Source organism: Sinomicrobium soli (assembly GCF_003285545.1).
In the GTDB taxonomy this organism is placed as follows: domain Bacteria; phylum Bacteroidota; class Bacteroidia; order Flavobacteriales; family Flavobacteriaceae; genus Sinomicrobium.
The window spans coordinates 57,672-115,342 of the sequence record NZ_QLNV01000009.1; the positions used below are offsets into that span (position 1 = coordinate 57,672).

Consider the following 57,671-nt stretch of genomic DNA (forward strand, 5'->3'; position numbering starts at 1 on the left):
GGAACCCTGGAATTACGGTGAGGAAGCACAACGTATTTTTAAACAATACGACGATCTTCGTTATAGCTTGATCCCGTATATCTACAGTACGGCTTACCAGAACCATAAAACGGGAATGCCGTTAATGCGTGCACTGGTACTGGAATATAAAGATGATCCTAATGTGTATACCATCACCGACCAGTATTTGTTCGGCGAAAGTATGCTTATCTGCCCGGTTACTACCAAAGGAGCAAAAACCAGGATCGTTTACCTTCCCGAAGGAAAATGGACGAATTACTGGACCGGGGAGCAGTTTGACGGCAAACAATATTTGAATGTTCTATGCCCCTTGGATCAAATGCCGGTTTTTATAAAAGGAGGAGCCATTATTCCAGGTCAGGAAGTGGTGCAATACGTTGGAGAGAAGGATGTGGACACCATTACACTGGATATTTACCCGGACGGAAACTCTTCTTTCACACTGTATGATGACGACGGAAAAAGCCTGGATTACCAGGAAGGGCAATATGCCCTGACCAGGGTTGAAGTCACTTCGGGAGAAGATCAGGCACAAGTGACCATTCATCCTTCCGAAGGAAAATATAAGCTGGGGAACAGGACGTATAATCTTCGTCTGCACGGAAGATATTCGACAGCGGAAGCTGATGGAAAACCACTTCGGCTTCAACAGGAAAAAGACGGGGTTTCCGTTTTCAGCATTCCGGGAAATAACAGGAAGAAAACGACGATCAATCTGAAATAAACTACAAGACGAACATGAACGAGGATGGAAGTCGGGCTCCCGAAGTGAAAAATTGATCCCGGGACTTCCGTTTTCGGGCTTCAGACAAAAGCAGGCTAAAATCAATTTAAACAAGATTCACATATAAAGAAACGTATGTAAATGGCATACTGTAAATTTATTCTCATGAACCTTCAGCTTTCATTTTTTAAAACAGGTATCTGTTGTCTGGCTTTATGTATTGCTTTTTCCTGTAAAAATAAAAAATTCACTTCCGGAGAAACAGAGACCGATCCGCAGAAAACCATATCAGGAAAACCGGACTTCCTGGTAATCATTGCAGACGATGCCGGGTGGAATGACATGAGTTTCCACGGTTCGGAAATTAAAACGCCTCACCTGGATCAGCTTGCCGGAAAAGGGATTCAGCTGGAAAGGTTTTATGTAAACCCCACCTGTTCACCTTCCCGGGCAAGTTTGCTCACGGGAATGCCGGCCAGCAGGATCGGCATCGTTGCTCCGATCAGCGGACGCAGTGAAAAGACGTTGCCCGACAGTATTGTAACCCTTCCGCAGGCATTAAAAAAAGCAGATTACCAGACCGCTTTAATCGGTAAATGGCATTTGGGACTGAAACCGGAGAACGGGCCGGAAGCCTATGGGTTTGATTATTCTTACGGATTTTTGCACGGGCAGATAGACCAGTATTCCCACCGGTACAAAAACGGGGACCGCAGCTGGCACCGGCAGGGAGAATTCATTGAAGAAGAGGGGCACGCCACCGATCTAATTACCCGGGAGGCACTGCAATGGCTCGATCAAAGAGATAAAGGCCGGCCTTTCTTTTTACAACTGGCCTACAGTGCTCCGCATATTCCGTTGCAGGAACCCGGGCAGTGGAAAGCGCCATACGATTTTATTGAAAACAGATCGAGACGTGATTACGCCGCAGCGATGTCACATCTCGACAATGCCATAGGGAAAGTGTTGGAGCACCTGGATCACCTGGGCCGGAGAGAAAATACCGTCGTATTGTTTATAAGCGACAACGGGGCCCAGGAAAAATGGAATCCTGTCACACAATATGACGGCAGGTATGGCCCGAACGACCAGTTGGGAAGCAACCACCCGTTGCGGGACTATAAAACCAGTAATTACGAAGGTGCAATCCGCGTGCCGGCCATTATTGCCTGGAACGGCTATGCCGAAACCGGGAAACTTCAGCACTATATGAGTGTGACCGATGTGATGCCTACTTTTTTAGAACTGGCAGAAGTACCGGTACCGGAACAGGTAGAAGGGAAATCTGTTCATTCCATACTGCAAAAACCTTCGGATCAGAAGAATCACGAGATCTATGTTCGTGGTCATTTGCAGGAAAGCCTGATTCAAAAACCCTGGAAACTGCTGAGGGCACGGCATGTAAATGCCCCCGCAGTATTTGAATTATATGATATTGAGGCAGATCCTTCAGAAAGAGAAAACCTGATCCGGAAATATCCCGAAGTTGCGGAAAAGATGAAACGGGCTATGGAACAGCAGTTCAGAAAGGATGCAAAAGCAGTAAATGTGGCTTTGCCTGGGGGGTGAGGTATTGTGTTTGATTCTATTCCGCCATGATAAATTTTTGGTTTGGTATATTTCTTAGAAAAGTATTCGGTCGAGTATTCGGTGCGTAATTTATTTAAAATAGAAACCATAAAAAAATGCGCCTTAAGAGCGCATTTTTATTGATTTCAAGAGCTTTTTGTACCTCGGGTGGGAATACCGTAAAACTTTTCTGTTTTCAAACTCTCATAACTTTCTGTAAATCATTATATTTGAGATAGGTGAAATTTACTTGAATCTACTTTTTTTAAGTTTTTTTCAAATTTTGCCACCTTTTTTGCCACCTCTTTTGGGCAATTAAATCAATAGGAATTATTATGCAAGTTTCATTTCATATCGTTAAGAACAAGATAGATAAAAGGGGATTTGTTCCCGTTTATTACACCATAACCTTGAATGGACAAAGGATAAGAAAGCAGATTAAAGGGGTAAAATGTCTTCCTTCTCACTGGAAAGATAAAGAGGAAAAGATCAAAGCGCCTTATAAATCTGAGGCGTATAATTTTCATTTGGAATACAACAAGAAAATAGAAGAGATCAAAACGAAATTTGCTGCCTTATACCGATATATTCATTTGAATGGTTTAAGCCCTTCCAAAGAATTTATCATAGAAAAGATTGAAAGTGATGGATGGGCCAACGTAAATTTTTCTCATGATTTTTTTACTTCTTTTCAGGAGTTCATTGACATTAATAAGACTACAAAATCCGAAAGAACCATAAAAGGCTATGTGACAAATAAGAACTTTTTAACCGCTTTTGAAGCGTTTACAGGTGATAAGCTGCATTTTGAAAGTATCAACAGGGAGTTTTATGAGAAGCTAAGGGATTATGCCTTTGAAGAAAGAGAAGCGAGGAATAACTATTTTTTCAAGATCATATCGGTGCTCAAAACCTTTATGAATTGGGCCTATGAAAGGGGCTATCACGAGAACCTGGCTTATCAGAGATTTAAACGGCAGGAAGATGAAACGGAAGTCATTTATTTAACTATGGATGAATTAATGACATTGTATAACCATGACTTTGAATCCAAACGTTTGGAGCATGTAAGGGATGTGTACTGCTTTGGTTGTTTTACCGGATTGCGGTACAGTGATATAAAACAATTAAGGACTTCAAATATATTCGACAATCACCTCCGTATTAATGTACAAAAAACGAGGACCATAGATCATAAAATACCGTTAAATATGTACTCTAAAACGATATTAGATAAATACAGGGACACCGTTTATGAACCTCTTCCGGTAATTTCAGGACAAAAGTTTAATAAGTATATAAAGGAATGCTGTGAAGAAGTAGAAATAAATACTCCAACAACCATTACCCGGTATATCGGCCAAAAACGTATTGATAAAACCTTTCCGAAACACGAGCTGATTACAAGCCATACAGCACGGAAGACTTTTGTAACCAACAGCCTTATTTTGGGAATGAAGGAAATGATTGTCCGGGATATAACAGGGCATAAAAAGGAAAGTTCTTTTAAGCGCTATGTAAAAATAGCAGAAGATTTTAAGCAGAAGGAAATGGACAGTACCTGGAACAAATTATGAAACAGATTCTTATATTTGAAGAAAGGTAATTGTATAACTATAGCCTTTAAAATCAGTTTAAAGATGCGGAAAAGAGTAAGATAGTTAACTCATTTCTGAAATGTCAATAACCATCACACACTTGGTGTTGGGATATAACAGAAAAGACTAATAGAAAGGATGACCATGATAATTTGGCCTTCTCAACGTGTTAAAATAATATGAATTGGATTTTTGGTATAGTAATAGTGGTGGCCATTTTATTGATCTTCAAAAGATGTATTGAGCACCAAAAGAGACGTAAACTCAGATTATTTATTCAGGATAATTGGGGACTCCCCAAGGAAGATGAGTATTATAATTTTGATACAATTGGTTTGTACTTCAGGAATAATAATGACCTGAAGAATGCTTATCAGATCATTTCGGACAGTACTTGGGATGATTTGGATATGGATGAAGTATTTCGGTATATTGATCGTACCTGTTCGAAGATAGGGCAACAATACCTTTACAGACAGCTAAGAACCGTCACATCTATCTCTTCTTTGAAAAGATTTGGGAATTTTTCCCGTATGTTCGGCTCAGATGAAGCCCTAAGAGTGGATAGCCAACAGGAGTTATGTCAACTATCCTCCTATAAGTCTTACTATCTTGAAGAGTTGTTCCGCCCGGAACCTACTGAAAAGTCAGGGAAAATATGGATAGTTTATTTATTGTCCACCCTGGCCATCCTATCAGTGATTTTAAGCTTTTACTATCCGATAGTAAGCTTGACCTTGATACCTGTATTTGTTTGTAATATGGTTTTTCATTACAGGAACAAGAATGTGATTCAGTACTATTTAAACGGTGTCGGGCAACTGTCTGTTAGTTATAGGGTTGCTAATAAATTAATAACTTTTTCAAAGATTCGGTCTTATCATAAGGATTTCGGTTTTATGAGTAATATAAAACCTGTCTTGTCTAAGGCCAGGTTTATTGAATGGGAAAAAAAATTAGACAACGAATATGCCGCCCTGTTTTGGCTTATGACGGAATTACTGAAAATCACGTTCAATATAGAGTTTATTCTATTCTATCATTTCCAGGCTTCCCTGGAAAAGGAAAAGGCAAATATCAGAAAGTTGTTTTCGTTTATTGGAGAAGTAGATTCGGCCATTTCATGTGCTTCTTTGTATCACGGGCATCACAAAATTTGTGAACCGGTATTTAGTGGTGACAAAAGTATTGTGGTAGAAGGCCTATACCATCCCCTGATTGAAAATTGTATTACCAATGATTTGGCTTTAAAAAACAGAAGCCTTTTACTTACAGGGTCTAATATGTCGGGAAAAACCACATTTATACGATCTTTCAGTATCAACGCTATATTATCTCAAACAATAAATGTATGTTTCGCTGACCGCTATATTGCTCCGTTTCTTAAGATATACTCATCCATAAGGATTTCGGATAATCTTATGAAAAATACCAGTTATTACCTTCAGGAGGTTTTAACCATCAAAAATCTTATAGAGACCTCTGAGGATGAAACCCCGTGTTTATTTGTATTGGATGAACTTTTCAAAGGAACAAACACCGTAGAAAGAATTGCTGCGGGAAAAGCTATATTGTCCTATCTGAATAAGGCTAACCACATAGTCATGGTATCAACTCATGATTTGGAACTGACTGAATTGTTGGAGAACGAGAATTTCGAATTATATCATTTTGCGGAAAGTATTGAGAACAATAGCTTGATTTTCGATCATAAACTGAGACCCGGCAGGCTTAGGACGAGAAACGCCATCAAGATTCTTGAATTATATGATTATCCTATAGAAATTATTAAGGAATCGGAGGTTTGTGCCAAAAATTGGGGGTATCTGCATAATGTCGATAAACCTTCACTTTAGTAAATGATACTTTTTTAAATGGGAGGGAATGAGTGGAATAAAAGTTTATTTATTTCGTAAATGAAATAAATGAATAGTACCTGGAACAAAGTATGAACCGGATTTTTAAAAATATAGGGGTATTGATGATAAAGGCGGACAATGCCTTTAATGGTTTGGTCCGGACAATACGCCATTTTTTCAGAACTAATCTATTTGCCATATTTTTTATCGCTTTATTCTGTGCATTTACTTTTGTAGAAGTAACTTACCTGTTGGATGATGCGTACGATACCACAGACCGGATTATTGCAACTGTTTTGTATTTTATTTTTTTAGTGGTGGCTACTACGGCATTATACTTTTTCTTCAAACGAAAACGGATAAAAAATGTTAATGGTAATTGGGAGGTGATAAATTTTGAGGAAATAACTGATAAAGAAATGACCCCGGAAACCAAAAACACACCGGAACCTTCTATTTTTATCACAGCTCCACCGCACACTTCCATAAAATTAAAACTAAGGCCACAGGGGCACCACGGAAAGGAAGGAGTAGGGCAGAAAGACATGGTCAACTACTTAAACGACTATTATAATCATCAATACGAGAACGAAATCCGGTATTTCGTTTACATGCACTTTGAAACCGAAAAAAAGCATCAACGCCTTCGGAAAATAAAAGGCCCTTTTGAAGCTCCTCCCATAGATGATAAAACAAACTTTATTGAATTGTTTTGGGTTTTGTGTAAAGAGGAAATTATCACCAATTCATTTTCGGATGTTTCCACCTTTCTCAATACCATTTATCCCTGGTTGGGAAATTCCATAGAAAAAATTCCCAGTGAGAATAAATTTTCAGAGCATTATAGAAACACTCCTAATATTCGGGCTTTTCTTGATCGGATTAAAAGAAAATGATAAAGATAAGAACGCTTTATTGTTGCATACACTTGACTTATTTTCAATCCCTTGTATTTCCAATTAGGCGAATATTTAACGAGCCTTCTCCTTTTTAAGCCAACTTTGAACTGTTGAAACGGAAGTTTAACCTTAAAACAGTTTGATGATGAGCAATGTATTGTTTTATACCCACAACAAGGAAGATTTAAAAAGGGTAGTGCGGATGGTTGTGGAAGAAATCCGAAAAACAGAAATTATTTCCAATACTGCTATGAACTCCGAAGAGGACCGATTATCCCAAAAGGAAGCCGCCAAGTTTTTGGGTATTTCGGTAACGAGTTTAATTAGTTGGAAGAAAAAGGGATTAGTACCCTATTACCAAATCGGTCGATCTATTTTCTTTTCTAAAGCTGAACTTCTGGAACTGGCCCGGAAGAATCCGGGTTTAATTAAACCGAGTAGGAAATAGCGCCAAAGAAAGGCCCGTCATATTATTCTATTCTTTCAGCATCGACCCAATATTAGGGATGCCAACCAATAGAGGATGCCTAAAAGAAACTATCCATCTGAGTAAGAATTTCGAGATGTGTTTTTGTTGCCACAAAAACAATCTCGCTTTTGCTCCCGGAGGTCGCAAAAGAAAAATTTTAGATAGTACAAGAAGACAAGCTGAATCTATTTATTTCACATTCCGGTGGTACGAAAAAACAAACATAACAAGAGCGCCTATATCAAATTTCGCTGTACACAGTACGAAAAGAAGCTGCTGTATGTCAAAGCCAAAAGAACCGGTTTGAGTATGAGCGCTTATTGCCGGAGGGCCGTTATGGAAGACCGGATTGTAGAGCGGTTAACCGAAGAACAACTGGACGCTTATAAAATGTTGGTACAGTACCACAACAACTTTCAACGTATCAGGAATATGTTCCGCAAACGAAACCCAAAACTCGCCAATGAAGTAGCCCGGTTAGTCCAGGAAATAAAAACACACCTCTATAATTTTAAAAAATGATCGGCAAGGGCAAATCCATAGCACATACCCGGGCTTCCATGCAATACGGATGGAACCAGGAAAAGAATGCTGAAATCGTCTATACCCAAAACCTTTGCGGGGAGAACCCGAAAGAAGTGACCAAAGAGTTTAAAATGATACAGGACATGAATGCCCGCTGTGAAAAGAATACGCTGAGTTTTGTACTTAGTCCTACTATTGAAGATGGCCAAACCCTTAGCAGGGAAGACCTGGAAGAACTTACCGACACTTTTATGAAAGAAATGGAATTGGGAGAACGGCAGGCCATCGCTTTTGTACATCGAGATAAAGCACATACGCATATTCATTTATATGTTAACCGGATTGATTTTCAGGGTAAGGCGTATAAAGACAACTATATTGGCAAACGCAGCCAGAAGTCTGCCGAAAGGACCGCACAGCAATTGCAGCTTACCACGGTCAGAGAAGTACAGCAAAACAAAGATCAATCCCTGAAACAAGTTCGGAATGAGATCAAACAGGTACACGACCGGATCATACAGCAACACAGACCGAAAAGTTTTGATGAGTATATTTCCCTGATGAAACGGCAACAGGTCTCGGTAATCCCCACTATAAACAAACAGAACCAGTTGCAAGGTTTTCGGTTTCAATACAAGAATCATAACCTGAAAGGCAGCGAAGTCCACCGGGAGATGTCCGGGGCGAAATTGGGGGTAGCTTTATCCCGTAATCAACAGTTTGGCCAAAAGCTGATACAAAACAACCAGGTTAACCTAATGGGTAAAGCTGTGGAGCTAAGCAGTAATATTACCGTCAAAATAGCTAAGGAGTTGGCAAAACAAGTTGCTAAAAAGGCTATCGATACAAGTTTCGGAATAGGCTATTAAAAATACGAATGTCATGGCAAAAATAGAGGAAATCGCAGAATTGCTTACCGAAGAAATACACGGGTTTAATCAATCTATAAATAGGTTAGAAGAATTAACGAAATGTCTGGGGGATATTAAGGTCAAAGCAGATGCTACTAATATAGAACAACTATTACGAACCGGTCTTCGCTCTCAGGGGAAAAACCTGTCAGAGCAGGGTAGCAAGCTGGATAAAGTTTTTGAACTCGTAGAAGGTACCTATCTTTTTCCGAGATGGCTGGTCATTATATTTTTTGTCTGTATCGGGACCACCCTCCTTTGTTTAGGCATCTCTTTTTTCTATTATCAGAAAAATGAAAATACAGAAGTAACCATGAACCGCTATGTCCGGCACTATAACAGCTTTTTTAGGGATGCTCCAGAAGCTGAAAAGCTGTACCAAGATTGGGCAGACAAGGAAAAAAACCGCGCAAAATAGTATTAGTTCGGTAAGGATTTGGGGCTTTTTGGGCATGGCCTCCCCTATGGCCTGGGCAAAAAAGCGGTCTACGGGACATTCCCTTTGTTTTATCTGGAAATTTAGGTCTATAAAATAAGAGAGCCCACGCGTTGTATATGCTGTTCGTATTTAGTGAGTGTCATTGACCTCACCTTACGGGTGTACAAGCACCCTCGATAGACCTCTTAATCTGTGATGAATTCAATACCTGCCTTCTCGGCTTTGTACTTTATTTTTGTCATTAATTCATAATAACTCCAGTTCCGCAATACAAATTCTTCCTCCTTAGCGATCTCGATCTTGTCCTCCTGATTTAATAAAATGAGCGTTCCCGCCTGATGTTTAATGCAAAAATCGATCAATCTCCTGCTGTATACGTGTATACAATGGTGCACATAATTACTTTCCGCATTGCGGAGTTTGTTCACAGCTTTCAGTTTTCTTTTGGCCCCTTTGCTCGATCTGCAATGGGTCGCCCCGATCTGCGCCCTTCTAAGGGCTGCCTGTATGGCCAATCTTCTGTACAGGAACTCTTCCCTGGTGCCAATGGTGAGCCTGGCGTTAACAGTCTTCACTACAATGGGATATTCAAGTGACAAAGAAGCCTCCGCTATCACTTCGGGTCTTAGGCCATGTTTTTCTTTTTCGATTTCAAAAACAGGCAGCCAGAAGATTTTGCCATCCTTTAATTTGATATGGGAAGTACAAAGTTTGGTCTCCCCTTTTATCACCTGCTCCAATAGTCTTCGTTTGTCGGTGTGATCTTTTCCCAAGTAAGTACGAAAGGGGATTTGGAACAAACGAAAGCAAAAGACCTGTTTCTCAGTATTAAAGGATAATCCGCTAAGACACTCGGGGCCAAAGGGAAAAGCCATGTCCCTCCTGAAGTTCTTCAGCGAGCGTTCGCCTTTCCAGTATTCGGGCTTATTTTTGTTAAAGGAGGCGATCAGGGTCCTGTTCAGGTTGGACAATATGTTTGTAGGGATGTCCCCTTTAAAGCGATCTGATACCACGCGATAGGTCGTATTGATACGGGAGCGTTGTAAGATTCCTTGTTTGTCTTTTTTTTCATCGGCCAGTTTATACTTTATTCCCTCTGATAGATAGAAAAATTCCTTGATCATTTCCTGTATGTACAAATGGGAAACAATAAGGTTAGCGGCTCTAAAACACCGATTCTGCCACTGGTAGAGTTTATCCAGTTTTTCCTTCCGTTCTTCTTTAGTAGGTAAATCAACCAGTAACTGGATCTTTCGGGTCAGTTTCAGAGTAGACTTTCCCATATCAGGCTGATTGTGGTTGCTGTTGGTGTTTGTCCTGCAATAGCTTGTACGCGGACATAAACTGGCTGTGCACTTCCTTCTCGGATAAATTTAGCTTAGTGGCAATGGAGGCAAACGAATACTTCTTTTCATATCGTAGGTTCAATATCCTTGCCTGTTCCTCGGTCATACTTCTTTGGACTTTCGTTGAAGAGGAAGACTTTTTTTGGGGTTGCAAGAACTGTCCTTGGTCAATGATGGTCTTGATATTCCTAATAGCCATCTTTACCCCATGACAGGTTTCGTTTATACTTGTTCCCATAACATCGGAAATGGCTTTATACCGAAAGCCGTATTTTAAACAGAGTTCAATTAAATGCCTTCTTTCTGCATTGAGCAAGGGTAATACGCTTTTGATCCGGTCGAAGGCCTTTTGTTCTAACTCCTGGTCTTCCAGGTTTTCAGACACACTTGCCGGATCGTATCCTGCCATATAGTCCTGGTAATTGTCGTAGTCCTCTAAGGAATTGACTTTTCTGAAAAACTTATTCCTGGGTTTAGTGTAGTATGAAATACATTCCCTTTTCATTACAAACTTTAAGAAATAGAGAATATGCTCAGGTCTTTCTATCCTGTCCCTATGAACCCATAGCTTTAAAAAAGTATCTTGAACTAAGGATTCTACGACAAAATGATCATTTAGCATTCGTTTACCAACCCAAAAGATGATGCCACGATATTGAGCATGAATTAGTTCTAAAGCAGAAGGGTCACCATTTTTTAATAGTTCAAAATATTTTGGTAGGGGACCGTGTATGCTTTTCATAAGTATAAAGTTTTGCAAATAGGTTTTGTTTGGAGTACTTAGGGTAGAAGACCTCCCTTGCAAGACTTCATAGTGATCCTATGCAGAAACCTTTGCTTTAGAAAAGAAGAGTTATTGAGAAAGCCCATGATAGAAAATGGATGGGCGTGGAACTCTACTTATCGAACAGGGGTACTGGCATACCTTACAGCGATAAAAGAGCCCACGCCCGGGTCGTGAGCAATCTTACTTATCCTCTCGCTGTAAATGAAAAGTGCCAGTTTTCTGTTCGAGATTCAAAGCAATTGCTTCCAATATTTTCTATTTGAAGAATTGCAAATTTATATTAATCCATACAAATATAGTAAAAAATCATAAACGGTAAGATATATCATACCATTATTTTTTGAGATAAGTTAGAAATTTAATGATTCCAAATAAAAGAAGAGTGACTGAAAAGGAAAAACTTGGGAAGTATTTATTAGAACTTAGGGAAAGAATACATAGTAAAGAGTATGATAAAGAACATATTTCTCAACAAGAACTCGCTGACAGTAATACTGGCTTAACCAAATTCTTCATAGGGACTGTTGAAAGAGGAGAAGCTAACCCTACCTTAGATAAATTGATCCTTTTGGCCAAGGCATTGGATTTAAAGACAATAACTCTACTTGAGTTAGAAATTAATGTAGATAAGTACATTAAAGAATTAAAGACGAAATAAGCTTTGCTCGTTTAGGTAAAGCGAGACAAGTATCTTCCATAAAACGCGTTTTTACCCCCCCCCAAAAACTATGATCCATAACATTGCCGTGATGATAGTCCTAATTATCATCTTTCTTTGTTGATCTTCTCTTTTTAGGTTTTCTGCGGACCGTTTTCCTGCTTCTGTTTTTGTATGGAAGGCGGGTTTTTTGGTATTACGGAAAGTCGTAAATCTATTTTGCGAATGAATTTATCTTGGTATGATAAAATCCAACACATAAAATAATGAACTGTTACAAGGAATGATGAACATATAAAACGATCATAAACCTCTATAATACTGGAATGTTTCGGGAATTATGTTTGTTATGGATTAAAGTGATGAATTGCGTATATTTGGATATTGTGCCTCATTGTGGAAAGCCAGCCGCACAAAATGGTACATTTAGGGTTCCCCAACACTGAAAAAACCAAAAATCCATTTCTTACAAACGCACCGAACCTTTAAAAGAAATTGATATTTTTGTTAAATGAGCAAAACCCTAACCTATCTAACTGACATATCCTCAAAAGCCAAGGGATACCTTAACAAAGAGTATCACTTGGACAAATTCAATTTCTCTGAATTTGAACTGATAAACTTTTTCCTGTTAGATACGGCTATTGGAAAAGAAAAAAGCTTACTTCTTAAGACCACGGACAAAAGCCTAAAACACGAAATCTACTTACCAACATTTATTTCAATTGCCATTTCTTTGTTTTTCAAAAATTATTGCGATGATATTACGGCCTATAAGAATGGTGACATCTTGCAAAAAAACAGAAAGAGATACGAATATGTGAGAAAAAACCCAGACGGCACCCATTATCTAAAAAACTCAGAAGGGCATTACCCAAGTGTAAGTACTAAAAGTTTAAAAAAGTACACAAAAACGAATGCTCATCTTTCTAACCGAATTGTAAGGACAAACTTAAACCACTACAAGAACTTCTTCAACCAAGTCTTTCCCAATATCGGTCATCAATTACCTTCGGAATTCAAATACAAGGCAGTTATAATTCTCGACAAAAAGCAATTTTTGAACGAACTTAAAAACCATACAATCGAGGACATCAATTTGCTAAAAGCAATTCCGTTTCAATGGGTAAATAAAAACGGACGGTTTGAAACCTCTCAAATTCCTGTTGACCCTATGATTTACCTTGCCCCGGACTATGAAACGGCCAAGGATTACATCATCGATGATAAAACCGATGTTGAAATTGAAACGGTGGTTTTGATGGGCAAAAACAAATATCAGGAAGAAGCATTAATAAAACTAAAAAGAGATTTAAGGAACGAAAAAGTGCCATTTTCTATCCTTGTTGGAACGGAAGATATTGAAGACGAAAATAATCATTTCCTTAAATGGAAATGGACTACCACAGAAATTGCATCTTTAAAAGAAACCGAAGAAGCTGAAATTTCAACGATTGAAGTCATCAATGATGACTTCATCAATGAGATTGCCAGTTTCAAGAACTTTCTAAAAGAAATAGAGAATGACAAAAGTGTAGGACTTCCAAGTTTTACAGGAATAAAGAAATTGCTTTATTCATTAGTGCTTCCTGATACGAATGGAAGACAAAACAATCAAATTGAGTATATAAAGTACATCTTAGACAAAAAGTATATCGAGATAATCAAACAAGAATTTTTTAACCAAAACCTCGACCCTACCGAAACTTTACAGACATTTTCTCATAGAAAAGAGGAACTTTTTAATTCATTCGAAAACAGAAAACTCGAATCCCTACATAATGCTTTGTTTGACTATATTATAGTCCCTGACCGGTTCGAAGATGTTTGGAAAGACGAAACCAACTTTAAGGTCATTGGTTTCAAGAATTTCAAAAAAGGGATTGTCAAACCTAAGTTGAAAAAGAATTTTTTATTGCTTAGCCCTTTTGTTTATGGGCTTCCTCCTGATGAATTATTATCCATTTTGAGAAATACGTTTCACAAGTTTACCATTTTGGCTTATCCTGAAGAAATTGAAGCTATTGAAACACTAAATCAAAGATTTGAACAGGAAGTAGCCTCAGAACTTGGAACCAGAGTCAGGGAACACTTGTGCGGAATAAAATACCCTATAGAAGAACCAAAAGCAGAACCGGAAAACATTGCCGAACTTATTGGCAGGATAAGCGAAAAAGATCGTTCCCAAGTCAGCAACTACACATACGAAGCTGCTGAATCCGTCAATTACAAGATTGAGTATTATGACGGAGAGTCTGTGGTTTTTGAGGGAACGAAAACGGTTTTGACAGAAAATAATGGCCATAAAAAAAGAATACGGATTTGTAATCTTGTGGTCGGGGACGATATAAGGGTTTATGCTAACCCTTCCAAAGAAATCCTGTTTGATACCGCAAGCCAACAGGATGAAAATGGCAGACTGACTGAAATTGACAAGCACGTGAAGCTTTGGAAGCAATGTTTGTCAGACCACTTTAAAAACAAGGGGTTCAGCTATACCGAAGAAAGGCTTTTAAATGACTTAAAAAAAGAGGGGTTGTCCATTAACAGTACTGCGACATTGAAAAATTGGCTCAACCTGGAAAGCCCAGTTAAATTTCCTCAGAGAAAAGAGGATTTATTAGCCATTGGCAGATGTGTTAAAAATCCGGTTTTAAACCAGCATATAGGCTCAGTTATCAGAAGTAAAGAAACATATAATGGTTTGATGATAGCTTTGGGAAGAGATTTAAGCGATGAGGTGATGGACTTTATTCTTGAAGGGAATAAAGGGCAAATTTTATCCACCTTTTCAGATGAAGAAATAGAATCTATATCAGACAGATCTGCACCATTAAAAACAATTAAAAGCATTCAAATAACCGAAGAAGATGAATCAGAATAATGCAGACTTTTTGGCACGTGAAAAATTCCAAAATAGGATAGAAAAAGGAATGATTGGCCCCGGGTCTGACACTTGGGGATTGCCTGATGGCGAAGAAATTATTTCCAACGATACTCCCCTACAACGCTACTTTTCGGGAATACTTTTCCCGAATAAAGATACCGTAGCTACACAAGCTGAATTAGACGCAGCAGAATTGCAAAGTGAAACGGAAATAGATGACTATGAGGATGAACAAAAAACAGAGGATGAAGATAATGGAGACAAGCCCCAATCGAGCAATGAAAACGAATCGGACAAAATAAGCAAGACTAATTTCTTTCCAACTAATATCGGGCTTTCTGTTTGCGTACCTAAAGACACCAATTCACTTGAAGTAACTTTTTCTTTTGGGCTATACTACCAGCCAAAAAACAAGGACATAAAGATTAAGATTTCGGAACAGGGATACCGTTCTTTTTTTGATGAAAACATCCCATATCAACTTCCCTTTAAAGACATTCTGAAATACAAAGATGGCTTTATGTTTTTAGAAAGAGAACTTGGTGGATTTGCCGGAGGAAAAGGAAAGTCCAGAAGCGGGGAATATTTGGCCTTTGACGAGTATAAAAAGACTACCAATTTAAGAGATTCGTCCGCTGAGTATTTTGTAGATTTACTCGAAAGAATCATAAACCAAGGGCGGATATGGAAAAGAATCAACTACAGTACTACTCTCGAAGTTCCCGTTCAATCTACTAAGGAACCTATTCCATTAGTATTAGAATATGACACCCACAAAAACACAAAAGTTGGCTATAATTTACGTGTCATAAATCAAGAGGGTAGGCGGTTTGTGAAAATCCAATTGGTCAATCTATCCGAAAAACACCCGGCAAATAGGTTTTCAAATAAAAATGAAACACTCAACGTAAAGAGCCTTTTCCAAGCTCAGATAACAGTTAACTCTACCGATTTTCTTCCCTTTGAAAACAAAAATGCTAAGGCAAAATATTTTGAGGATGATGAAGCCAAAGAATTGGATTTTATTTACCGTTCAGTAAAAAATTACGCGATCGGGCATAATTGTTCTACAACTTGGGATGGCGTTCAAAGCGTAATAAAAACCACATTCCTTCCCATTCAAGATATAAAAGATGTTACCAATACTTTCGGAAAAGGAGACAAAAAACTAAATGATACCCTGAACATTCACAATCTCTCGGTTTGGGGGTTTGACCAAAAGACAACTATTGAGCATCTCAATTACTTTGTGAATCAATACAGTGATTGGATTGACCAACAAAAGGTGTTGAACAAAAAAGAATCACAAGAAAACCAAGCAATTGGCGGCGGAATCATTAAGAGGCAAATAGAAAACCTTAACCGATTAAAATCTAACATCCAATTGTTGACAGATGATGATGCTTTCAGAGCATTCCAACTTGCCAATACAGCAATGTTTATCCAGTTAATCACGTCTAATGATACGGATTACGGTAAAACCGAAAAAGAATTGTCAGAAGCACCAACCCAAAACCTCAATGATTTATTCTTTTTCCAAAATTATGATGCCGAACAAAGAATTTCCGAAGGGAAAATAAAATTTATCCCCGCATACAGACCTTTCCAACTTGCCTTTTTATTATTAAGTATTGATGGCGTTGTGAACCCTGAAGGCAAGTCGAGAAAAGAAATTGTTGATTTGATTTGGTTTCCTACCGGTGGTGGAAAGACAGAAGCATATTTAGCGGTTACGGCCCTAACAATTGCCTTTCGGCGACTGAAAAATGAAGAAGGCTATGGAGGAACTTCTGTTATAATGCGATATACATTGAGGTTATTGACCGCCCAACAATTTGAAAGGGCGTCCCGGTTAATTTCTGCCTTGGAGTTTTTGCGAAAACAGTTTGAGTTTTCAAATGACTTAAAAGACGAACCAATTACTATCGGGTTGTGGGTTGGAATGGGATCAACCCCAAATAAAGTTGAAGAGGCAAAAAAACAAATCAATGCCATTGAATCAGAGTGTGAGAAGAAAAACGGAAATCCGCAAGGGAAAAATACCTTTCAGATAAATAGTTGTCCTTGGTGCGGAACCAAATTAATCACAAAAAAACCTGCAAAAAGAAGTGGCGAACTCAAATGGGCACACGGTTTTTCACATAGTAAGAAGAATGGATTTACAATTTCATGTGTAAATGATTCTTGTGCTTTTTCAGACAAAATCCCCGTACAAGTTGTTGATGAAGAATTGTATGAAAATCCCCCAACGCTTTTATTTGGGACGGTCGACAAATTTGCAATGCTTGCTTGGCAGGAAAAAGCCCATAATTTTTTCAATTCTTTGGTTAATGACAAGTTACCCCCTGACTTAATCATACAAGATGAATTACACTTATTGAATGGCCCCCTTGGCTCAATTACCGGCATTTTTGAAAGCGTTATTGAATCCTTGGCAACAAAGAATGGGATAGCACCAAAAATAATTGCTTCGACTGCAACCACGCGAAATACGCAACACCAAGTAGAAAAATTGTATGGTAACAGAAGTGTGAATGTATTTCCACCTTCGGGAATCCATTATAGTGATAGTTTCTTTGCCAGAGAAAGTAACACGAGTAAACGAAGGTACATCGGGTTTCTGCCAACTGGAAAGACTTCAACCGACACTCAATTACAGTTGCTTGCGCATCTGCTTGTAGCAAGGTTGGAAGTTTATGCGGGTAGGGAAACCAAAGACACTATCAACAATTATTGGACAATTGTATCTTACTACAACAGCTTAAAGGATGTCGGGAAGATTTTCAATAAAGTCGGAGACGAAGTTTCCACCTTTACTTCTACGCTTCAACACCGGTTATCCAACCTATTTCAAGGTGATTTTCGGGATTATACTTTCAATTATTTTGGGATTCCTAACCGAACTCAAGAACTTACGAGTAGGGTTGAAAGCACCAAAATTAAGTCCGTTCTAAGCGAAATTGAAAAGCCGTTTAAAACAGAAAAGATAGACCGAAGTCAAATTGGTAATACGTACATAAATGATGTTGTCGATTTTGTTTTGGCTACCAATATGATTTCCGTAGGGATTGACATCAGCAAACTCAATGTGATGCTTTTAAATGGAATGCCGAAAAACATAGCGGAATATATTCAGGCTTCGAGTAGGGTTGGTAGAAGTACGCAAGGCTTGGCCATTTCATTATTAAACCCAAACAGGGCAAGGGAAAAATCATATTTTGAGCATTTCAATAATTTCCACCAGGCGTTTTACAAAAGTGTCGAGCCATTGAGCATTACACCTTTCACGGAAAATACTATCGAAAAGATGATTACAAGCCTTATGGTGGCTTATGTTAGGAACAAACTACCGGGTAGGACAGGAGGCAAAGATGTTGTCCACTTTCAGAAAGAAGACATTAATGGTTTAAAATTATTGGTTAAGGAGCGGTTCGGCAACCATTCCACCGAAAGCAATTGGTTTGAAAAAAGACTCGATGAACTTGCGTATGATTGGATAGACAGGGTACGGAAATCTGGAGTGAAGGAATATAAACAGTTACTAAAAAAACCTTCTGAAAAAGACGAAAATCAAGATTGGGTGGTGATGCAATCTATGAGAGAAATAGACAGCAACACTTTTATCAATATCAAAGCAAATTTTGGAAATGGGAAAATTTAAATACACCGAAACTCAAACTCGGAAAATCATAAGCTCTTATGGTGGTGTTGAATCTATCATTGAAACACCTAAAGGCGCTTTGAAAATTGAACTCTTTGAAAAATGGCCATTCTTTAGAGCAATAAAGGAGGGAAAGATTGAGCCTTTGGAATTTAAAGTGAACGATAACCGGCTTCTGAAAAGGTTGCAAACACAAAAGGGCTTTCCAAAACTCGAAGAATTTCTTAGGGTCCCACCAAATCAGGCACATCCACATAACAAGTCCATTCCGGCTGATTTTGATACAGTTGTCAGTTCAGAGTATTTTCCCAAATGGTTTTATTGCAACAATTGCGAAAGATTCAACCATTTAAATAAGTGGTGGGTTGAATGGAAAAGAATTATCCAAAAACACGGTGGCAAAGCAGAGATGAGCGATTTTATTCCACCGAGATGCCCCTACTGCTACGACAAAGCAAAGAACACTAACAAAGAAACCGGGACTCGACAAAGGTTTTTTTATGACTTAGAGCAAGTCAGGTTCATTATGACTGCACCCACCGGAGAGGCACGAGATATCCCGTGGGAACATTGGAACAAGGTGGTTAAGAAAACTAAAGAACAAAAAGATGAAGGACAAAACGAAGACAATCTTGTATTTGATTGGGATAACCTATGTTGTGACACCCCGGATTTCAGGTATTACAAATCCAAAAAATTTTCGGACTTAGCAGGGATTCGCATAGAATGCAGGTCTTGTGGTTCAAGAAAAACCCTTTCCGGTTTGTTTGGCCTGAGAATTAAAGTTCCGAATAAAGTGGGAATATATTTTAAACCTGTTCTTAGGACAAGTAACAGTTGCTACTACCCGATTTTGGTAAGCAGTATTTATCTTCCTACCAAAAGGGATATTGATATTGAGGACCAAAAGGCCATAATTGAATGGAAAGAAGAGGGAGAAGATTTAGATTTTATATACAAGGCCCTTCGCAAGAAGTACGAGAAGGGAAAAATAGAAAAATTCATACAAGGAGAAATAGACGGAAAATTTGAACCAGAAACCGAGTATCGATTAAAAGAGTACAATTTTATAACCGAACCTAACCGATTAAATTATCCGGGCAAAAACTCTGAGGATAACAATTTAGTTTTTGACAGAATAGCCCTTGAAAACCTAAATAGTTATGGTTTAGTTAATTTAACAGCGATTAAAAGGTTAAAAATAGCAACAGTTCAAACCGCTTATACCAGACAAGAGCCTATAGATAGCGACCAATTTTTGAGCGGTGAAACTCTTGAAGCTAACATACAACCTAAATACACCTCTGAGGACGGAAACCAAACAAAATACTTGCCGGCTATTGAAAGTTTTGGTGAGGGAATTTTTGTTGCTTTTGATGATAGAAGAATTAATGAATGGTTGGTAAAATCGTTCAAGAACAAATCTTTTTCAAATAGGGTCAAAACATTATTTGACAACTCAAAAATCAATGAGATGTTGAGTGTTCAAAAGAAATTCCAAAGTGAAAGACACTTAGCCCGGTTCGTTTTAGTCCATACATTTTCTCACCTACTAATCAAAGAATTGGAATTTCTGTGCGGATATCCTGCTACGTCACTGAACGAGCGACTTTTTGTAGATGAACACAATATGCTTGGTGTTTTGATATATACGGTTGCAGGAACAGAAGGAAGTTATGGTGGTTTGGTATCGCAATCAACTGAACAGAATTTTACCCGATTATTAAATTCAGCCTTATATCGAGCAACTGATTGTGCATCCGATCCTATCTGTTATAATACGGAAGATGGACAGGGCGTAGGTGGTTTAAATATGGCGGCTTGTTATTCCTGTACATTGGTACCGGAAAATGCTTGTGAGGAGTTTAATAGCTTTTTAGATAGGTCTTTACTTATTGATAGTGAGTATGGGTTCTTCAAAAGCAATATAAATACGTAATGTAATTTTGTTTAAATAAATACGAATGTCCGAATCCCAAAACATAGAATACAAAAGTACTTGGCACGATGATTATTTAAAATGGGTGTGCGGTTTTGCCAATGCCCAGGGTGGTGTGATTTTTATAGGAAAGGACGATAATGGAAATGTATCAGGCATTGACGATCACAAAAGGTTAATGGACGATATCCCCAACAAAATCCGAAATGCAATGGGCATTACCGTTGAGGTAAACCTGCATGAAGAATCGGGGAAACACTTTATCGAAATCATTACGCTTCCCTATTCCGTGCCTATTTCCCTGCGGGGTCGATACTATTACCGTAGCGGAAGTACCAAACAGGAATTAACGGGGGCCTCGCTCAATGAGTTTTTGTTGAAAAAATCAGGAAAAACATGGGATGACGTAATTGAACCAAGAGCCACGTTTGACGACATTGACGAAAAGGCAGTTGCTACATTTGTCCAGGAAGCGGAATTTTCAGGGCGTTTGCCCGAAAGTAAAGGCTTAACTGTTCCGCAGTTATTTGACAAATTAAGGCTTACCGAAAACGGACAGTTGAAACGGGCCGCAATCGTTTTGTTTGCCAAAGACCCTGCAAAATTTTATCCGAATACATTTGTAAAGATTGGTCGTTTCGGGAAAGATGATGCAGATCTTATATTCCAGGAAAATGAAGAAGGGAATCTAATTATGATACTTCAAACCATTCTGGAACAGTTACATCACAAATTTCTTATAAGGAAAGTCTCATTTGAAGGAATGAAAAGAATCGAAACCAGCGAGTATCCTGTTCCTGCATTGCGTGAAGTTATACTGAATGCTTTGGTACACCGTAATTATATGGGAGCACCTACCCAAATCAGAGTTTATGATGATAAAATTGTTTTTTGGAATGAGGGAACTTTACCACAAGGTTTAAGTATAGAAGCGTTAAAAGGTTTTCATGCTTCACAACCAAGAAATATACTCATTGCAGATGTTTGTTTCAAAGGAGGCTACATTGATTCTTGGGGTCGTGGAATGTTGAAAATATATAATGCCTGTAAAGAAGCAGGATTACCTGAGCCTGAAATAAAAGAGTTTCAGAATGGTTTACTGGTAACACTTTTCAAAAACAACCTGACAGAAGAACAATTAAACAAACTCGGGCTAAATGAAAGACAGTTTAAAGCCGTTGAGTTTGTAAAAGAAAATGGGCAGATTACAAATAAAGAATATCAATCTATAAACTCAATAAGTGAGCGGACTGCATCAAGAGAATTATCTCAATTGGTTGAAAAGAAAGTTTTAAAAAGTTCTGAAACAAAGGGGGCAGGCTCATATTTTTACTTGCCATAAGAAGAATAACGCCAAAATACCGCCAATACCGCCACAATGAAGCCAAAATACCGCCAAATGCCAATGCTATGTTATATACCCTCCAGAGTTTATAGGATGTTATGGTAAGAAACATTTTTACTGTACACAAAAAAATCTGCCACCAATTTTGCCACCCAAAAAAACCAAAAACCCCGTAAAACAAGCGTTTCACAGGGTTTTTACGTACCTCGGGTGGGAATCGAACCCACACTCCCGAAAGAACCGGATTTTGAATCCGGCGCGTCTACCAATTCCGCCACCGAGGCCTGAAATCGGGATGCAAATCTAATGATTTTTTAAGAAGTTTATGATAATTATTTATTTTTTTGTCTGGCCAGTTCGTTGCGTTCTATGGTATGCCCCGGCCTGGTCCATCGCGGGCGTTCGTCGAGGGAGGTAAATACGGTGTTTTCCGCTTCTACCGTTTGTGGCTGTACTTTTTTGGTAAAGGGTTTCTGGGGGTTGAGCCCGAGCATTTTGAACATCTGCATGTCTTCATTGACATCCGGGTTGGGGGTGGTGAGCAGTTTGTCTCCCGCGAAGATGGAGTTCGCCCCGGCAAAGAAGCACATGGCCTGCCCTTCGCGGCTCATACTGGTACGCCCTGCAGAGAGGCGGACCTGGGTTTCGGGCATCACGATACGGGTGGTGGCTACCATACGGATCATTTCCCATATTTCTACCGGCTCCTGGTCTTCCATCGGAGTACCGTCTACCGCTACCAGGGCATTGATGGGTACGGATTCCGGTTGCGGATTCAGTGTGGAGAGAGCCACCAGCATTCCGGCCCGGTCTTCCAGTTTTTCTCCCATACCTATAATCCCCCCGCTACATACGGTGACATTGGTCTTACGTACGTTTTCTATGGTTTGCAGGCGGTCTTCATACCCTCTTGTAGAGATGACTTCCTTATAATATTCTTCCGAGGTGTCCAGGTTGTGGTTATAGGCATAAAGACCGGCTTCTGCCAGGCGCCTGGCCTGATTTTCGGTAATCATGCCGAGGGTACAGCACACTTCCATGTCCAGTTTGTTGATGGTACGCACCATTTCGAGTACCTCGTCAAATTCCGGTCCGTCCTTTACATTGCGCCATGCGGCGCCCATACATACCCTGGAACTTCCGGCCGATCTGGCACGAAGTGCCTGCGCTTTTACCTGCTGCACACTCATCAGGTCGTTGCCTTCTACATTGGTATGATAGCGCGCGGCCTGCGGGCAGTACCCGCAATCTTCCGGGCATCCTCCGGTCTTTATGGAGAGCAGGGTGGAGACCTGTACCGTATTCGGATCGTGGTGCTTACGGTGTACCGTGGCAGCTTCGTAAAGCAGCTCCATCAGTGGCTTGTTATAAATGTCCAGTATCTCTTCTTTGGTCCAGTTATGTCTTATTTCACTCATAGGTTCAGTTTTGAAGTTGCGAATGCCATCCGCACCATATCCAGGTCAAAAGTACTAAAAAAGGATGTGTTCTTGGCCAGGTACCGGGCTAAAATGGAATGCCGGTGCCCATAAAATGCCTTCCTGTCAGGGAGCCGGGTCGGGAAACTCCTGGTATATGGCATCGATCTCCTGCATGATCTCCTTGTTGAGATTGATGTCAATACTGCCGATATTTTCCCTGAGCTGTTCCACGGTAGTGGCCCCGATGATGGTGCTTGTCACAAAAGGACGGCTGTTGACGAATGCGAGCGCCATTTGTGCCGGCGAAAGCCGGTGTGCCGCAGCCAGGGCACAATATTTCCGGATAGCTGTGGTGGCCTGTTTACTGCTGTACCGGCTCATTCCGGGAAAAAGGGTGATCCTCGAGTTTTCCGGGCGGGCATCCAGGTACTTGCCGCTCAGGGTGCCGAAGGCCAGGGGAGAATAGGGGATCAACCCGATGTTTTCCCTCATGGAGATCTCTGCCAGCCCTGTTTCATACTGCCTGTTGACCAGCGAATACGGATTTTGTACGGTGACCATTTTGGGGAGTCCGTGTTTCCGGCTTTCTTCGAGAAAGCGCATAACCCCGTACGGCGTTTCATTAGACACTCCGATATGGCGGATTTTTCCTTCCCTGATAAAATGGTCCAGGGTTTCCAGGATTCCGGCAAAATTATCCTTCCACTGCTCGTTTTCCCGGTGCTCGTAACCACGTTTTCCGAAAAAGTTGGCATTCCGTTCCGGCCAGTGCAACTGGTAGAGGTCGATATAATCGGTCTGCAGCCTTTTAAGGCTGGCGTTCAGGGCTTCGGTAATGGCTTCCCTGCAGAAACCGTTCTGGCGGATATGCTTGTTTGAATATCCCGGGCCTGCCACTTTGGAGGCGAGTATTACCTTGTCCCGGTTCCCGGTTTTCCGGAACCATGAACCGATGATGCGCTCTGTAGCTCCCTGGGTTTCTTTTCGTGCCGGTACGGCGTATAGCTCGGCCGTATCAAAAAAATTGACACCCTGTTCCAGGGCGTAATCCATCTGCTGATGTCCGTCGGCCTCGGTATTTTGCTCTCCCCAGGTCATGGTGCCCAGGCATATTTTGCTTACGGTGAGGCCGGTATCGGGTAACAGGGTATATTTCATAAAGGGGGTCTCAGTGTTATAGTTCGTTCAGCAATCGCGATATTTCGTCCAGTTTCGGGGTGAGGATCACTTCGATCCTCCTGTTTTTGGCTTTTCCTTCGGGACTGGTATTCGGTGCTACCGGGGCGTATTCGCTTCTTCCGGCAGCAGTGAGGTTCTGCGCATCTATCCCCGGGTTTTCCCGCAATATCCTGACAATGGCAGTAGCCCTCTTGGTAGAGAGGTCCCAGTTATTTTCAATATGGCCGTTGCCGCGGTAGGGAACATTGTCGGTATGTCCTTCTATGAGTACGGAAATATCGGGGTTCTGGGCCAGTACTTTTCCCAGTTCCGCAACTGCCCGCCGTCCTTCCTGTCCTACAGCCCAGCTCCCGCTGCCGAAGAGCAGCTTGTTTTCCATCGATACATAGACTTTTCCGTCGCGTTGTTCTACAGTGAGGCCGTTGCCTTCAAAATCGAGCAGGGCTTTTGAAACGGCATCCTTCAGTTGCTGCATGGCCGCATCTTTGGAAGCGATCAGGCTTTCCAGTTCATCGACCCTCCCTGAACGCTGGTGAAGTTCCCTTTTGAGCATTTCAAGGCGTGCACTCTCTTCGGCAAGCGCATTTTCCTTGGCTTCCAGTTCGGCGAGCAATTCCCTGTTTCTCCTGGAATTTTCGGCGATAGAGGCACTGCTGTTCTTTTCCAGGGCTTCATACGACTGCTGCAGGTTTTCCAGGTTGTTCCTGGCGGCGGCGTATTCCCGTTCCAGCCTGTCGCGTTCTGCAGTGGCTTCTTCATGTGCCTTCCGGAGCGAAGAGAGTTCGTTTTCCAGCTGCCGGTTTGCTGTTTCCTGTTCCTCCACCCTGTGTTGGAGGGTGTCCTTTTGCTGTTGGAGCGATTGGTAACGGGCTTCGAGATCCTTGTACACTCCTGCAGAGACACAGGAAGAGAGAAAGACCAGCATGCCGATCCCGTAAAATGCTTTTTTCCACATGGTACTATTGTTTAAACATTGAGTTCCACCATAATCGGGCAATGGTCGCTGTGCCTGGCTTCGGGGAGTATGACCGCTCTCGACAGCTTGTCCCTGAGCGGCTGGCTTACCATATTGTAATCGATACGCCAGCCCTTGTTGTTGTTCCTGGCATTGGCCCGGTAACTCCACCACGAATACTGGTGCGGCTCCTGGTTGAAGTGCCGGAAACTATCTACGAAGCCGTTATTGATAAAATCGTCTATCCAGGCCCTTTCCACCGGGAGGAACCCGGAAACCCTGGCGTTGCGTACCGGGTCGTGGATGTCAATGGCACGGTGACAGATATTGTAATCTCCCGAAATAACGAGCTGGGGCCTTTCCTGTTTCAGGCGGTCGATGTATTCCTGGAAATCGGCCATGTACTGCAGTTTGTGTTCCAGCCGGTTGATGTTGGTTCCAGAGGGCAGGTAGAGGCTCATTACGGAAATACCGTTAAAATCGGCCCGGATGTTACGTCCTTCCATATCCATATAATCTATCCCCGTCCCGAATTCCACATGATCGGGTTGCATCCTGGAGAGTATGGCCACCCCGCTGTAACCTTTCTTTTCGGCACTGAACCAGTAATGATACGGATATCCGGCCTTTTCAAACAGGGAGAGGTCAACCTGCTCCTTCATGGCCTTGGTTTCCTGGAGGCAGATGACATCCGGGGCGGCAATTTGCAGCCAGTTGAGAAATCCCTTGTTTATCGCGGCCCTGATACCGTTGACATTATAGGAGATGATCTTCATTTTTTGTGTTTTGTGCTAAATTAAGGAATAGGTTTTTCCCGGAATTATAAAATATAGCTAAAATTTAAGGCTGCCCCGTACCGATGGGGGCAGCCTTTTTATGTTACAAGTTACAGGTTGCAGGTTTGGGCATGCCTCAAAACCGGCATATTAATGTCCTGTATCTTCAATCTTGTCTTGAAGTCCTGCGTCTGCCGGGATGGGAGGTCCCGGTCATTAATACCGGTAATAATCCGGTTTGAACGGGCCTTCTACCGTAACGCCTATATATTTTGCCTGGTCTTCGCTGAGAGTTTCCAGCTCCACACCGATCTTTTCAAGATGAAGCCTTGCCACTTTCTCATCCAGGTGTTTGGGCAGCATATATACCTTGTTTTCGTATTTGTCGCCGCGGTTCCACAATTCTATCTGTGCCAGGGTCTGGTTGGTAAAGGAGTTGCTCATCACAAAGCTGGGATGGCCGGTGGCACAGCCCAGGTTTACCAGCCTGCCTTCGGCCAGCAGGATGATGTCGTTGCGGTTTACAGTATATTTGTCTACCTGGGGTTTGATATTCACTTTGGAAGCCCCGTGATTTTTGTTCAGCCAGGCCACATCGATCTCGTTGTCAAAATGCCCGATATTACACACGATGGTCTTGTCTTTCATGGCCTCGAAATGACGTCCTGTTACGATATCCTTGTTTCCCGTGGTGGTAATCACGATATCTGCCTTGCCCACTACATTTTCCAGTTTTTTAACCTCATAGCCTTCCATGGCCGCCTGCAGGGCGCAGATAGGATCTATTTCGGTTACGGTAACTATGGCCCCGGCACCCCTGAAAGAAGCCGCGGTACCCTTGCCTACATCACCGTACCCGCATACGACCACGCGTTTTCCGGCAAGCATGACATCGGTAGCCCTTCTTATGGCGTCCACGGCGCTCTCCCGGCATCCGTACTTGTTGTCAAATTTCGATTTGGTCACGGAGTCATTGACGTTTATGGCAGGCATGGGGAGCGTTCCGTTTTTCATACGTTCATACAGGCGGTGTACCCCTGTAGTGGTTTCTTCCGAAAGGCCCCTGACGCCCGGTACCAGGCCGGGGTACTGATCGAGCACCATATTGGTGAGATCGCCTCCGTCGTCCAGGATCATATTAAGCGGTTTCCGCTCTTCCCCGAAGAAAAGGGTCTGTTCGATACACCAGTTGAACTCTTCCTCGTTCATGCCTTTCCACGCATAGACCGGAATACCGGCAGCAGCAATGGCGGCGGCGGCATGGTCCTGCGTAGAGAAAATATTACAGGAACTCCAGGTAACCTCGGCCCCGAGGGCTACGAGGGTTTCTATGAGTACGGCGGTCTGTATCGTCATGTGCAGGCATCCTGCTATACGTGCTCCCTTCAGGGGTTGTTCTTCCGCATATTCCTCGCGAAGCGACATCAGGCCGGGCATTTCGGCTTCTGCCAGCTCTATTTCCTTTCTTCCCCATTCGGCCAGTGAAATATCCTTCACTTTATATGCAGTGTAGGGAGCTGTTTTTGTATTCATAATCGTATATTTGTTTTTTAAGCGATTTGTGGTCCCCTTTCCGAAAAGGGAAAAGGAGGGTGCAAAGTTAAGGAATAACTTTATCTAAGTAAAATATAGAAGCCGTATAGTTCGTTTTACGGACTTGCGGTTTGTAATGCCGAAGGCCCCGGGGCTTTCAGAACGGAACTTTTTATGCCGCTGTATAAAACCATATCGGTAAACGAAAATACCACCATACGGATCTGGAAAATTGAAGAGAGCTACGAGGAATTACTGCAAAACATACATCCCACCCCGAGATGCCTGCACCGGGTGAATTCGATGAAATCCGATATTCACCGCAGGGGGTTCCTGAGTGTACGGCAGCTGCTCAGGGAGGCAGGCTATGAAGCGGAAGCATTGTACTACGACGCTAACGGGAAGCCCCACCTGAAAGACGGCAAATGTATCTCAATAACCCATTCTTTCGGATTTTCTGCGGTGATTATCAGTGATGCCCCGGTGGGGATAGATATCGAAAAACAACGGGAAAAAATAAGGCTGATCGCAGACAAGTTCGTAGATTACGAGTTCAGTTACCTGACGGATGAAGACCTGGTGAGGAAGCTTACGGTGATATGGTGTGCCAAGGAAAGCCTTTATAAGGTTTTTGCCGTAAAAGGGATGAGTTTTAAGGAGCATACCAGGGTCATTCCGTTTCTTCCCGGAGAAAACCATACCACGTCGTGGATACATTACGAAGGGCAGGTCCGGAAATACCGGGTGCCTTTCCTCGAGTTTGAAGGGTTTACCTGTGCCTATGCCCTCAGGGAGCCTTTGGGAACCTGAATAGATCATTATAATCCGTTTTATCCGTTTTTACACCCGGGAAAGACCATTAACCATTAATAATTTGCTATGAAAATTTCGGTAGAACTCACTTTAACTCCGCTACAGGACCAATATGAAGATGCCATTATTCACTTTATTAAAAAACTCCGTGCTTCCGGACTTACGGTACTGGAAAACCCGTTGAGCACACAGGTATACGGAGACTATGACAAGGTCATGGCATTGTTGACTACAGAGATCAAAGAAGCTTTTGAACTGGTGGAACGGGGACTGTTGTATATGAAGATCGTAAAATCGGATCGCAGCGATTATGAACCACATTTTTGATTGGATCTTTGCCCAGTATGACGATGTGCCCCTGCATCTCACCGTACTGGAAATAATAGCCGTGATATTCGGTTTTTTAAGTGTACTGTATTCGAAGCGGGAGAATATCCTGGTATATCCTACCGGTATTGTGAGTACGGCCATTTTTGTATATATACTCTGGATATACGGCCTGCTGGGCGATATGCTTATCAATGCGTATTATTTTTCCATGAGTATCTACGGATGGTATTTCTGGACCCGCAAGGTCGATGCTACGCATTTTATCCCGGTAACACGTACTACCCGTAACGAAAAGATATGGTCTGCGGTATTGTTTGTGCTTACCATAGCTTTTGTGTTTGGTGTATACTGGTTTTTTGAGCGCCTGGACAGCTGGACCTCCTATGCCGATACGGTGACTACCGCCATTTTCTTTGTAGGTATGTGGCTTATGGCCCGGAAGAAACTCGAAAACTGGACCTACTGGATTATAGGCGACCTTGTTTCGGTGCCCCTCTATATGTATAAGGGGCTGGTATTTACATCGCTGCAGTACGCTCTTTTTACCGTCATTGCCATATACGGATATTTAGCATGGAAGAAAAACTTGAACAAAAGTCCGGCGACCTTGTTAAGGTAGTACTTATCGGTCCCGAATCTACCGGGAAGACCACCCTGGCAAGGCAACTGGCCTCCTTTTACCACACGGAATGGGTGCCCGAATACATGCGCGAATATCTCCAGGACAAATGGGACCGCGGGCAGGGTACCTGTGCACCCGAAGATATGCTGCCCATTGCCATAGGGCAGATGAAGCTGGAGAACGAGAAGGCAAAGGAGGCAGACAGGCTGCTTTTCTGTGACACCAACCTGATGGAACTCAAGGTGTATTCGGAGGTGTATTACGGGCGTTGTGATCCTCTTATTGCGAAATTTGCCCTGCAGAATAGTTACGATCTGTACTTTTTGACCTATATTGACGTTCCCTGGGAAAAGGACGATCTGAGGGACAAACCGGGAGAGCGTACCGAAATGTTTGAATATTTTAGGCAGGCCCTTGAAAAATATCGGCTGCCTTATGTCGTTTTAGAAGGAAAAGAAAAAGAGCGTCTGCGACAGGCCAAGGCGCATATTGCGAAAATATTTGAAAAGTAAAAGGGAACAGTTTGCTATTCCATGAAGGGCAGGACGGGAGGTTGAATTTTGAATGAGTTCAGAATTCAGAGTTATGATTCAAACCTGCAGCTAAGAACTAACAAACTACGAACTAAGAACAACAAACCTGTAACCCAAATTAAAACAACACTATGCTCGAGGAAAAAGATCTGGAATTGCTGGAGGAAAAGGAAATTTCCCCCGAAGAGGTATCAAAGCAGATAGAAATATTTAAGGAAGGGATCCCCTTTATAAACCTCTTGAGGTCGGCTACCCTGCACAACGGGATCATTCCGGTCTCCGAATCCCAGAGGCAGTATTACGTTTCCCTGTATGAGGAACAGAAGGAAGACCTGGACGTCATGAAGTTTGTTCCCGCATCCGGGGCGGCAACCAGGATGTTCCGCGCCCTGTTTCACTTTCTGGACGGGTTCAACCCGGACAGGGAGACCTTTAATGCCTATGTAAACCGGAAGAAGGCCCAGGACATGCAGACCTTTTTTGTGGGGGTGGAGAAACTGCCTTTCTATCGCGATGTGATGAAAGCACTGGAAGAAAAACACCCTGATTTCGAGCGCCTTCCCGACGACCGGCAAAAATATCTTTTTGTCCACGAAATACTGTCGGAAGAGGGGTTCGATATGGGCGCTTACCCCAAGGGGCTCCTGCCTTTCCACAAGTATAAGACGCATAGTGCGACCGCTTTTGAAGAACACCTGTATGAAGCAGCACTCTACAATGTTTCCGGCGGAAGGGCGAGGCTTCACTTTACCATCTCCGAAGAGCACACCAGCAAGTTTGACGAGGCGTTTAAAAATATTATCCGCAGTGTAAAGGAAAAGACCGGGATCGATTTTGATGTGGATTTTTCTTTTCAGAAAGCCTCGACCGATACCATTGCCGTGACGCCCCAGGACGAACCTTTCCGCACGGAAGACGGGACCCTGCTGTTCCGGCCTGCCGGGCACGGGGCGCTTATAGAAAACCTGAACGACCAGGAAGCGGATATCGTTTTTATCAAAAACATCGACAATGTGGTGGTATACCGCTACAAGCACGAAATGGCCGATTATAAGAAGATGCTGGCGGGGATATTGCTGCATTACCAGCAGCGGATCTTCGGATATGCCAGGATGCTGGAAGAAACCGAAATTTCCGATACGCAGATCCTGGAGGTCCGGGCTTTCCTTCACGAAGAACTCAATACCTATACCGCCCCCGATTTTTATAAATATACCCGGAGGTACCAGGTAGAACACCTGATGGAGAAATTAAACCGCCCCCTCAGGGTGTGCGGTATGGTGCGCAATGAAGGCGATCCGGGGGGAGGTCCCTTCTGGATCAAGGATGAAGACGGCAACGTATCGCTGCAGATCATAGAGTCGGCACAGATAGACCTGGGCAACCGGCGGCAGGTAAAAATCATGAACGGGGCCACGCACTTTAACCCGGTAGACATTGTATGCGGGATCAGGAATTACAGGGGAGAGGAATTTCACCTGCCTGATTTTGTAGATGAACGGCAGGCCTTTATTACGGAAAAGACCAGGGAAGGCAAGGAGCTGAAAGCCCTGGAACGTCCGGGGCTGTGGAACGGGGGCATGGCCTTCTGGAACTCCGTTTTTGTAGAAGTACCGCTTATTACCTTCAACCCGGTAAAAACAGTCAACGACCTGCTCAAACCGGCGCATCAGGTAAAAAAATAGGGATAGTCCCTGTTTTGAAACCTCTTCCGGGATGCCTTCCGGGAAATGTCTGGCGCGGAGGTGTGTTTTATAAACTATTGGTTTTGTGTTTTATATATGTGTAAAAGTTACACAGTTTTTGTGTAATCTCATCCGGATTATACATAATTCCCGTTTTGGCATGATATTGTTTTTTAGTTTAAGATTCTGATTTTCAGTTGTTTGTTTTTTTTGTCGCCTGAGGTCCGTTCCAGGGCATCATTTTTTCATTATACCAGGCATAACAATAGAATAACATATTAGTATAATCTTAAAACACAGTATTATGAAAAAGTTAGTTTTTGCTTCAGTTTTAGCCCTGGGAAGTTTAACCGCTGTAACCGCTGCAGCTCCTGTACTTCACGATGGAATTATGGATGTAGTGCTCCAGGAGGAGTATACGGAGATCTCTGCTGATGAAGTGCCTCAGGCTGTAAAGGATGCGCTGGCCGCAGATTATCCCAACGCAACACTTGATAAAGCTTCTGTAAATGAAAGCCAGGAATACAAGCTTGAGATCACTATCGACGGTACGGCTGCAGTGCTGTATGCCAGTGAAGACGGAGAGTGGATCCAGAAATAATAAGCCCCCTGTTTTACATTTTGCATATATTTGATCAGGCTTAACCTGATTAAATTCAGACGCCAGGACAGGCTTCCGGAATTCGGAAGCCTGTCCTTTTTTATACACTTTCCGCAACCTGTGAAAAAGTCTTTTTAGAAGCATCCGGAATGTGTAAAGTTTACACAGTTGTTGCGTGTGTATACACATTTTTTACACAATTAAGAAAGGTGTATGATTTTATATTTTTTTGTAAAATATTGGTTTACAGTTTTTTAAGTATATTTATGGATGTAGTGTACAATTGGCATCATTATTTCTTATATCATAACACAAAGCTGTAACAGAAACACAACAAAAATTGTTGTCTTACGAAATATAACCGCAGCAGATATACCCCTGCTGATAAAAAAACGGTGAGTGGATACAGAAGTATTTTTGTGTCCAAGATTAGGTTGGTTAGTAAAAGAGGTCGCATTTGCGGCCTCTTTTCGTATGATACAGGGAGTATCGCGATTTACCCCGTGGCAATTGTGCAACCGGTAAGAACCCGTTCATAACCATCGCCATTATTTCTTCTTCTAAGAGCCTGTTTAAATTTTATCCTTCAGTTTTTTTATGCGTCTTTTTGCCCCATATTTCGCCTTTTTCTCGCCTCATAGCTATGGCTATGTGTCTCAAAAAAGCCTTCATCTGGAACAAAAATACACTATAAAAAATTCTAAAAACAAATTTTAAACAGGCTCTAAAAAATGGAGTTCTTTTTAGCGGTATAATCGTTCAGACTTGTAATTTTGCAAAAAAACAGGGCTGCTTTACCTTTTACGGATATAAAACGTATATTTATAGGGAAATGCCATGCCTGATCACCGGATTGTTTTTAACGATAAACGAAAATATTTAATGCCCAATATACTTATTATAGAGGATGATGTGGCCTTTTGCAAGGTGCTGGAAAAATTTCTTGCGAAAAACGGACATGAAGTCTCCACCAGTTTTTCTGCTGCCGAAGCCAAAAGCAAAATCGCAAAGCGTACTTTTGACCTGATCATAACCGATTTACGCCTTCCCAATTACGACGGACTCGACCTGCTGGGGGAGATCAAGCAGGATTTTCCCGAAACCCCGGTAGTGTTAATGACCGGGTATGCGGATATCAACACCGCCGTAAAAGCCATGAAGAAGGGAGCTTTTGATTATATCTCAAAACCGTTTAATCCGGATGAGGTGCTGATTATTATCAACAAGGCATTGTCTGAGCCTGCAATACAGCAACCGGAACCAAAGAAGCAGGCCCCTGTGAGGGAACCCGTTTCTTCCGGGCCGGGCGAAAGCTTTGTAACCGGTACCAGTGCAGCTTCCCGAAAGCTCAATGAGTATGTAAACCTCGTAGGGCCTACCGATATGTCGGTGCTCATAATCGGGGAGAGTGGTACGGGTAAGGAGGTCGTTGCCAAGAGCATACACGATAAAAGTGCCCGCAAGGATAAAAATTTTATTGCTGTAGATTGCGGTGCCATTCCCAAGGAAATCGCTGCCAGTGAATTTTTCGGACATGTCAAGGGGTCGTTTACGGGGGCCGTAAATGATAAGATCGGACATTTTGAAGCGGCTAACGGAGGAACGATTTTCCTGGATGAGGTAGGGAACCTTTCCTATGAAAACCAGATCCAGCTGCTCAGGGCTCTTCAGGAAAGAAAGGTAAAGCGGATCGGGAGCAATAAGGAAATACACGTGGATATACGGCTTATAACGGCAACCAATGAAGACCTGCAGGCTGCCGTACGGAAGGGGACCTTCAGGGAAGACCTGTTTCACAGGCTTAACGAGTTTTCCATCAATGTACCCAGCCTTTCCGAGCGCAAGGAAGACCTTATGCTTTTTGCCGAGCATTTCCTGGAGCTTGCCAATCGTCAGCTCGGTAAAAATGTCCTGGGTTTTTCTCCCGAGGTAGCCGAGGCTTTTGAAAATTATAACTGGCCGGGGAATATCCGTGAACTGCAGAATGTGATCAAAAGGGCCACCCTGCTTACTTCTTCCGACCACATTCGGAAAGAGGCACTTCCCCAGGAAATATTCCAGCCGGAAAACCAGCGGGTGGACTACAGCTTCTTTAAGACGGAGAACGAGAAAAAGATGATCCTCAATGCGCTCAGGGAAACCAATAACAACAAGAGCAGGGCGGCGGAACTCCTGAAAATGAACAGGAAAACCCTGTACAACAAACTCAAGCTTTACAATATCGAGCTATAGGCCGTTTTTTGTAAAAAGGTGTTTGGTGTTTACAGGTATTTCTCCCCGATCTGTTCCAGTATCCCTGTGACCTGTTCGTGAAGCCTGCCGAAAAGGGCGTCCAGTTCCCGTTCCGGAATGTCGTTTATGTGGTATTCCAGCCTTTCCAGCAGCGAAGCGGTTTCCAGGGCCTCTATCTGTTTGAACATGGGGAACATCTTGTGTGCGGTCCTCTGTATCCCTTCAATATCCTTATTCCCGAATTGTACGCTCATGGTTTCCATGTTTTTTTCAGTGCTCTCTGCAAAGGTCTGCAGAATTTCCCCGAGGGCCTCATCGTCGTATTGCAGCAACTGTTTCAGCGTAGTCAGGTTATAGCGTGAATTTCCGTCTGTATCCGGAATGGTTTGCGGTATTGGCTTTTCCTTCGGGTCGGGACGCTGTGTGCCGACATCCTGTTGCAGCACTTTTGAAATGCAGGCAACCAGGGTTCCGGGGGCAAAAGGTTTCTGTAGTACTTCCGAAAACCCGGCATTGCGGTATTCCTCCCGGTTGAGGTCGGCCCTTCCGGTAATGGCGATCACCGGTTTGTCCTGGTCCGAACGGCCTGCCCGGTGTAAGGCATCCAGGAACTGAAAGCCGTTCAGGTCCGGCATCTGGATATCTGTCAGTATCAGGTCGTAATCGTTGTTCCCAAGGTATTCCAGGGCCTCTGAAGCTTTGGTGAAGCCATTGACTTTACAGGATTGCTGTTTCAGGATCTCTGCGGTAAGGCTGAGTACCGATTCGTCGTCATCGATAAGCACAGCCCTTATTTTTTTGGGAAGCCGGGGGATCGCCGGGCTCTCTTCTGCCTGGATGTTATTGTCCCCCGAAGGGATTTGCAGAGGGACCTTCAGGGTAAATGTGCTTCCTTCCCCTTCCCTGCTTTTCAGTTCCAGCGACCCCCCGAGCAGGGATGCCAGTTTTCTGGAAATAGTGAGCCCGAGCCCGGTACCACCGTATTTTTTCTCTATGGCACTTTCCGCCTGTGTAAATTCGTTGAAAATGACCTCCTGCTTGTCTTTCCTGATCCCGATCCCCGTATCTTCCACGTCGATACGCACCCTGTACGTAGTGCCGAATTTTTCCAATACTTCCGCCCTGATCCTGATATGTCCGTTTTCGGTAAATTTATAGGCGTTGCCGATAAGGTTGGTCAGGATCTGTTTAATGCGGAACGGATCGCCCATGAGCAGTTTTTTCAGGCGGGGTTCCAGGTCTACGATCAGTTCGATATCCTTGTTCGGGTACAGGGCACTGGTTCCTTCGGCAGTGTCCGAAATAATGCTTTCCAGGGAGAACAGGGTGTTTTCTATCTTGATCTTTCCCGCCTCCAGCTTGTTGTAGTCCAGGAGGTCGTCTACCAGGTTCCTCACATACCGGGAGGCGTTTTTTACCCGCGATACGTACTGCTCCTGCTTGGTGCTGATCTCTGAGTTATGTAAGAGATCGGTGTATCCTATTATGGTGCTCAGGGGAGTACGGAGATCATGTCCTACGGTATAAATGAGCTGCTCCCGGTTTTTCAGGAGTTGTTCTGTCGTGTTTTTGGCATTTTCCAGTTGTTTTCGGTAAGACTGGCTCTTCCAGAAGTCGTTCAGGATGAGATAAGAAAAGAAAATGGTGAGCAATAATCCCAGAACGGCCGCAATAGTGATCACCCTGATGGTATTTTTCAGGGCGAGGTCGCGTTGCTGGTTCAGGGCATTGGTAGTACTGATGATCTCTCCTTCGAACGAGGACAGTATTTCGCGCAGCTGTTGTGAAATGGTAATATCGTCCCGGAGCAGTTCGTCTTCCTTGGCGGTAAGCGACCTTTTTATATTGGACGTTTTGATCTTCAGGTCTTTTAACAGTTCCTTTGAGGCCGTAAGCACGGAATCTGCAATTCTCTGCCGGTTTTCCCTGCCTGACGAATCGACGGGAATATTCTCATTTAAAAGGTCTACCAGGTTCTGAATGGCACTTTTCTGAAAATCCTGCAGCTCATCCGGGTTTACAAAATCCTCGACACCGAGTTCTTTGTTAAACGACTGCATCTGGGTGATCTGGGCTATGGCCTTTTCGAGAGACACATCGGTCTCATCCCGGCTTTTAAGCGCCCTGAGTTCCCTGATATTCTCCACCTTTTTGTCCAGGAGTATCTTGACACTGTCCAGTAAGCCTACCTGGTTCTGGTTGTCGATCAGCGGTTTGAGGGAATCTATTTCCTTGTAAAGGATGGTCGTTTCATCCATAAAAGCATTGAAATTCCGGGAAGAGGACGATTGCAGTGTTATTCTGGCCAGGCTTTCCGTTTCGTACAAATGGGCGACGAGCGAACTGGTAATGAGCAGTTTCTTGCTTTCGAAAGCATTGCTGTTCTGGTGCCTGGTAAAGATCTGGAATTCGGCATAGACAAACCACCCTACCGCAACAATGAGAATGGCCAGGGCGATATAGCTGAGCAATACCTTATAGGTGATCGTGCTTTTTTTCGTGTTCATAGTGTTCATAGCGCAAAAATAAAGAATACATTAACAATCAGCTCTTAACGGGACCATAAAAAACATCTCCTGTGTCGCGGGACCTTCCTGCCGAAAAAAAGCGAAAAAATGAGGAAAATATGTTTTTAGCTCGTAATTTTGCAATCTGTTGATATCTCAAAAGGGGTGCTTAAACGCTGTTTGTTGTTCGCAGAACAATAGGGCAGGAGCAAGCTGAGATCATACCCATGGAACCTCGAACAGGTAATGCTGTTTAGGGAGGGCCGAGCCGGCTGGCGGGCCGGAACAACCGGCCGGTACGGCGACATTCCGGAACCATATTGAAGTGTGTCGGTTCCGGGGCCCGGAAATAATCTGTTTTTTAACCAGAGAATAATAACCCCTTTTTATTCGTGCAAAATTGTTGCGAATGAAAATGTTGTATTGTGTGTTCGGAAACCGCAGATTTGCGGCTGTTGCCCTGTCGATACTCGGCGGGCAGTATGTCTTGTCGCAGGAACCGGAGGTAAAGGATACCACCGCATCCGAACTGGTAGCCCTTGATGAGGTGCTGGTGTCTGCCGTAAGGGTTACCGCGCAGAATCCGGTAACGTTCAGTAACCTGACCAAAGAGGATATTGCTTCCAGGAACCTGGGCCAGGATATCCCCGTGCTTATGAACTACCTGCCTTCGGTGGTCACGACATCAGATGCCGGGGCCGGGGTGGGATATACCGGTATCAGGGTAAGGGGGAGCGATGCCACCCGGGTAAATGTTACCATAAACGGTATCCCCTATAACGATTCGGAATCTCATGGCAGTTTCTGGGTGAATATGCCTGATTTTGCCTCTTCGGTGGAAAATATGCAGTTGCAGCGCGGAGTGGGGACATCTACCAACGGGGCGGGGGCATTCGGAGCCAGCCTGAACCTGCTTACCGATGCCGTAGCTGAAGAGGCCGGGGGAGAAATTGCCAATTCCTATGGTAGTTTTAACACCAGGAAGCATACCCTGAAGTTTACCACAGGAAAACTGAACGAGCATTTTGAAATGTCCGGACGTCTTTCGGCCATTCGTTCCGACGGGTATGTAGACAGGGCTTCATCTGACCTGAAATCGTATTTCCTGCAAGGCGCCTATGTCGATGAAAACACCCTGGTAAAGGCCCTGGTGTTCGGGGGCCATGAGACGACCTATCAGTCCTGGAACGGTATCGATGCCGAAACACTGAAGACCGACAGGAGGTATAATTCTGCCGGACAGTACACCGATGAGGAAGGCAATACCCGTTTTTACGACAATGAGGTAGATGATTACAAGCAGGACCATGCCCAGTTGCACTGGAGCCAGCAGTGGTCAGACCGCTGGAGCACCAACCTGGCATTGCATTATACTTACGGAAGGGGGTATTTCGAACAATACGGGGAAGACCGGGATTTTGCCGATTACGGACTTGAACCGGTCATTCAGGGCGGCGATACGGTAAATACTACCGACCTGATAGGCAGGGAATGGCTGGACAACGACTTTTATGGTACCACCTTTTCGGTACACTATGAAGAAGAGTTGCTGGATGTTGTCGTAGGTGGGGCGTGGAACAAATACGAAGGCGATCATTTCGGCGATATCGTCTGGGCGCGGTACGCTTCACAAAGCGAGATCAGGGACAGGTATTACGACGACAACTCCCTGAAAACCGATTTCAATGTTTTTGCCAAGGTAAATTACAAGCTGGGTGAACACTGGAACCTGTTCGGCGATATGCAATACCGCGGTATCGGGTATGAAGCCAACGGGGCGGAGACCGGCCTGGTCGATGATACCTTCGGTTTTTTCAATCCCAAAGCCGGGGTCACCTATATCGTCAATCCCGGAAACAGCTTTTACTTTTCCTATGCCAGGGCAGGGCGGGAACCCAACAGGAGCGATTATAAGGGAGGGAACCCGAAACCGGAATACCTGAACGACTTTGAGCTGGGCTGGAGACATCTCTCGGGAAATGTCAGGCTCAATGCCAACGCCTATTATATGCGGTACAAGGATCAGCTGGTGCTTACCGGTGAGCTCGACAATGTAGGGGCTCCCATACGCCGGAACAGCGGGGACAGCTACAGGCTCGGCCTCGAGGTCGATGCTACGGTAATGCTTTCCGATCGCTGGGTGGTACGGCCAAACATTGCACTGAGCGATAACCGCAATGTGGATTACGTGATCGAAACGGAAGAAGGGGTGGACGACCTCGGGAACACCGAGATCTCTTTTTCCCCGGGGATCATAGCAGGGAATGCGCTTACGTTCCTGCCCGTGGATAACCTTCAGCTGTCACTGTTGTCAAAATACGTGGGGAAACAGTATATGGATAATACGGGAAGAGGGGTAGCAGCGCTTTCCGCCTATTTTGTCAATGATCTCAACGTGTCCCTGGAGCTGGAAAAAGTAGCATTTTTCAGGTCGGTAACCATTAGCGGGCTGGTGAATAATTTCCTGGATGAAAAGTATGAATCCAACGGGTATATGTACGACCCTACATCTCCCTACTATTACCCCCAGGCCGGGATCAATTTCCTGGTCGGGCTCAACCTGAAGATCTGAGATGGCCGGGAATCCTGGTATGTCATCCTGAGCGCAGTCCCTGCCGGAGACGGGTGGGGAGGGATATCCTTCCGGTCGGGGAGTGAGTCGAGGCCACTGCCTTTTGGATTGAACTGTTTTTTTAGACCGATCCGTCCCCGGATATCCGAAAAGACCGTAACTTTATCCGGGGCTTGACAACGCCTTTCCGAAACCATTAAAATCCATACACGTGAAAACCTTTATCGCAGTCTTCAGCTTTTGTACGGTGCTTTTCCTCGTCTCCTGTAGTGATGACAAGAGTGCCCGGAATCCGTATCTCGTAGAACTGGAATTCAGTTATGACGTCAACCTGAACCTCCCGCTGTACAACGGCCTTACCACTCCCGGCAATGCCATATACATCGGCAACGAGGGGGTAGGGCTCAGGGGGATATTCGTCATCAATACCGGAGCGGGATATTACGCCTGGGAAGCCAGCTGCCCGAACCATTCCCCCAACGAATGTTCGACCATGGAGATCAAGGGAGGGACCAACTGTATCTGTCCGTGCGACGATTATGAATACAACCTCTTTAACGGCCAGATGATCAACCGTCCCGAAGACACTGAAGAGCGTACTTACGACCTGTTGTTTTACCAGACACAGGTAAGCGGCAATAGGATAAGAGTGTATAATAATTAATGTGGTAATGAGCCAATGTGATAATGTGCCAATGTGGTAATGTGCCAATGTGGTAATGTGATGATGAGTTTGAGTTGTGCGATGCCTTGAGGTGGCTGAGTGTTCCGGCCTCCCCGATGCTCGGGACAGGCCGGTCGGAATGTATCGAAGCCACCGGTGCCGGTGCATTTTAAATACTGGCAGTGATTAAAAATTTGTATATTTGCTATGAATCCTCTTCAGAAGGGGATTTTTTTGTATTTAAAACCATGAAGTTATGAGTAAGGTATCTTATTACACGGCTGAAGGGCTGAAAAAGCTCAGGGATGAGCTGGATCAGCTGAAAAGTGTGGAGAGGCCCAGGGCTTCCCAGGCCATAGCCGAGGCCCGGGACAAGGGGGATTTGTCTGAGAATGCAGAGTATGATGCTGCCAAGGAAGCTCAGGGTTTGCTCGAAATGAAAATATCCAAAATGGAAGAACTGCTGGCCAATGCGAGGCTTATCGACGAGTCGCAGCTGGATACTTCGAAAGTGCTGGTATTGTCGACGGTAAAAATAAAAAACCAGGCAAACGGCATGGAAATGAAATATACCCTGGTGGCCGAAAGTGAAGCCGATCTCAAAAGTGGCAAGATATCGGTGAGTTCACCCATAGGAAAAGGATTGCTGGGGAAGGAAGTCGGCGATGTGGCCGAGATCCAGGTACCCAACGGAACATTGAAATTCGAAGTCCTGGAGATCAGCAGGGAATAGGGCTGTTTTTTTTGAAGAGCAAGTCCTTTTTTGACCGGGTTCAGAAAAGGATTTTTTATTTTTATCAGGATCAACCGCCGGGGGTATGCAGCTGTTTTCAGTTTGACTCATACCGGTGCCGGGAGTAAACTACCTCAGGGCAGGTCCATGAGGTATTAATTTGACAAATCTTTTGAATTCGGGGCAAGCTTCGGAGTTAAATATTGATTATCGGGTAGAAACCAATAAATCACAGTATCGGTTATGGGTAGCATTTTTACGAAGATCGTCAAGGGGGAGATCCCTTGCTATAAAATAGCGGAAGACGAAAACTATTTTGCATTTCTGGACATTAATCCCAATGCCAGGGGGCATACCCTGTGTATTCCCAAAAAGGAGACAGATAAATTACTGGAGCTTGACGAAGATGCCTACCTGGGGCTTATGGCCTTTTCCAGGAAGGTAGGGATGGCACTGGAGAGGTCGGTAGACTGCAAAAGGGTGGGAATGGCCGTTGTGGGGCTGGAAGTGCCCCATGTGCACGTTCATCTTATCCCTCTTAACGACATGAAGGAAATGACCTTTCAGCACAAGGTGTCGATGACCGAAGAGGAATTTCGCAAGCTTGCCGCAAAGATCAGGGAGCAGTTGTAAAAACCTCCCGGTAATGACCGGAGTAATAAAATGCAGCAAACAGCCCTGCGATGAGCAGCAGCAGGAAGGCTATGGTGTAATATGACCTTCCGGTAAGCTGTAAACGGCTTTTTTTCGGAACTACGGTTTTGGTGTAATAGTCGATGACGCGTTCTATGTCTTCCGTCCATTTTACCGGGTAAATGGTGGATTTACACTTTTTACATTGCAGGGTGCTCGTTACTTCCCCCGTGGTTTTTTTGTACCAGGGCGTTTGTATGTGTTTCTGGTAAAAGACAAGGGAGAGCCCCGAATCGGTGTAGCATTCCGGGCAGTTATTGGCCAGGCTGGCTTCCTTGATGACAATGCGTTTTTCTAAAGACATGGTTTGTACGGGTTGTATTTTTTATTAAACGTCAAAAAACGGTTTTTAGCGTAATCTGCATGGTCGTTCCTTTTCCCATATCGGAATGCAATACCCTTACCTTCCCTTCATGATAGTCTTCTATGATCCGCTGTACCAGTGACAGTCCCAATCCCCACCCCCTTCTTTTGGTGGTGAACCCCGGGGAGAATATGGTTTTGTAGAGGTTTTTCGGGATTCCTTTTCCACTGTCGGTGATCAGGAGGATCACCTGTTTTCCCGAATCCTTTATTTCCATTTTGAGGTCCCCTTTCCCCTTCATGGCATCTATGGCATTCTTTACGAGGTTTTCAATGGTCCAGCTGAAGAGCTGGGGGTTGATACTGGCCATGATGGGATGCTCCGGGGCGATAAGTTCGAAAGACACCAGTTTGGAACTGCGCTCCCTGAGATATTCGAAAGACGTCCGTGATTCCTTTACCACATCGAGTACGGAGAGTACCGGGGTAGATCCTATTTTGGAAAAGCGGTCGGTGATGATCTGCAGCCTGGTGATATCCTTTTCTATCTCCTCGATAATGGCCGGATCGGTATCCTGGCCCTTGAGAATTTCCGACCATCCTACCAGTGAAGACAGGGGGGTACCTATCTGGTGGGCCGTTTCCTTGGCCATGCCCGCCCACAGCTTGTTCTGGTCTGAGATCCTGGAGGTCTGGTAGAATAAAAGAATCACAGCTATAAAGAGAATGATGATCAGGATCAGGGCTATGGGATAGTACTTGAGTTTGGTCAGTACCTCGGAATTTCCGTAATACAGCGTGGCGAGTTTTTCGTTCTTGTAGCTGATGTCCAGCGGTTCGTTTTCCCGGGAAAACTCCCGTATTTTGCGCTGGATCTCTTCCGGGTCCCTGATGACCTTTTCGTTCATGTTTCCCGGGGTGATGATGCCGTTGATGTTTACCAGGATCATGGGCGTACTCGTGTTATTGGTGAGTACCTGGAGCGGTAATTCGCCCAGGTCCTTTTCCAGGTCGGAAGTCTGCAGCAACTCGGCCTGGGCCGCTGCCCATATTTTCATCTTTATCCGCTCTTCTTCCTTGAAACGCTGAAAGAAAACGTAGGTATTCCAAAGAATCAGGGAGACTATCAATACCGACATGCCTATCAGGATCCACTTCGTTATGCTTCTATTTTTAACAGATATCATCGATATTCCGGATAAGTCCATAAATATAAAGTAAAAGCAGTAAAAATATTGTTTTGATACCGGGTTAAAATTTGTTTGGTACGGAAATGGGCCCCGGAGTCCGGAACGATCAGCCCGGAACGGATTGTCATTCCGACCGCGGTCCTTGTCCCGGCTCCCGGTCGGGGCTTGTCCTTGTCCCGGCCTCTGGTTGCTGAGCCTGCGGGTATGAGTCAGGGGGAGGGGTCTCCGGGCTTTCGGTAAGAAAAAGCAATTCTAAAATTCCGCAAAGATTTTATTTCTCTCAATGTTTAATTACTTTTGTTTTTTATAAAAAGAAGTATGTATTCCATAGCGCCCACAGATGTTCCCCCGGCAAAGTTTCACGCCTTGTTGCTCGGTGCCGTGGCGCCAAGGCCCATAGCTTTTGCCAGTACGATAGGTGAAGGCGGGGTTCCGAACCTTTCACCGTTCAGTTTTTTTAACGTGTTCGGTTCTAATCCCCCCGTACTGATCTTTTCGCCGAGCCGGAGGGTAAGGGACAATACGACGAAACACACCCTGGAGAATATCGGGAAGATCAGGGAAGTGGTGATCAATGTGGTGAATTACGACTTGGTTTACCAGGCTTCGTTGTCGAGTACGGAATATCCCGAGGGGGTCAACGAATTTGTGAAATCGGGGTTGACCATGCTGCCCTCGGACCTTATAAGGCCGTTCCGGGTGGCAGAGTCCCCCGTACAGTTTGAGTGCCGGGTCAATGATGTTGTGCCCCTGGGGACGGAAGGAGGGGCCGGGAATCTTGTGATCTGTGAGGTTGTGAAAATGCATGTCAGGGAAGAGGTGCTGGACGACAGCGGGCATATAGACCAGTATAAAATAGACCTGGTATCGAGAGCAGGAGGTAGTTTTTATTCGCGGGCCAGGGATGGCTTTTTTGAAATACCGAAACCTCTTTCTTCGCTCGGGATCGGTGTAGACAGCATCCCGGAAGAGATAAGGTACAGCGAGGTGCTTACCGGGAACGACCTGGGCATGCTGGGAAATATAGAGGTATTGCCGGACGAGGATGACATCCTGGAATTTGTGAACGCATCGGTAGAGATCAGGGGCGTGTTGAGTTCGGATGATGAGAACCGGATACATGAGAGGGCCCGTGAGTTCCTCAGGGACAACGATGTGTTGTCTGCCTGGAAGTTATTGCTGGCCCCCCGGTACGGAAGTACTGATTTCGGTGTCGGTAAGCAGGCTGTAAAAGAATAGGAAAGACAGTACCGCTCTGTTGTAAAATCCCGGGGAGTGCCGGCGGGACCCCTTGAGATTTAAGAGGGTGTATAAAAGACGAATGAAATAACGATAAAGTATAGTATTTATGGAAGTTCAAGGAAGAATCAAACTGATCGATGAGACCAAGACCTACGGAAGTAACGGCTTCAGGAAAAGAGAGGTGGTCGTGACTACGGAAGAACAGTACCCGCAGCATATCCTGGTAGAGTTTGTTCAGGATAAATGCGAGCTGCTCAACAGTTTTCAGGTAGGGCAGCCGGTGAAGATTGGAATCAACCTCAGGGGAAGGGAATGGGTAAACCCCCAGGGAGAGACCCGGTATTTTAATTCCATACAGGGATGGCGCATAGAAAGCCTGCAGCCCGAACAGTCTTCGGGAGGAATGCCGCCGGTACCCCCCTCCGATGCTTTTGAGCCCGCAAACGATTTTAACGAAGAGGAACACGACGATCTGCCGTTTTAAAGGAAGGAAGGATTTGTCATCCTATGTTTGTAGTGGTTTTGTCATTCCGACGATAGGAGAACCCCGAAGGGCTCAACGCAGTTAAATCTCTTTTGCTCCGTTGTGCTGTTGAGGTTCCTTCGGGCCGGGTTGGAGATTCTTCCCTGCGGTCTGAATGACAGGAATTCATTCCGACCATGGGAAGGAATCTCGGGTCTTGCCGTTATGCTGTTGAATTTCCTTTGATCTTGGGTCGGGATTCTTCGGCTTCGCTCAGAATGACAATAGAAAAGGTCATTTCTGCACATAAAAAAAGTCCCGACGGTTGTATCGGGACTTAATGTTGTGGTTTTAGGTTTGCCTTTGTGATAAACTCAAAAAGCAATGATGAAAAATAAATGTTCACAAAGACAGAACAAATATGTATAAAAAAAAATTAATATCAAAGGATAAAATATTTTTTTAACGAATTGAGATGTTTTAGATACATTTTCTATGTATTTGCTTGATAAGGATTTAGTGTTTCCGCCGGTAGAACTGGCCTCGGAAGAGGGGCTGCTGGCAGTCGGAGGCGATCTGTCTTCCGAACGCCTGTTGCTCGCATACCGTCACGGTATTTTCCCGTGGTTCGGTAAAGGAGATCCCATTCTCTGGTGGAGCCCCGATCCGCGTATGGTGCTTTTTCCGGAAGATCTCAGGGTGTCTTCAAGTATGCGAAAGGTGTTGAAACGCAATAGCTTTGAGATTACGTTCAACCGCGATTTTCCTGCTGTCATAGCGCAATGTGCGAGTGTATCCCGAAAAGATCAGGACGACACGTGGATTACACGCGAAATGAAAGAAGCGTATATCCGGCTTCACGAATCGGGATTTGCAGTCTCGGTAGAAGTGTGGCAGGAAGACGAGCTGGCGGGAGGGCTTTACGGTATAGACCTGGGGCATGTTTTTTGCGGGGAAAGCATGTTTTCCAAGGTGAGCAATGCTTCGAAAGCAGGATTTATTACCCTGGTGGAAAAACTGAAAAAGGAAAATTACAAGCTTGTAGATTGCCAGGTATATACGGCACACCTGGCCAGTCTCGGGGCAAGGGAGATACCGAGGAATGCTTTTATCCGGATGCTGACAGGCGAAAACAGGACATCCGGATAAAAGAAAAACGGCATGCCACGGCTATGCCTGCTGTACTTCGTGATAACGGAAGCAATGCTCCTCGTGGTCGTTGACCATTCCCGTAGCCTGCATATGCGCATAGATCACCGTAGTCCCTACGAATTTGAATCCCCTTTTTTTCAGGTCTTTACTGATTTTGTCGGAAAGCGGCGTATTGGCCGGGGCATGACGATAGTCGGAAAGGGTGTTCCGGATGGGTTTTCCGTTGGTAAACCCCCAGATGTAGTTACTGAAACTGCCGAATTCGTCCTGTATCTTTATAAAGGCAAGGGCATTGCTTACCGTGGCACGTATCTTTAGCTTATTGCGTATGATGCCTTCGTCGGCCAGGAGTTCCAGTATCTTGTCTTCCCGGTAACGGGCTATTTTCCGGTAGTCGAAATTGTCCAGGGCTTTTCTGAAATTTTCCCGCTTGCGCAGAATGGTGATCCAGCTCAGCCCTGCCTGGAAAGTCTCCAGAATGAGGAATTCGAACAGGGTAGCGTCGTCATATACGGGGACTCCCCATTCTTCGTCGTGGTATTTTTCGTAAAGCGGATCTCCCACACACCAGCCACATCGATGTTTTTCCATGTCACAAGGGTTTTTGCTAAAATAGGAATTCCGGCAAAAACCGGAAAGCCTTTGCGTACTTTCTCCCGTATCGGACTTTTTTATATGGTAATTTATTGGCTTTCAATTGTTATTTGTAAATCAAAAGTCGTATATTTGCGCCGTTGAAAAAGAGAAAATTTTTGGAGGGGACTTGAGTCCCCTCTTTTTATAAAGATTACTGATGTTGAAGGAAAGAGTTAAAAGCCTTCTGGAAGAGGCCCTGGCGGAAAACGGATCGCTGTTCCTGATCAGTCTTACCGTTTCGGCAGATAACCAGATCAAGGTAGTAATAGACGGGGATGAAGGAGTGTCCCTGAATGACTGTATTTCGGTAAGCAGGGCTGTGGAAGGCGGACTGGACAGGGAGGAAACCGACTTTTCGCTGGAAGTGACCTCTCCGGGAGCCACAGAGCCCCTGGTGCATCAAAGGCAGTACAATAAGAATATTGGACGAAAATTAAACGTAAAAACAGCTTCGGGAGAGACCGTAGAGGGCAACCTGACCGCAATCGGGGAAGACGGGATTGAATTGCAGTGGAAACAGCGGGAGCCCAAACCGGTCGGAAAGGGAAAAAGAACGGTAACCGTGAAAAAGGAGATCCCCTTTTCGGATATTTCCGGGGCTAAAGTGATCATAACATTTTAACTATTAAGTTTTTGACATGGAAAATCTTGCATTGATCGATTCGTTTTCAGAGTTTAAGGATGATAAACTCATAGATCGTGTGACGTTGATGGCGATCCTGGAGGAAGTGTTCAGGAATGCATTGAAAAAGAAATTCGGTTCTGATGACAATTTTGACATTATTATCAATCCCGATAAGGGAGACCTTGAGATATGGAGAAACAGAGTAGTTGTTGCCGACGATGAGGTGGAAGATCCGAACCAGGAGATCTCCCTGACCGATGCGAGAAAAATAGAACCGGATTTTGAAGTGGGAGAGGATGTTTCCGAAGAAGTAAAGTTGGTAGATCTGGGAAGAAGGGCTATTTTAGCGCTGCGTCAGAATCTGATATCCAAGATCCACGAACACGACAATACGACCATATATAAGCAGTTTAAGGACCTTATAGGTGAAATTTATACTGCAGAAGTGCATCATATTCGTCATAAAGCTGTTATTTTGCTGGACGATGAAGGTAATGAGATTGTATTGCCCAAGGAAAAACAGATTCCTTCCGATTTTTTCCGCAAGGGAGAGAATGTGAGAGGGATCATTGAAAATGTGGAACTCAAAGGGAGCAAGCCTACCATCATCATGTCCAGAACATCTCCCGATTTTCTGGAAAAACTGTTTGAACAGGAGATCCCGGAAGTGTTTGACGGTTTGATCTCCATAAAGAAAGTAGTGCGGATACCCGGAGAAAAGGCCAAGGTGGCGGTAGATTCTTACGATGACAGGATAGATCCGGTAGGTGCCTGTGTGGGAATGAAGGGGTCCAGGATACACGGTATAGTGAGAGAGCTCGGGAATGAGAATATCGATGTGATCAATTATACCAGCAATCCGCAGTTGTTTATCAGCAGGGCGCTGAGCCCGGCGAGAGTTACTTCTATCAGTATCGATGAAGAGAACAAGAGGGCAGAGGTAATACTGAAACCGGAAGAGGTGTCCAAGGCTATCGGAAAAGGGGGGTATAATATCAGGCTTGCCGGTTTCCTTACGGGGTACGAGATCGATGTATTCAGGGAAGGCGTGGAAGAAGATGTGGAACTTACCGAGTTTGCCGATGAGATAGAGCAGTGGGTTATTGATGAATTTAAGAAAATAGGGCTCGACACTGCAAGGAGTGTGCTTGACCAGGATGTAGAGGATCTTTTGAAGCGTACCGACCTGGAAGAAGAAACCATTCTGGAGGTAAAACGCATCCTCAAGGAAGAGTTTGAGGACTAACAATGGTTCTGCGTACCGGGGCCGGTTGTTTTCCGGGCTTTGAACGCATGCCGAAGCCGATTGTTTATCCTGGCATCACAACAATACCGCTTTGATCGGGGCAGAATAAAAATAAGAGGATTAAAAAAATATTTATGGCTGAAAACGCAACATTGAGGCTTAATAAAGTGCTGAGAGAACTGAACATTTCGCTGGACAGGGCTGTGGAATACCTGTCTTCCAAAGGATATGAAGTGGAAGCCAGGCCCACGACCAAAATATCCGGAGAAGTGTATCAGGTGCTTTTGGAAGAGTTTCAGACGGACAAGAGTAAAAAGGTTGCTTCCAAGGAGGTTGGTGAAGAGAAGAGGAAAGAGAAGGAAGCCATCCGTCAGGAGCTCGAACGGGAACAGGAATTGAAGCGCCAGGCACAGGAGCGCCAGGAGATCATTAAGGCCAAAGCGAATATATCCGGACCTAAAACGGTCGGGAAAATTGATCTTGACGATAACGATAAGAAAGAGGAGCACAAGGAAGAGGTGGTCGAGGAAGAAAAAACAGCGATCTCCCGGGCTCCGGAGGAAACGGGCGATACGAAGAGCACTCCTGTGGCTGAAAGCCCTGAAACCAAAGAAGAAAAGCCTGTGAAGGAAGAACCTGTAGCAGAAAGAAAAGAACCGTCTGCCGATACCGGAGAGGGGAAGGGCACCGATACGCCCGAAAAAAAGGACCTGCCGGTAAAGGAGGAAGACAAGCCGGTAAAGGAAACCGCGGAAGCGCCGGAAGAGGAGAAAGTGACCCGAAAAGTTATTGTGCAGGACGAGGAAGTGGAAAGCGAGCAGCTTAAAACACAGTATCAGAAGCTTTCCGGGCCCAAGGTGACCGGTGAGAAAATAGATCTTTCCAAGTTCGAGAGGCCCAAAAAGAAAAAACCTTCAGGGCAGAATGGTAATGATGACAAGCAGGGGAACAAAGACCGCAAGCGCAAACGGAAGAGAATAAGTAAAGAAGGTCCCGGCGGAGGGGGCAATGCCGGAAATAACAGGCAGCACGGAGGAAACCAGAAGAGAAAGGGAAGAAAGCCTGTTGCCGATAAGGTAGAGCCCAGTGACGAAGAAGTACAAAAGCAGGTAAGAGAAACCCTGGAAAAACTTCAGGGAAAAACCAGCAAGTCCAAGGGAGCCAAGTACAGAAGGGAAAAACGGGACAGCCACCGTCAGAAATCTGCCGATGATCTCGCACAGCAGGAACTGGAAAGCAAGGTGCTGAAGGTGACGGAATTCGTTACTGTGGCCGAGGTGGCCACCATGATGAATATCCCTACCACCAGTATTATATCGGCCTGTATGTCGTTGGGTATCATGGTGACCATGAACCAGCGGCTCGATGCCGAAACCCTCAGTATCGTGGCCGAGGAGTTCGGGTATGAAGTGGAATTCGTGACTGCGGATATTGAGGAGTCCATCGTCGAGGAAGAGGACCGTCCGGAAGAACTGAAACCCAGGGGGCCTATTGTAACCGTTATGGGGCACGTAGACCACGGTAAGACTTCGCTTCTGGATTATATCCGGCACGAGAATGTCATCGCCGGAGAAAGCGGGGGGATCACTCAGCATATCGGGGCCTATGGGGTTACACTTCCCGACGGGCAGAAAATCACCTTCCTCGATACACCGGGACACGAGGCGTTTACGGCAATGCGTGCCAGGGGTGCGCAGGTTACCGACCTTGCCATTATAGTCGTTGCGGCAGATGATGACGTGATGCCCCAGACCAAGGAGGCCATCAGTCATGCCCAGGCGGCGGGAGTGCCTATCGTGTTTGCCATAAACAAGGTAGACAAGCCTACGGCAAACCCGGACAAGATCAAAGAACGCCTGGCCTCGATGAACCTCCTGGTAGAAGATTGGGGAGGCAAGATACAGTCGCAGGATATTTCGGCGAAAACCGGGCAGGGCGTTAATGAACTGCTTGAAAAGGTATTGCTTGAAGCCGAGATACTGGAACTGAAAGCCAATCCTGACAAAATAGCCAGCGGTACGGTAGTGGAAGCCTTCCTGGACAAGGGACGGGGATATGTAGCTACCATACTGGTACAGGCAGGTACGCTCCGTGTGGGAGATTACGTATTGGCCGGAAGGCACAGTGGTAAGGTGAAGGCCATGCAGGATGAACGGGGGAAAGCCGTAAAAGAGGCAGGACCTTCCACACCCATCTCCATTCTGGGGCTTGACGGTGCCCCGCAGGCAGGTGACAAGTTTCACGTTTTTGAGGATGAAAAAGAGGCGAAACAGATCGCTACGAAACGAACACAACTGCAACGGGAGCAGACGGTACGGACACAGCGTCATATTACGCTCGACGAGATCGGAAGGCGTATTGCGCTGGGCGACTTCAAGGAGCTCAATATTATCCTCAAGGGGGATGTGGACGGTTCGGTAGAGGCACTTACCGATTCGTTCCAGAAGCTTTCTACGGAAGAGATACAGATCAATATCATACATAAGGCGGTAGGTCCCATTACCGAGTCTGACGTATTGCTGGCTTCGGCATCCGACGCCATTATTATCGGGTTTAATGTCAGGCCGATGGGGAATGCACGTTCCGTAGCCGATAAGGAAGAAATAGATATCCGTACCTATTCGATCATTTACGATGCCATTAACGACCTCAAGGATGCGATGGAAGGAATGCTTTCTCCCGAGCTTAAGGAGGAGGTTACCGGAACTGCAGAAATACGGGAAACATTCAAGATATCGAAAGTCGGCACCATTGCCGGGTGTATGGTTACCGATGGCAGGATATACCGGAACTCGGGTATCCGCCTGATCCGGGACGGCGTTGTGATCTTTACCGGCGAACTGTCTTCTCTGAAACGCTTTAAGGACGATGTTAAGGAGGTGTCGAAAGGATATGACTGCGGAATGCAGATCAAGAACTACAACGACATCAGGGAAGGTGATATTATAGAGTCGTTCCACGAAGTGGAGGTGAAGAAACGCCTGAAATAGGAATCAGAGTCGTATCAGAATAAGAAAGGGCTGTCTCATGAAGGGGACAGCCCTTTGTTTTTTCTGGGTATGAGACTGGAATTGTGAATTGTCATGGTGAAGCGCAGCGAAGTCCCCGTCCCGGTCCAAAGGAACTTCAAGAGCATTACGGAAGCACCGGAAATCCCTCCCCGCCTACCGACCGGCAGGCACTACGGTCGGAATGACAATTATGAACCAGTTGTAAGTTCAGAATTCGGAGTTTGAAAACTAAAAACTAAAAACTACGAACTACGAACTACGAACTAAAACTACGGCGTTATGATAAAAGCGCTGGGATACTTGTTCTTTATTTTTATCAGGTGCCGGTCTGCTTCGAGCCGTGTCCTGAATTTTCCGGCATACACGCGGTATGTTGGTGTTTTGAATGCGATGTCACAATCGATGTCGAAACCTTCCTTAAAAGAGGATTGTTCCTTTTGGGCCCCTTCCAGGTTGCCGTTGTATATCTGGATGCGATAACGCTCCGCAGTACTGTCGTCCTCGTTGAGTTCGGTCCTTGCCGCAAGTAGTTTCTCCACTTTGGCATCCTGCCTGATGTTAATTTTTCCCTCCTGGGCGTAAGACGCCGCAACAGTCATAAACAGGAATGATAAACAGGCAAAAATGTTTCGTCGATATAAGAATCTCATAATGAATACGGTTTTATGCAAAAGTAATTTATTCGCTCGAAATCACCCTGTTAAAATTTATTTAGAATTGATATAAATTGTTTATTAACACAGGGTCGTCATTCCCTAAATGGAGAGTATATTGTATTTTTGTGCACGGATTTTAAGAGCCTGTGTTTTTTTGTTGTTCTCCGACGAAAAAATCAAGCAAAATAAAGGTGAGATAACACATAATATGGATATGAAAGAGGTGATACACCGCAATTCTGTTTCAAGAATTCTAAGTATTAGTCTGGCAATTCTGCTGGCGTTTTCCACAACTCTTTTTGGACAAGAAGGTGACCCGGACCGGGGGAAGCAGTTGTTTAATTCCAATTGTGCTGCCTGTCATAAATTAGATCAGAGGATGACGGGGCCGGCTCTCGCCGGTGTTACGAAGGAGCGTGACAGGGAGTGGTTGCACAAATGGATCAAGAATAACGTAGCACTCAGGAAATCCGGAGACCCGGATGCGATAGCCATTTTCGAGGAGTACAACGGTGCCGCCATGAACACCTTTCCGCAATTGTCAGAACAGGACATAGATGATATTCTGGCCTATACCGAAAATCCGCCCGCTTCTGCCGCTGCGCAGACCGGGGGAGCAGGGCAGGCCGTGGCCGCAGAGCCTTCGGGTATTCCCAATGAAGTGGTGCTCGTGGCGCTGATCCTTGTTTTTGGTATGCTGGTCATTATGCTGATACTCGTAAACAAGGCCCTGAGGCGTATTGCCGAAGCCAAAGGTATCGAATTGCCCGAAGACAAGGAAGGTAGACTGCCACTGTGGAAGGCTTTTGTAAAGAACCAGTTCCTGGTATTTGTTTCGGTGATCGTACTGCTGCTGGTATCGGCCTATTTCGTATACGGTTACATGATGCAGGTGGGGGTAGACCAGGGATATGAGCCCGTACAGCCCATACACTTCTCACACCGCATACACGCCGGCGACAATGAGATAGACTGTAAGTACTGCCATTCCTCTGCCAGGGTTTCCAGGACTTCGGGAGTACCCTCGCTGAATGTGTGTATGAACTGTCATAAAAATATTATGGAGGTTGCCCCGGAAACGGCTACCGCAGAACACAGCAAGGAGTTTTACGACGGAGAGATCCAGAAATTATACGAAGCCGTAGGCTGGGATGTGGAAAACCAGGCGTATACCGGCGAGACCAAGCCCGTAAGATGGGTGAAGATACACAACCTTCCCGATTTTGTTTACTTCAACCACTCCCAGCACGTTACCGTAGCAGGGCTGGCCTGCCAGGAGTGCCACGGCCCCATAGAGGAAATGGAAGTGGTGCGGCAGTTCTCTCCCCTTACCATGGGATGGTGTGTGGACTGTCACAGGACTACCGATGTGCGTATGGAAGGTAACGAGTATTACGAAAAGATACACGAAGAGTTGTCTAAAAAATACGGAGTGGAAAAACTTACGGCTGCACAAATGGGAGCTTTGGAGTGCGGTAAGTGTCACTATTAATCATAAAACACGGGCGCAGCATACTGCGCCTCCATTATTAAAAAGAGCTAATTTTATATAAGACATGGCGTCAAACAAAAAATACTGGAAGAGTGTCGAGGAGCTGGATGAAAACAATTCCGTTGTAGAGACACTTAAACAGAATGAGTTTGTTGAGGAGATCCCCGTAGATGAATTTTTGGGAGATAAGGAGAATCTCCAGAGTTCTTCTACTTCGCGAAGGGATTTTCTCAAATACGTGGGCTTCAGTACCGCTGCCGCTACGCTTGCTGCCTGTGAAGGTCCTGTGAAAAAGGCGATACCTTATGTGGTACAGCCGGAGCAGATACGTCCCGGGGTAGCGAACTATTATGCTACCACCATCGCCGATGGTTTCGATTTTGCCAGTGTGCTGGTAAAAACACGTGAGGGGCGCCCGATAAAGATAGAGGCCAACAGTGATGCCTCGTTTATCGGTTGTCCGAATGCCAGGGTGAATGCTTCCGTACTGTCCCTTTACGACCGGATGAGGATACAGGGACCGAAATCGGGAAGAGAATATATGACGTGGGAAGACCTGGACGAAAAAGTGGTGGCCGGATTAAATGCGGTTAAGGCCAGCGGCAAACAGATCGTGTTGCTGACACAGACCTATGCCAGTCCTTCCACCAACAGGCTGGTAGCTGAGTTTGCCGGGAAATTCGGTAATGTAAAGCACGTTCAGTACGACGCTATTGCAGAAAATGCAGCTCTTGAGGCTTTTGCCGGGAAGTACGGTAAAAGGGCCCTGCCGGATTACGACTTTTCGAAGGCTGATGTAATTGTGTCTTTTGCTGCGGATTTCCTGGGCGACTGGCACGGTGGAGGTTTCGATACCGGGTATGCCGCAAAAAGAATACCGTCGAACGGAAAAATGTCACGGCATATACAGTTTGAGGCCAATATGTCACTTTCAGGCGCAAATGCCGATAAAAGGGTGCCTCTTAAGCCTTCACAGCAAAAAGTAGCTTTGGCCAAATTATACGGGTATCTTACCGGTACTTCCGTTTCCGGGGATCTTCCCGGACCGGCTGATGAGGCCCTGAAAGGAGCCGCGGCGCAGCTTAAAAAGGCCGGCAGAAATGCCGTGGTGGTTACGGGTATAGACGATGTGGATGCCCAGACACTGGTATTGCGCATCAACGAATTACTGGGGAGTGTGGTGTCTGATGTCAGGGCGCCCAGGTTACTGCGCCAGGGAGATACCGCGAAAGTAGCCCGCCTGATAGAAGATATGAAATCCGGAAAGGTCGGGGCACTTATCACAAGTGGTGTAAACCCGCTTTATACCTTGCCTGACGCTTCGGGATTTGAGGAAGGCCTGAAGAATGTGGGCTTATCCGTAGCCTTCTCCATGAAGGAAGACGAAACAGCACTGGCTTCTCAATATGTTGCGGCTGCACCGCATTACCTGGAATCCTGGGGAGATGTGGAAATGAAGCAGGGATATTACAGCCTTACCCAGCCGGCTATCCGCCCGCTTTTTGATACGCGGCAGCTACAGGACGCCCTGCTGAAATGGATGGGAGAGGATAAAACGTATTACGATTATATAAAGGCGTATTGGGAAACGGCAGTTCTCGGAGGACAATCCTGGAACAAAGCACTTCACGACGGTGTGTTTGTGTCTTCTGTTGCGGGCGCAGCAGTCGCCGAAACCGAAACTCCGTCTGAGGGAGAAGAGGTGACTGCCGAAGAGGAAGAAGAAAGTGCTCCTGCTGCGGCTGCCCCTGTCGATATAAACAGTGCCGTACGGCGCCTGGCTTCCGCATCGGGAAGTGATTTTGAGCTTACGCTGTACCCGAAAACCGGAATGGGAGACGGGCAGCAGGCCAATAATCCCTGGCTGCAGGAGTTTCCCGATCCCATAACCAGAGTGTCCTGGGACAATTACATTACGATATCCAGGGCCGATGCCGAGACTTTGGGGCTCAGCAACAGGCATGTGGCCAATGGGGGGCTTAACGGTAGTTATGCCAGTATCACCGTGAATGGTGTTACTCTCGAAAAAGTACCTGTACTGATCCAGCCGGGACAAGCGAGGGGTTCTGTCGGACTTTCTTTCGGATATGGTAAGAGAGAAGGCCTGAAACCCGAAATGCAGGTAGGGGTCAATGCCTACACATTATATGATGATTTCAATGCAGTACAGCCGGTAACGATCGAAAAGGTTTCCGGAGAGCACGAATTTGCCTGTGTACAGCTGCACAATACACTGATGGGACGTGGTGATATCGTCAAGGAGACCACGCTCGAGATATTTAATACCAAAGATGCCGCGGAGTGGAATGTAACTCCTAAAGTGTCGCTCAATCACCAGGAGATAGAAGCGGTGAGCGCCGATCTCTGGGATGATTTTGACACTTCGATAGGGCATCACTTCAACCTGTCTATAGACCTGAATGCCTGTACGGGCTGCGGGGCCTGTGTTATTGCCTGTCATGCGGAGAACAACGTACCGGTGGTCGGTAAGGAGGAAGTGAGAAAGTCGAGAGACATGCACTGGCTTCGCATCGACCGTTATTATTCGTCACAGGATAGCTTTGAGGGTGATAACGAGGTGAAAGACGGTATCTCCGGACTGGGAGATTCCCTGACCACTTTCGGAAAAATGGAACTGGCCGCGGAGAACCCGCAGGTAGCATTCCAGCCGGTGATGTGCCAGCACTGTAGCCATGCACCCTGTGAAACGGTCTGTCCTGTAGCGGCGACCTCTCACGGTCGTCAGGGACAGAATCACATGGCCTATAACCGATGTGTGGGTACCCGCTACTGTGCAAACAACTGTCCGTATAAGGTAAGGCGCTTTAACTGGTTCCTGTACAACAATAACGACGAGTTTGACTATCACATGAACGATGACCTCGGAAGGATGGTTCTCAATCCTGATGTAGTAGTGCGTTCGAGAGGGGTTATGGAGAAATGTTCTCTTTGTATCCAGATGACCCAGAAAACCATACTGGATGCCAAGAGGGAAGGCAGAGAGGTGCGTAAGGATGAATTCCAGACTGCTTGTTCTGCGGCCTGCGGAAGCGGAGCCATGGTATTCGGGGATGTGAATAATGAGGAAGATGCCGTAGTGGCCCTGAAAAACGGTGACAGGATGTATCATCTCCTGGAGCATGTAGGGACCAAGCCCAATGTATTCTACCAGGTTAAGGTAAGGAATACGGGAGAAGCATAAGGAACAGGTGTACGCCTCTCCCCGGCCTATCTGTACGGGGCAGGAGGAACACGGTAACAGTAAGTAAAAGAGTAATAAAATTAAAATAGTAAAATGGCGTCGCATTACGAAGCACCTATACGTAAACCCCTGGTACTCGGAGATAAAAGTTATCACGATGTTTCGGTTGATGTTGCCAGGCCTGTTGAGGGCAGGGCAAACAAGCAGTGGTGGATTGTTTTCTCTATCGCCCTGGTAGCCTTTCTCTGGGGACTGGGATGTATAATTTATACCATTTCTACCGGGATCGGCACCTGGGGGCTTAACAAGACCGTAGGATGGGCCTGGGATATTACCAACTTCGTCTGGTGGGTAGGTATCGGGCACGCGGGAACACTCATTTCTGCGGTACTGTTGTTATTCCGCCAGAAATGGAGAATGGCCATCAACCGTTCGGCAGAGGCCATGACCATTTTTTCCGTGGTGCAGGCGGGACTGTTCCCGCTGATCCACATGGGGCGCCCCTGGCTCGGATACTGGGTGGTACCCATACCCAACCAGTTCGGATCGCTCTGGGTGAATTTTAACTCCCCGCTGCTGTGGGACGTATTTGCGATCTCTACCTACCTGTCGGTATCACTGGTGTTCTGGTGGACCGGACTGCTGCCCGACTTTGCGATGATCAGGGACAGGGCCGTAAAGCCTTTCCAGAAAAAGATATACAGCCTGCTCAGTTTCGGATGGAGCGGCCGGGCAAAAGACTGGCAGCGTTTTGAAGAGGTATCCCTTGTGCTTGCCGGGCTGGCCACACCCCTGGTACTTTCGGTACACACCATCGTATCGTTCGACTTTGCTACCTCGGTAATCCCGGGATGGCACACCACTATCTTCCCTCCCTACTTTGTTGCGGGAGCGGTATTCTCCGGGTTTGCAATGGTAAATACGCTGCTTATCATTATGAGAAAAGTGGTAAGTCTTGAAGATTATA

At 44.9% G+C, this 57,671-nt stretch carries 46 protein-coding genes and 1 tRNA gene (2 of these 47 cut by a window edge); 34 read left to right on the forward strand and 13 right to left on the reverse strand.

Annotation, left to right across the window (positions count from 1 at the left end; translation table 11 throughout):
- The 9 genes from DN748_RS12880 to DN748_RS12920 form a co-directional block, all read left to right on the forward strand.
- A protein-coding gene (locus DN748_RS12880) for a glycoside hydrolase family 31 protein (protein WP_236636859.1) crosses the window boundary here: on the forward strand, positions 1 to 745 show its 3' portion. It extends 1,646 nt beyond the left edge of the window; only the last 745 of its 2,391 coding nucleotides appear in the window; its start codon lies off the left edge, out of view; it ends in the stop codon at positions 743 to 745.
- 141 nt (positions 746 to 886) lie between these two features.
- Positions 887 to 2,314, forward strand: coding sequence for a sulfatase-like hydrolase/transferase (locus tag DN748_RS12885; protein ID WP_236636860.1), 1,428 nt, complete (start codon positions 887 to 889; stop codon positions 2,312 to 2,314).
- A gap of 335 nt (positions 2,315 to 2,649) precedes the next feature.
- On the forward strand, positions 2,650 to 3,891 hold the full coding sequence (locus DN748_RS12890) for a site-specific integrase (protein WP_112372242.1): 1,242 nt from the start codon (positions 2,650 to 2,652) through the stop codon (positions 3,889 to 3,891).
- Between the two features lie 200 nt (positions 3,892 to 4,091).
- The gene (locus DN748_RS12895; protein WP_112372243.1) at positions 4,092 to 5,768 is read left to right on the forward strand and encodes a MutS-related protein; all 1,677 of its coding nucleotides are present in this window, start codon (positions 4,092 to 4,094) and stop codon (positions 5,766 to 5,768) included.
- Between the two features lie 125 nt (positions 5,769 to 5,893).
- The gene (locus DN748_RS12900; RefSeq protein WP_146746611.1) at positions 5,894 to 6,667 is read left to right on the forward strand and encodes a hypothetical protein; all 774 of its coding nucleotides are present in this window, start codon (positions 5,894 to 5,896) and stop codon (positions 6,665 to 6,667) included.
- 145 nt (positions 6,668 to 6,812) lie between these two features.
- Positions 6,813 to 7,118, forward strand: a complete 306-nt coding sequence (locus DN748_RS12905; RefSeq protein WP_236636861.1) for a helix-turn-helix domain-containing protein — start codon at positions 6,813 to 6,815, stop codon at positions 7,116 to 7,118.
- Positions 7,119 to 7,343: 225 nt separating this feature from the next.
- Positions 7,344 to 7,661 (forward strand): mobilization protein MbpA, encoded by a 318-nt coding sequence (mbpA, locus tag DN748_RS12910; protein ID WP_112372246.1) that lies wholly within the window; start codon positions 7,344 to 7,346, stop codon positions 7,659 to 7,661.
- Entirely contained in the window at positions 7,658 to 8,533 is an 876-nt protein-coding gene (locus tag DN748_RS12915; RefSeq protein WP_112372247.1) for a relaxase/mobilization nuclease domain-containing protein, read from the forward strand. Before mbpA ends, DN748_RS12915 begins: the two co-directional genes overlap by 4 nt.
- A gap of 13 nt (positions 8,534 to 8,546) precedes the next feature.
- Positions 8,547 to 8,993, forward strand: coding sequence for a DUF6730 family protein (locus DN748_RS12920; RefSeq protein ID WP_112372248.1), 447 nt, complete (start codon positions 8,547 to 8,549; stop codon positions 8,991 to 8,993).
- Between the two features lie 206 nt (positions 8,994 to 9,199).
- Here DN748_RS12920 and DN748_RS12925 read toward each other — a convergent pair whose 3' ends face one another.
- Together DN748_RS12925 and DN748_RS12930 are read right to left on the reverse strand one after the other, a co-directional pair.
- Positions 9,200 to 10,297, reverse strand: coding sequence for a hypothetical protein (locus DN748_RS12925; RefSeq protein ID WP_112372249.1), 1,098 nt, complete (start codon positions 10,295 to 10,297; stop codon positions 9,200 to 9,202).
- 1 nt (position 10,298) lies between these two features.
- Entirely contained in the window at positions 10,299 to 11,102 is an 804-nt protein-coding gene (locus tag DN748_RS12930) for a sigma-70 family RNA polymerase sigma factor (protein ID WP_112372250.1), read from the reverse strand.
- A gap of 427 nt (positions 11,103 to 11,529) precedes the next feature.
- Between DN748_RS12930 and DN748_RS12935 the strand changes: the two genes are divergently transcribed.
- The 5 genes from DN748_RS12935 (at position 11,530) to DN748_RS12955 (ending at position 21,634) form a co-directional block, all read left to right on the forward strand.
- Positions 11,530 to 11,805 (forward strand): helix-turn-helix domain-containing protein, encoded by a 276-nt coding sequence (locus DN748_RS12935; protein WP_112372320.1) that lies wholly within the window; start codon positions 11,530 to 11,532, stop codon positions 11,803 to 11,805.
- Between the two features lie 511 nt (positions 11,806 to 12,316).
- Positions 12,317 to 14,689: a DrmE family protein gene (locus tag DN748_RS12940; RefSeq protein WP_112372251.1), complete on the forward strand. Its 2,373-nt coding sequence runs from the start codon at positions 12,317 to 12,319 to the stop codon at positions 14,687 to 14,689.
- Complete coding sequence (locus DN748_RS12945; protein WP_201741477.1) at positions 14,676 to 18,353, forward strand: helicase-related protein; 3,678 nt, start codon at positions 14,676 to 14,678, stop codon at positions 18,351 to 18,353. Before DN748_RS12940 ends, DN748_RS12945 begins: the two co-directional genes overlap by 14 nt.
- Positions 18,340 to 20,292 carry a DUF1998 domain-containing protein gene (gene drmB / locus DN748_RS12950; RefSeq protein ID WP_112372252.1) on the forward strand — a complete coding sequence of 651 codons (1,953 nt, stop codon included), beginning with the start codon at positions 18,340 to 18,342 and terminating at the stop codon, positions 20,290 to 20,292. Before DN748_RS12945 ends, drmB begins: the two co-directional genes overlap by 14 nt.
- A gap of 25 nt (positions 20,293 to 20,317) precedes the next feature.
- The gene (locus DN748_RS12955; protein ID WP_112372253.1) at positions 20,318 to 21,634 is read left to right on the forward strand and encodes an ATP-binding protein; all 1,317 of its coding nucleotides are present in this window, start codon (positions 20,318 to 20,320) and stop codon (positions 21,632 to 21,634) included.
- A gap of 205 nt (positions 21,635 to 21,839) precedes the next feature.
- On the opposite strand, the gene DN748_RS12960 is transcribed toward DN748_RS12955, so the two are convergent.
- From DN748_RS12960 to ahcY, 6 genes are all read right to left on the reverse strand, one after another.
- Positions 21,840 to 21,921, reverse strand: a tRNA-Leu gene (locus DN748_RS12960).
- 48 nt (positions 21,922 to 21,969) lie between these two features.
- Positions 21,970 to 23,055 carry a biotin synthase BioB gene (gene bioB, locus DN748_RS12965; RefSeq protein ID WP_112372254.1) on the reverse strand — a complete coding sequence of 362 codons (1,086 nt, stop codon included), beginning with the start codon at positions 23,053 to 23,055 and terminating at the stop codon, positions 21,970 to 21,972.
- A 126-nt stretch (positions 23,056 to 23,181) separates the two neighbouring features.
- Positions 23,182 to 24,216, reverse strand: coding sequence for an NADP(H)-dependent aldo-keto reductase (locus tag DN748_RS12970; RefSeq protein ID WP_112372255.1), 1,035 nt, complete (start codon positions 24,214 to 24,216; stop codon positions 23,182 to 23,184).
- Between the two features lie 16 nt (positions 24,217 to 24,232).
- Positions 24,233 to 25,192: an OmpA/MotB family protein gene (locus tag DN748_RS12975; RefSeq protein WP_112372256.1), complete on the reverse strand. Its 960-nt coding sequence runs from the start codon at positions 25,190 to 25,192 to the stop codon at positions 24,233 to 24,235.
- An 11-nt stretch (positions 25,193 to 25,203) separates the two neighbouring features.
- The gene (locus DN748_RS12980) at positions 25,204 to 25,968 is read right to left on the reverse strand and encodes an exodeoxyribonuclease III (RefSeq protein ID WP_112372257.1); all 765 of its coding nucleotides are present in this window, start codon (positions 25,966 to 25,968) and stop codon (positions 25,204 to 25,206) included.
- 216 nt (positions 25,969 to 26,184) lie between these two features.
- Positions 26,185 to 27,501: an adenosylhomocysteinase gene (gene ahcY, locus DN748_RS12985; RefSeq protein ID WP_112372258.1), complete on the reverse strand. Its 1,317-nt coding sequence runs from the start codon at positions 27,499 to 27,501 to the stop codon at positions 26,185 to 26,187.
- 174 nt (positions 27,502 to 27,675) lie between these two features.
- Here ahcY and DN748_RS12990 point away from each other — a divergent pair, with 174 nt between their 5' ends.
- The 7 genes from DN748_RS12990 (at position 27,676) to DN748_RS13020 (ending at position 34,317) form a co-directional block, all read left to right on the forward strand.
- On the forward strand, positions 27,676 to 28,311 hold the full coding sequence (locus tag DN748_RS12990) for a 4'-phosphopantetheinyl transferase family protein (RefSeq protein WP_112372259.1): 636 nt from the start codon (positions 27,676 to 27,678) through the stop codon (positions 28,309 to 28,311).
- A gap of 69 nt (positions 28,312 to 28,380) precedes the next feature.
- Complete coding sequence (locus DN748_RS12995) at positions 28,381 to 28,641, forward strand: thiamine-binding protein (protein WP_112372260.1); 261 nt, start codon at positions 28,381 to 28,383, stop codon at positions 28,639 to 28,641.
- A complete protein-coding gene (gene pnuC, locus DN748_RS13000; RefSeq protein ID WP_112372261.1) occupies positions 28,625 to 29,263 on the forward strand; it encodes a nicotinamide riboside transporter PnuC in 639 nt (212 codons plus the stop codon). Before DN748_RS12995 ends, pnuC begins: the two co-directional genes overlap by 17 nt.
- The gene (locus tag DN748_RS13005) at positions 29,218 to 29,778 is read left to right on the forward strand and encodes an AAA family ATPase (protein WP_112372262.1); all 561 of its coding nucleotides are present in this window, start codon (positions 29,218 to 29,220) and stop codon (positions 29,776 to 29,778) included. Before pnuC ends, DN748_RS13005 begins: the two co-directional genes overlap by 46 nt.
- A 152-nt stretch (positions 29,779 to 29,930) precedes the next feature.
- Positions 29,931 to 31,484 carry a DUF4301 family protein gene (locus DN748_RS13010; protein WP_112372263.1) on the forward strand — a complete coding sequence of 518 codons (1,554 nt, stop codon included), beginning with the start codon at positions 29,931 to 29,933 and terminating at the stop codon, positions 31,482 to 31,484.
- Positions 31,485 to 31,788: 304 nt separating this feature from the next.
- Positions 31,789 to 32,085 carry a hypothetical protein gene (locus DN748_RS13015; protein WP_112372264.1) on the forward strand — a complete coding sequence of 99 codons (297 nt, stop codon included), beginning with the start codon at positions 31,789 to 31,791 and terminating at the stop codon, positions 32,083 to 32,085.
- Positions 32,086 to 32,967: 882 nt separating this feature from the next.
- A complete protein-coding gene (locus DN748_RS13020; protein ID WP_112372322.1) occupies positions 32,968 to 34,317 on the forward strand; it encodes a sigma-54-dependent transcriptional regulator in 1,350 nt (449 codons plus the stop codon).
- Positions 34,318 to 34,346: 29 nt separating this feature from the next.
- Here DN748_RS13020 and DN748_RS13025 read toward each other — a convergent pair whose 3' ends face one another.
- Complete coding sequence (locus DN748_RS13025) at positions 34,347 to 36,824, reverse strand: ATP-binding protein (protein WP_161554562.1); 2,478 nt, start codon at positions 36,822 to 36,824, stop codon at positions 34,347 to 34,349.
- Positions 36,825 to 37,233: 409 nt separating this feature from the next.
- Here DN748_RS13025 and DN748_RS13030 point away from each other — a divergent pair, with 409 nt between their 5' ends.
- From DN748_RS13030 to DN748_RS13045, 4 genes are all read left to right on the forward strand, one after another.
- On the forward strand, positions 37,234 to 39,396 hold the full coding sequence (locus DN748_RS13030) for a TonB-dependent receptor (RefSeq protein WP_112372266.1): 2,163 nt from the start codon (positions 37,234 to 37,236) through the stop codon (positions 39,394 to 39,396).
- 211 nt (positions 39,397 to 39,607) lie between these two features.
- Positions 39,608 to 40,060 carry a Rieske (2Fe-2S) protein gene (locus DN748_RS13035; protein ID WP_236636863.1) on the forward strand — a complete coding sequence of 151 codons (453 nt, stop codon included), beginning with the start codon at positions 39,608 to 39,610 and terminating at the stop codon, positions 40,058 to 40,060.
- Between the two features lie 256 nt (positions 40,061 to 40,316).
- Positions 40,317 to 40,793, forward strand: a complete 477-nt coding sequence (gene greA, locus DN748_RS13040) for a transcription elongation factor GreA (RefSeq protein WP_112372267.1) — start codon at positions 40,317 to 40,319, stop codon at positions 40,791 to 40,793.
- A gap of 243 nt (positions 40,794 to 41,036) precedes the next feature.
- Positions 41,037 to 41,426 carry an HIT family protein gene (locus tag DN748_RS13045; RefSeq protein WP_112372268.1) on the forward strand — a complete coding sequence of 130 codons (390 nt, stop codon included), beginning with the start codon at positions 41,037 to 41,039 and terminating at the stop codon, positions 41,424 to 41,426.
- On the opposite strand, the gene DN748_RS13050 is transcribed toward DN748_RS13045, so the two are convergent.
- Entirely contained in the window at positions 41,410 to 41,790 is a 381-nt protein-coding gene (locus DN748_RS13050) for a hypothetical protein (RefSeq protein ID WP_112372269.1), read from the reverse strand. The genes DN748_RS13045 and DN748_RS13050 overlap by 17 nt on opposite strands.
- A gap of 31 nt (positions 41,791 to 41,821) precedes the next feature.
- Positions 41,822 to 42,976 carry a sensor histidine kinase gene (locus DN748_RS13055; protein WP_112372324.1) on the reverse strand — a complete coding sequence of 385 codons (1,155 nt, stop codon included), beginning with the start codon at positions 42,974 to 42,976 and terminating at the stop codon, positions 41,822 to 41,824.
- A gap of 321 nt (positions 42,977 to 43,297) precedes the next feature.
- On the opposite strand from DN748_RS13055, the gene DN748_RS13060 reads away from it, so the two are divergent.
- The 3 genes from DN748_RS13060 to aat all read left to right on the forward strand — a co-directional run bounded on the left by DN748_RS13060 (position 43,298) and on the right by aat (position 45,833).
- On the forward strand, positions 43,298 to 44,218 hold the full coding sequence (locus DN748_RS13060; RefSeq protein ID WP_112372270.1) for a flavin reductase family protein: 921 nt from the start codon (positions 43,298 to 43,300) through the stop codon (positions 44,216 to 44,218).
- 109 nt (positions 44,219 to 44,327) lie between these two features.
- Positions 44,328 to 44,705, forward strand: coding sequence for a DUF3127 domain-containing protein (locus DN748_RS13065; RefSeq protein WP_112372271.1), 378 nt, complete (start codon positions 44,328 to 44,330; stop codon positions 44,703 to 44,705).
- 474 nt (positions 44,706 to 45,179) lie between these two features.
- Positions 45,180 to 45,833, forward strand: coding sequence for a leucyl/phenylalanyl-tRNA--protein transferase (gene aat, locus DN748_RS13070; protein WP_112372272.1), 654 nt, complete (start codon positions 45,180 to 45,182; stop codon positions 45,831 to 45,833).
- Positions 45,834 to 45,854: 21 nt separating this feature from the next.
- On the opposite strand, the gene DN748_RS13075 is transcribed toward aat, so the two are convergent.
- Positions 45,855 to 46,427, reverse strand: coding sequence for a DNA-3-methyladenine glycosylase I (locus tag DN748_RS13075; protein WP_112372273.1), 573 nt, complete (start codon positions 46,425 to 46,427; stop codon positions 45,855 to 45,857).
- Positions 46,428 to 46,629: 202 nt separating this feature from the next.
- Between DN748_RS13075 and rimP the strand changes: the two genes are divergently transcribed.
- The 3 genes from rimP to infB all read left to right on the forward strand — a co-directional run bounded on the left by rimP (position 46,630) and on the right by infB (position 51,333).
- Positions 46,630 to 47,094 carry a ribosome assembly cofactor RimP gene (gene rimP / locus DN748_RS13080; RefSeq protein WP_112372274.1) on the forward strand — a complete coding sequence of 155 codons (465 nt, stop codon included), beginning with the start codon at positions 46,630 to 46,632 and terminating at the stop codon, positions 47,092 to 47,094.
- Positions 47,095 to 47,110: 16 nt separating this feature from the next.
- Complete coding sequence (gene nusA / locus DN748_RS13085; RefSeq protein ID WP_112372275.1) at positions 47,111 to 48,343, forward strand: transcription termination factor NusA; 1,233 nt, start codon at positions 47,111 to 47,113, stop codon at positions 48,341 to 48,343.
- Positions 48,344 to 48,477: 134 nt separating this feature from the next.
- Positions 48,478 to 51,333 (forward strand): translation initiation factor IF-2, encoded by a 2,856-nt coding sequence (infB, locus tag DN748_RS13090; RefSeq protein WP_112372276.1) that lies wholly within the window; start codon positions 48,478 to 48,480, stop codon positions 51,331 to 51,333.
- A 290-nt stretch (positions 51,334 to 51,623) separates the two neighbouring features.
- Here infB and DN748_RS13095 read toward each other — a convergent pair whose 3' ends face one another.
- On the reverse strand, positions 51,624 to 52,004 hold the full coding sequence (locus tag DN748_RS13095) for an SPOR domain-containing protein (RefSeq protein WP_112372277.1): 381 nt from the start codon (positions 52,002 to 52,004) through the stop codon (positions 51,624 to 51,626).
- Between the two features lie 220 nt (positions 52,005 to 52,224).
- Between DN748_RS13095 and DN748_RS13100 the strand changes: the two genes are divergently transcribed.
- The 3 genes from DN748_RS13100 to nrfD all read left to right on the forward strand — a co-directional run.
- Positions 52,225 to 53,502: a c-type cytochrome gene (locus DN748_RS13100; RefSeq protein WP_112372325.1), complete on the forward strand. Its 1,278-nt coding sequence runs from the start codon at positions 52,225 to 52,227 to the stop codon at positions 53,500 to 53,502.
- A 64-nt stretch (positions 53,503 to 53,566) separates the two neighbouring features.
- The gene (locus DN748_RS13105) at positions 53,567 to 56,704 is read left to right on the forward strand and encodes a TAT-variant-translocated molybdopterin oxidoreductase (protein WP_112372278.1); all 3,138 of its coding nucleotides are present in this window, start codon (positions 53,567 to 53,569) and stop codon (positions 56,702 to 56,704) included.
- 93 nt (positions 56,705 to 56,797) lie between these two features.
- A protein-coding gene (nrfD, locus tag DN748_RS13110; RefSeq protein ID WP_112372279.1) for an NrfD/PsrC family molybdoenzyme membrane anchor subunit crosses the window boundary here: on the forward strand, positions 56,798 to 57,671 show its 5' portion. Its footprint extends 521 nt past the window's final position; 874 of the gene's 1,395 nt are visible here — the first part of the coding sequence; it begins with the start codon at positions 56,798 to 56,800; its stop codon lies off the right edge, out of view.

Bases quoted from the DNA above. Each gene is read 5' to 3' on its own strand.
- DN748_RS12885 (WP_236636860.1), top strand. From the start codon at position 887: ATGGCATACTGTAAATTTATTCTCATGAACCTTCAGCTTTCATTTTTT.
- DN748_RS12890 (WP_112372242.1), top strand. From the start codon at position 2,650: ATGCAAGTTTCATTTCATATCGTTAAGAACAAGATAGATAAAAGGGGA.
- DN748_RS12895 (WP_112372243.1), top strand. From the start codon at position 4,092: ATGAATTGGATTTTTGGTATAGTAATAGTGGTGGCCATTTTATTGATC.
- DN748_RS12900 (WP_146746611.1), top strand. From the start codon at position 5,894: ATGATAAAGGCGGACAATGCCTTTAATGGTTTGGTCCGGACAATACGC.
- DN748_RS12905 (WP_236636861.1), top strand. From the start codon at position 6,813: ATGATGAGCAATGTATTGTTTTATACCCACAACAAGGAAGATTTAAAA.
- DN748_RS12915 (WP_112372247.1), top strand. From the start codon at position 7,658: ATGATCGGCAAGGGCAAATCCATAGCACATACCCGGGCTTCCATGCAA.
- DN748_RS12920 (WP_112372248.1), top strand. From the start codon at position 8,547: ATGGCAAAAATAGAGGAAATCGCAGAATTGCTTACCGAAGAAATACAC.
- DN748_RS12925 (WP_112372249.1), bottom strand. From the start codon at position 10,297: ATGGGAAAGTCTACTCTGAAACTGACCCGAAAGATCCAGTTACTGGTT.
- DN748_RS12930 (WP_112372250.1), bottom strand. From the start codon at position 11,102: ATGAAAAGCATACACGGTCCCCTACCAAAATATTTTGAACTATTAAAA.
- DN748_RS12940 (WP_112372251.1), top strand. From the start codon at position 12,317: ATGAGCAAAACCCTAACCTATCTAACTGACATATCCTCAAAAGCCAAG.
- DN748_RS12945 (WP_201741477.1), top strand. From the start codon at position 14,676: ATGAATCAGAATAATGCAGACTTTTTGGCACGTGAAAAATTCCAAAAT.
- drmB (WP_112372252.1), top strand. From the start codon at position 18,340: ATGGGAAAATTTAAATACACCGAAACTCAAACTCGGAAAATCATAAGC.
- DN748_RS12955 (WP_112372253.1), top strand. From the start codon at position 20,318: ATGTCCGAATCCCAAAACATAGAATACAAAAGTACTTGGCACGATGAT.
- bioB (WP_112372254.1), bottom strand. From the start codon at position 23,055: ATGAGTGAAATAAGACATAACTGGACCAAAGAAGAGATACTGGACATT.
- DN748_RS12970 (WP_112372255.1), bottom strand. From the start codon at position 24,216: ATGAAATATACCCTGTTACCCGATACCGGCCTCACCGTAAGCAAAATA.
- DN748_RS12975 (WP_112372256.1), bottom strand. From the start codon at position 25,192: ATGTGGAAAAAAGCATTTTACGGGATCGGCATGCTGGTCTTTCTCTCT.
- DN748_RS12980 (WP_112372257.1), bottom strand. From the start codon at position 25,968: ATGAAGATCATCTCCTATAATGTCAACGGTATCAGGGCCGCGATAAAC.
- ahcY (WP_112372258.1), bottom strand. From the start codon at position 27,501: ATGAATACAAAAACAGCTCCCTACACTGCATATAAAGTGAAGGATATT.
- DN748_RS12990 (WP_112372259.1), top strand. From the start codon at position 27,676: ATGCCGCTGTATAAAACCATATCGGTAAACGAAAATACCACCATACGG.
- DN748_RS12995 (WP_112372260.1), top strand. From the start codon at position 28,381: ATGAAAATTTCGGTAGAACTCACTTTAACTCCGCTACAGGACCAATAT.
- pnuC (WP_112372261.1), top strand. From the start codon at position 28,625: ATGAACCACATTTTTGATTGGATCTTTGCCCAGTATGACGATGTGCCC.
- DN748_RS13005 (WP_112372262.1), top strand. From the start codon at position 29,218: ATGGAAGAAAAACTTGAACAAAAGTCCGGCGACCTTGTTAAGGTAGTA.
- DN748_RS13010 (WP_112372263.1), top strand. From the start codon at position 29,931: ATGCTCGAGGAAAAAGATCTGGAATTGCTGGAGGAAAAGGAAATTTCC.
- DN748_RS13015 (WP_112372264.1), top strand. From the start codon at position 31,789: ATGAAAAAGTTAGTTTTTGCTTCAGTTTTAGCCCTGGGAAGTTTAACC.
- DN748_RS13020 (WP_112372322.1), top strand. From the start codon at position 32,968: ATGCCCAATATACTTATTATAGAGGATGATGTGGCCTTTTGCAAGGTG.
- DN748_RS13025 (WP_161554562.1), bottom strand. From the start codon at position 36,824: ATGAACACGAAAAAAAGCACGATCACCTATAAGGTATTGCTCAGCTAT.
- DN748_RS13030 (WP_112372266.1), top strand. From the start codon at position 37,234: ATGAAAATGTTGTATTGTGTGTTCGGAAACCGCAGATTTGCGGCTGTT.
- greA (WP_112372267.1), top strand. From the start codon at position 40,317: ATGAGTAAGGTATCTTATTACACGGCTGAAGGGCTGAAAAAGCTCAGG.
- DN748_RS13045 (WP_112372268.1), top strand. From the start codon at position 41,037: ATGGGTAGCATTTTTACGAAGATCGTCAAGGGGGAGATCCCTTGCTAT.
- DN748_RS13050 (WP_112372269.1), bottom strand. From the start codon at position 41,790: ATGTCTTTAGAAAAACGCATTGTCATCAAGGAAGCCAGCCTGGCCAAT.
- DN748_RS13055 (WP_112372324.1), bottom strand. From the start codon at position 42,976: ATGATATCTGTTAAAAATAGAAGCATAACGAAGTGGATCCTGATAGGC.
- DN748_RS13060 (WP_112372270.1), top strand. From the start codon at position 43,298: ATGTATTCCATAGCGCCCACAGATGTTCCCCCGGCAAAGTTTCACGCC.
- DN748_RS13065 (WP_112372271.1), top strand. From the start codon at position 44,328: ATGGAAGTTCAAGGAAGAATCAAACTGATCGATGAGACCAAGACCTAC.
- aat (WP_112372272.1), top strand. From the start codon at position 45,180: ATGTATTTGCTTGATAAGGATTTAGTGTTTCCGCCGGTAGAACTGGCC.
- DN748_RS13075 (WP_112372273.1), bottom strand. From the start codon at position 46,427: ATGGAAAAACATCGATGTGGCTGGTGTGTGGGAGATCCGCTTTACGAA.
- rimP (WP_112372274.1), top strand. From the start codon at position 46,630: ATGTTGAAGGAAAGAGTTAAAAGCCTTCTGGAAGAGGCCCTGGCGGAA.
- nusA (WP_112372275.1), top strand. From the start codon at position 47,111: ATGGAAAATCTTGCATTGATCGATTCGTTTTCAGAGTTTAAGGATGAT.
- infB (WP_112372276.1), top strand. From the start codon at position 48,478: ATGGCTGAAAACGCAACATTGAGGCTTAATAAAGTGCTGAGAGAACTG.
- DN748_RS13095 (WP_112372277.1), bottom strand. From the start codon at position 52,004: ATGAGATTCTTATATCGACGAAACATTTTTGCCTGTTTATCATTCCTG.
- DN748_RS13100 (WP_112372325.1), top strand. From the start codon at position 52,225: ATGAAAGAGGTGATACACCGCAATTCTGTTTCAAGAATTCTAAGTATT.
- DN748_RS13105 (WP_112372278.1), top strand. From the start codon at position 53,567: ATGGCGTCAAACAAAAAATACTGGAAGAGTGTCGAGGAGCTGGATGAA.